50 protein-coding genes, 1 pseudogene and 1 riboswitch (1 of these 52 only partly in view) are annotated in these 57,671 nt (G+C 43.1%); of the genes and pseudogenes, 27 read left to right on the top strand and 24 right to left on the bottom strand.

Annotation, left to right across the window (positions count from 1 at the left end):
- Window positions 1–13 precede the first annotated feature (13 nt).
- Window positions 14–544 carry a thioesterase family protein gene (locus CXF86_RS20875; RefSeq protein WP_101090061.1) on the top strand — a complete coding sequence of 177 codons (531 nt, stop codon included), beginning with the start codon at window positions 14–16 and terminating at the stop codon, window positions 542–544.
- Window positions 545–629: 85 nt separating this feature from the next.
- Here CXF86_RS20875 and CXF86_RS20870 read toward each other — a convergent pair whose 3' ends face one another.
- A complete protein-coding gene (locus tag CXF86_RS20870) occupies window positions 630–1,274 on the bottom strand; it encodes a glutathione S-transferase family protein (protein WP_308303201.1) in 645 nt (214 codons plus the stop codon).
- A gap of 211 nt (window positions 1,275–1,485) precedes the next feature.
- On the opposite strand from CXF86_RS20870, the gene CXF86_RS20865 reads away from it, so the two are divergent.
- The 3 genes from CXF86_RS20865 to CXF86_RS20855 all read left to right on the top strand — a co-directional run bounded on the left by CXF86_RS20865 (window position 1,486) and on the right by CXF86_RS20855 (window position 6,841).
- Window positions 1,486–2,175 carry a DNA-3-methyladenine glycosylase I gene (locus CXF86_RS20865; RefSeq protein WP_101090059.1) on the top strand — a complete coding sequence of 230 codons (690 nt, stop codon included), beginning with the start codon at window positions 1,486–1,488 and terminating at the stop codon, window positions 2,173–2,175.
- Window positions 2,176–2,518: 343 nt separating this feature from the next.
- Window positions 2,519–3,676: an efflux RND transporter periplasmic adaptor subunit gene (locus CXF86_RS20860; protein WP_102039936.1), complete on the top strand. Its 1,158-nt coding sequence runs from the start codon at window positions 2,519–2,521 to the stop codon at window positions 3,674–3,676.
- A gap of 9 nt (window positions 3,677–3,685) precedes the next feature.
- Complete coding sequence (locus CXF86_RS20855; RefSeq protein ID WP_102039935.1) at window positions 3,686–6,841, top strand: efflux RND transporter permease subunit; 3,156 nt, start codon at window positions 3,686–3,688, stop codon at window positions 6,839–6,841.
- A 499-nt stretch (window positions 6,842–7,340) separates the two neighbouring features.
- On the opposite strand, the gene CXF86_RS20850 is transcribed toward CXF86_RS20855, so the two are convergent.
- Window positions 7,341–8,960, bottom strand: a complete 1,620-nt coding sequence (locus CXF86_RS20850; RefSeq protein ID WP_102039934.1) for an AbgT family transporter — start codon at window positions 8,958–8,960, stop codon at window positions 7,341–7,343.
- A 1,636-nt stretch (window positions 8,961–10,596) separates the two neighbouring features.
- Here CXF86_RS20850 and CXF86_RS20845 point away from each other — a divergent pair.
- The 3 genes from CXF86_RS20845 to CXF86_RS20835 all read left to right on the top strand — a co-directional run bounded on the left by CXF86_RS20845 (window position 10,597) and on the right by CXF86_RS20835 (window position 12,966).
- On the top strand, window positions 10,597–11,166 hold the full coding sequence (locus tag CXF86_RS20845; RefSeq protein WP_102039933.1) for a LemA family protein: 570 nt from the start codon (window positions 10,597–10,599) through the stop codon (window positions 11,164–11,166).
- Window positions 11,167–11,257: 91 nt separating this feature from the next.
- On the top strand, window positions 11,258–12,280 hold the full coding sequence (locus CXF86_RS20840; protein ID WP_102039932.1) for a DUF3137 domain-containing protein: 1,023 nt from the start codon (window positions 11,258–11,260) through the stop codon (window positions 12,278–12,280).
- Window positions 12,277–12,966 (top strand): lytic transglycosylase domain-containing protein, encoded by a 690-nt coding sequence (locus CXF86_RS20835; RefSeq protein WP_101090053.1) that lies wholly within the window; start codon window positions 12,277–12,279, stop codon window positions 12,964–12,966. The genes CXF86_RS20840 and CXF86_RS20835 overlap by 4 nt, the downstream gene beginning before the upstream one ends.
- 12 nt (window positions 12,967–12,978) lie before the next feature.
- On the opposite strand, the gene CXF86_RS20830 is transcribed toward CXF86_RS20835, so the two are convergent.
- The gene (locus CXF86_RS20830; RefSeq protein ID WP_102039931.1) at window positions 12,979–14,361 is read right to left on the bottom strand and encodes an MATE family efflux transporter; all 1,383 of its coding nucleotides are present in this window, start codon (window positions 14,359–14,361) and stop codon (window positions 12,979–12,981) included.
- A gap of 96 nt (window positions 14,362–14,457) precedes the next feature.
- Between CXF86_RS20830 and CXF86_RS20825 the strand changes: the two genes are divergently transcribed.
- From CXF86_RS20825 to CXF86_RS20815, 3 genes are all read left to right on the top strand, one after another.
- On the top strand, window positions 14,458–15,339 hold the full coding sequence (locus CXF86_RS20825) for a LysR family transcriptional regulator (protein WP_101090051.1): 882 nt from the start codon (window positions 14,458–14,460) through the stop codon (window positions 15,337–15,339).
- Between the two features lie 171 nt (window positions 15,340–15,510).
- Window positions 15,511–16,905 carry a M28 family peptidase gene (locus tag CXF86_RS20820; RefSeq protein WP_102039930.1) on the top strand — a complete coding sequence of 465 codons (1,395 nt, stop codon included), beginning with the start codon at window positions 15,511–15,513 and terminating at the stop codon, window positions 16,903–16,905.
- Between the two features lie 20 nt (window positions 16,906–16,925).
- Window positions 16,926–17,177, top strand: a complete 252-nt coding sequence (locus tag CXF86_RS20815; protein ID WP_101090049.1) for a hypothetical protein — start codon at window positions 16,926–16,928, stop codon at window positions 17,175–17,177.
- A gap of 104 nt (window positions 17,178–17,281) precedes the next feature.
- On the opposite strand, the gene CXF86_RS20810 is transcribed toward CXF86_RS20815, so the two are convergent.
- On the bottom strand, window positions 17,282–18,124 hold the full coding sequence (locus CXF86_RS20810; RefSeq protein WP_102039929.1) for a 23S rRNA (adenine(2030)-N(6))-methyltransferase RlmJ: 843 nt from the start codon (window positions 18,122–18,124) through the stop codon (window positions 17,282–17,284).
- A 140-nt stretch (window positions 18,125–18,264) separates the two neighbouring features.
- Here CXF86_RS20810 and CXF86_RS20805 point away from each other — a divergent pair, with 140 nt between their 5' ends.
- Entirely contained in the window at window positions 18,265–19,026 is a 762-nt protein-coding gene (locus CXF86_RS20805; RefSeq protein ID WP_101090162.1) for a class I SAM-dependent methyltransferase, read from the top strand.
- A gap of 425 nt (window positions 19,027–19,451) precedes the next feature.
- Here the strand turns inward: CXF86_RS20805 and CXF86_RS20800 are convergent.
- The 10 genes and pseudogenes from CXF86_RS20800 to xsc form a co-directional block, all read right to left on the bottom strand.
- A pseudogene (locus CXF86_RS20800) lies at window positions 19,452–20,097 on the bottom strand (ISAs1 family transposase); the annotation flags it as partial.
- A 428-nt stretch (window positions 20,098–20,525) separates the two neighbouring features.
- Window positions 20,526–21,590: a porin gene (locus tag CXF86_RS20795; RefSeq protein ID WP_257982842.1), complete on the bottom strand. Its 1,065-nt coding sequence runs from the start codon at window positions 21,588–21,590 to the stop codon at window positions 20,526–20,528.
- Between the two features lie 177 nt (window positions 21,591–21,767).
- Window positions 21,768–22,649 carry a cache domain-containing protein gene (locus tag CXF86_RS20790; RefSeq protein ID WP_101090047.1) on the bottom strand — a complete coding sequence of 294 codons (882 nt, stop codon included), beginning with the start codon at window positions 22,647–22,649 and terminating at the stop codon, window positions 21,768–21,770.
- Window positions 22,650–22,706: 57 nt separating this feature from the next.
- Window positions 22,707–24,047 carry a TRAP transporter large permease gene (locus CXF86_RS20785; protein ID WP_101090046.1) on the bottom strand — a complete coding sequence of 447 codons (1,341 nt, stop codon included), beginning with the start codon at window positions 24,045–24,047 and terminating at the stop codon, window positions 22,707–22,709.
- Between the two features lies 1 nt (window position 24,048).
- Window positions 24,049–24,594 carry a TRAP transporter small permease gene (locus tag CXF86_RS20780; RefSeq protein ID WP_102039928.1) on the bottom strand — a complete coding sequence of 182 codons (546 nt, stop codon included), beginning with the start codon at window positions 24,592–24,594 and terminating at the stop codon, window positions 24,049–24,051.
- A gap of 105 nt (window positions 24,595–24,699) precedes the next feature.
- A complete protein-coding gene (locus CXF86_RS20775; RefSeq protein ID WP_102039927.1) occupies window positions 24,700–25,707 on the bottom strand; it encodes a TRAP transporter substrate-binding protein in 1,008 nt (335 codons plus the stop codon).
- A 58-nt stretch (window positions 25,708–25,765) separates the two neighbouring features.
- The gene (locus CXF86_RS20770) at window positions 25,766–27,205 is read right to left on the bottom strand and encodes an NAD(P)/FAD-dependent oxidoreductase (protein ID WP_102039926.1); all 1,440 of its coding nucleotides are present in this window, start codon (window positions 27,203–27,205) and stop codon (window positions 25,766–25,768) included.
- Between the two features lie 38 nt (window positions 27,206–27,243).
- A complete protein-coding gene (locus CXF86_RS20765) occupies window positions 27,244–27,636 on the bottom strand; it encodes a nuclear transport factor 2 family protein (protein ID WP_101090042.1) in 393 nt (130 codons plus the stop codon).
- Between the two features lie 194 nt (window positions 27,637–27,830).
- The gene (locus CXF86_RS20760; protein WP_101090912.1) at window positions 27,831–28,871 is read right to left on the bottom strand and encodes a YeiH family protein; all 1,041 of its coding nucleotides are present in this window, start codon (window positions 28,869–28,871) and stop codon (window positions 27,831–27,833) included.
- Between the two features lie 66 nt (window positions 28,872–28,937).
- Window positions 28,938–30,749 (bottom strand): sulfoacetaldehyde acetyltransferase, encoded by a 1,812-nt coding sequence (gene xsc / locus CXF86_RS20755; RefSeq protein ID WP_180961127.1) that lies wholly within the window; start codon window positions 30,747–30,749, stop codon window positions 28,938–28,940.
- Between the two features lie 263 nt (window positions 30,750–31,012).
- On the opposite strand from xsc, the gene CXF86_RS20750 reads away from it, so the two are divergent.
- Both CXF86_RS20750 and CXF86_RS20745 read left to right on the top strand, forming a co-directional pair.
- A complete protein-coding gene (locus CXF86_RS20750) occupies window positions 31,013–31,984 on the top strand; it encodes an AAA family ATPase (RefSeq protein ID WP_101090910.1) in 972 nt (323 codons plus the stop codon).
- A gap of 4 nt (window positions 31,985–31,988) precedes the next feature.
- Window positions 31,989–33,749, top strand: a complete 1,761-nt coding sequence (locus CXF86_RS20745) for a cobaltochelatase CobT-related protein (protein WP_102039925.1) — start codon at window positions 31,989–31,991, stop codon at window positions 33,747–33,749.
- Between the two features lie 5 nt (window positions 33,750–33,754).
- Here the strand turns inward: CXF86_RS20745 and CXF86_RS20740 are convergent, their stop codons facing one another.
- Window positions 33,755–34,516, bottom strand: coding sequence for a sulfite exporter TauE/SafE family protein (locus tag CXF86_RS20740; RefSeq protein ID WP_101090906.1), 762 nt, complete (start codon window positions 34,514–34,516; stop codon window positions 33,755–33,757).
- An 18-nt stretch (window positions 34,517–34,534) separates the two neighbouring features.
- Entirely contained in the window at window positions 34,535–35,587 is a 1,053-nt protein-coding gene (gene pta, locus CXF86_RS20735) for a phosphate acetyltransferase (protein ID WP_102039924.1), read from the bottom strand.
- A gap of 235 nt (window positions 35,588–35,822) precedes the next feature.
- Between pta and CXF86_RS20730 the strand changes: the two genes are divergently transcribed.
- Complete coding sequence (locus CXF86_RS20730; protein ID WP_101090902.1) at window positions 35,823–36,626, top strand: IclR family transcriptional regulator; 804 nt, start codon at window positions 35,823–35,825, stop codon at window positions 36,624–36,626.
- Window positions 36,627–37,310: 684 nt separating this feature from the next.
- Here CXF86_RS20730 and CXF86_RS20725 read toward each other — a convergent pair.
- Window positions 37,311–38,513 carry a dicarboxylate/amino acid:cation symporter gene (locus CXF86_RS20725; protein WP_374702347.1) on the bottom strand — a complete coding sequence of 401 codons (1,203 nt, stop codon included), beginning with the start codon at window positions 38,511–38,513 and terminating at the stop codon, window positions 37,311–37,313.
- Between the two features lie 1,294 nt (window positions 38,514–39,807).
- Between CXF86_RS20725 and CXF86_RS20715 the strand changes: the two genes are divergently transcribed.
- From CXF86_RS20715 to CXF86_RS20690, 6 genes are all read left to right on the top strand, one after another.
- Entirely contained in the window at window positions 39,808–40,203 is a 396-nt protein-coding gene (locus CXF86_RS20715) for a GFA family protein (protein WP_101090898.1), read from the top strand.
- Window positions 40,204–40,498: 295 nt separating this feature from the next.
- Window positions 40,499–40,825, top strand: a complete 327-nt coding sequence (locus tag CXF86_RS20710; RefSeq protein ID WP_102039923.1) for a hypothetical protein — start codon at window positions 40,499–40,501, stop codon at window positions 40,823–40,825.
- An 85-nt stretch (window positions 40,826–40,910) separates the two neighbouring features.
- On the top strand, window positions 40,911–41,504 hold the full coding sequence (locus tag CXF86_RS20705) for a hypothetical protein (RefSeq protein WP_101090894.1): 594 nt from the start codon (window positions 40,911–40,913) through the stop codon (window positions 41,502–41,504).
- A 55-nt stretch (window positions 41,505–41,559) separates the two neighbouring features.
- On the top strand, window positions 41,560–42,252 hold the full coding sequence (locus CXF86_RS20700) for a metallophosphoesterase (RefSeq protein WP_180961126.1): 693 nt from the start codon (window positions 41,560–41,562) through the stop codon (window positions 42,250–42,252).
- 73 nt (window positions 42,253–42,325) lie between these two features.
- The gene (locus CXF86_RS20695; RefSeq protein WP_157822905.1) at window positions 42,326–42,913 is read left to right on the top strand and encodes an ECF-type sigma factor; all 588 of its coding nucleotides are present in this window, start codon (window positions 42,326–42,328) and stop codon (window positions 42,911–42,913) included.
- Entirely contained in the window at window positions 42,910–44,034 is a 1,125-nt protein-coding gene (locus tag CXF86_RS20690; RefSeq protein WP_101090888.1) for a serine/threonine protein kinase, read from the top strand. The genes CXF86_RS20695 and CXF86_RS20690 overlap by 4 nt, the downstream gene beginning before the upstream one ends.
- 403 nt (window positions 44,035–44,437) lie before the next feature.
- Here CXF86_RS20690 and yidZ read toward each other — a convergent pair whose 3' ends face one another.
- Window positions 44,438–45,391 carry an HTH-type transcriptional regulator YidZ gene (gene yidZ / locus CXF86_RS20685; protein ID WP_102039921.1) on the bottom strand — a complete coding sequence of 318 codons (954 nt, stop codon included), beginning with the start codon at window positions 45,389–45,391 and terminating at the stop codon, window positions 44,438–44,440.
- Window positions 45,366–46,580: an MFS transporter gene (locus tag CXF86_RS20680; RefSeq protein WP_102039920.1), complete on the bottom strand. Its 1,215-nt coding sequence runs from the start codon at window positions 46,578–46,580 to the stop codon at window positions 45,366–45,368. Before CXF86_RS20680 ends, yidZ begins: the two co-directional genes overlap by 26 nt.
- A 216-nt stretch (window positions 46,581–46,796) precedes the next feature.
- Window positions 46,797–46,896, top strand: a riboswitch (purine riboswitch).
- Window positions 46,897–46,921: 25 nt separating this feature from the next.
- Here CXF86_RS20680 and add point away from each other — a divergent pair.
- The 3 genes from add (at window position 46,922) to CXF86_RS20665 (ending at window position 48,889) form a co-directional block, all read left to right on the top strand.
- Window positions 46,922–47,917, top strand: a complete 996-nt coding sequence (add, locus tag CXF86_RS20675; RefSeq protein ID WP_102039919.1) for an adenosine deaminase — start codon at window positions 46,922–46,924, stop codon at window positions 47,915–47,917.
- Between the two features lie 235 nt (window positions 47,918–48,152).
- Entirely contained in the window at window positions 48,153–48,446 is a 294-nt protein-coding gene (locus tag CXF86_RS20670; protein WP_101090880.1) for a hypothetical protein, read from the top strand.
- A gap of 29 nt (window positions 48,447–48,475) precedes the next feature.
- Window positions 48,476–48,889: a VOC family protein gene (locus CXF86_RS20665; protein ID WP_101090878.1), complete on the top strand. Its 414-nt coding sequence runs from the start codon at window positions 48,476–48,478 to the stop codon at window positions 48,887–48,889.
- Window positions 48,890–49,236: 347 nt separating this feature from the next.
- Here the strand turns inward: CXF86_RS20665 and CXF86_RS20660 are convergent, their stop codons facing one another.
- The gene (locus tag CXF86_RS20660; RefSeq protein ID WP_102039918.1) at window positions 49,237–49,773 is read right to left on the bottom strand and encodes a GNAT family N-acetyltransferase; all 537 of its coding nucleotides are present in this window, start codon (window positions 49,771–49,773) and stop codon (window positions 49,237–49,239) included.
- A gap of 375 nt (window positions 49,774–50,148) precedes the next feature.
- Here CXF86_RS20660 and CXF86_RS20655 point away from each other — a divergent pair, with 375 nt between their 5' ends.
- The 4 genes from CXF86_RS20655 (at window position 50,149) to CXF86_RS20645 (ending at window position 52,982) form a co-directional block, all read left to right on the top strand.
- Entirely contained in the window at window positions 50,149–51,573 is a 1,425-nt protein-coding gene (locus CXF86_RS20655; protein ID WP_102039917.1) for an aminotransferase-like domain-containing protein, read from the top strand.
- 97 nt (window positions 51,574–51,670) lie between these two features.
- On the top strand, window positions 51,671–51,796 hold the full coding sequence (locus CXF86_RS23140; protein ID WP_257985428.1) for a hypothetical protein: 126 nt from the start codon (window positions 51,671–51,673) through the stop codon (window positions 51,794–51,796).
- A gap of 18 nt (window positions 51,797–51,814) precedes the next feature.
- Window positions 51,815–52,327: a sulfatase-like hydrolase/transferase gene (locus tag CXF86_RS20650; protein ID WP_219622756.1), complete on the top strand. Its 513-nt coding sequence runs from the start codon at window positions 51,815–51,817 to the stop codon at window positions 52,325–52,327.
- Between the two features lie 181 nt (window positions 52,328–52,508).
- Window positions 52,509–52,982, top strand: coding sequence for a peroxiredoxin (locus tag CXF86_RS20645; protein ID WP_102039916.1), 474 nt, complete (start codon window positions 52,509–52,511; stop codon window positions 52,980–52,982).
- Window positions 52,983–53,037: 55 nt separating this feature from the next.
- Here CXF86_RS20645 and CXF86_RS20640 read toward each other — a convergent pair whose 3' ends face one another.
- The 4 genes from CXF86_RS20640 to ompR form a co-directional block, all read right to left on the bottom strand.
- Window positions 53,038–53,889 carry a hypothetical protein gene (locus CXF86_RS20640; RefSeq protein WP_101090792.1) on the bottom strand — a complete coding sequence of 284 codons (852 nt, stop codon included), beginning with the start codon at window positions 53,887–53,889 and terminating at the stop codon, window positions 53,038–53,040.
- A 111-nt stretch (window positions 53,890–54,000) separates the two neighbouring features.
- Window positions 54,001–55,944 carry a methyl-accepting chemotaxis protein gene (locus CXF86_RS20635; RefSeq protein WP_102039915.1) on the bottom strand — a complete coding sequence of 648 codons (1,944 nt, stop codon included), beginning with the start codon at window positions 55,942–55,944 and terminating at the stop codon, window positions 54,001–54,003.
- A gap of 197 nt (window positions 55,945–56,141) precedes the next feature.
- Window positions 56,142–57,458: a two-component system sensor histidine kinase EnvZ gene (gene envZ / locus CXF86_RS20630; RefSeq protein ID WP_101090789.1), complete on the bottom strand. Its 1,317-nt coding sequence runs from the start codon at window positions 57,456–57,458 to the stop codon at window positions 56,142–56,144.
- Window position 57,459: 1 nt separating this feature from the next.
- A protein-coding gene (gene ompR / locus CXF86_RS20625; protein WP_101090787.1) for an osmolarity response regulator transcription factor OmpR crosses the window boundary here: on the bottom strand, window positions 57,460–57,671 show its final stretch. Its footprint extends 514 nt past the window's final position; 212 of the gene's 726 nt are visible here — the last part of the coding sequence; the start codon falls outside the window, past its right edge; the stop codon is at window positions 57,460–57,462.

Genomic DNA, 57,671 nt, shown 5'->3' with positions numbered 1-57,671 from the left:
GGTTGAGCTGTAAATGAATCTTTATTTTAGGCTTTTTTGGTTGTTTATTTGGCGCGTTCGTCACTGTAATAAAATCGATTTTTTAGGCAAGAGCACACTCAGTTATCGTGCATTACCTTCCGATTGCGATATCAACTTCCACCTGACTAATTCGCGTTACCCAGCGTTTATGGATCTGGCTCGAACTTACATGTTGTCCGAAATGGGCTTGCTAAAGCGTTTTATAAAATTGGGATGGATGCCGATTATTAATGCCGCTGAGTTCACCTATATTCGCGATATCAAGCCATTTGCTAAGTTTGATATTGAAAGCAAAGTGGTCGGTTGGGATGAGAAATACTTCTATGTCGAACAGCGATTTGTCAGTGAGCGCGGTTTGCATTGCATTGCCCATGTGCGCGGCGTTTTTGTCTGTAAGAAGAAACAGGTGCCAATTTTAAAGATGCTAGCAGAGATCCCATTTAATGATGCTGCACCAGAGCTGCCAGCTGAAGTTGAAAAGTGGAAACGCTTCTTAGAGTTAAAGAAAGCGCAGAACATATAATCACCATTCTACTACTGTCTGATCTTTCTGTGGGCGTTCCATCTCCAGCTGGCTATCGCTGTGTTTGCTCGGATGCATAGCGGCGTCATGACGTACGAGCAAGAGTGAGCGCCACCTCCTCTTGCACTTGATTGACGGCTCCCCGCAGTGTGGCTTGGATCCAATAACGGCCGAGATGTTCATAGTCGAGTAGCTTAAAATCGGTTTCTAATGTCAGTAAACATGGGATCGTCGCGCAGTCGGCTAAGCTAAAGCTGTCACCACATAACCAATGATATGTGGCGAGGCGTCGGTCTAAACTGTCCAGGGTTGTCAGCAGTTCATTTTCAAGTTGCTTGACCTTAATTTGATTACTGAGCTTTTGATGCTTGGCTGCCAGCCAATGGTCGATCACTGTGTCGAGCCGTGTATCGCTGAGTCTGTCGTAGAGCCTTACTTGCAATGCATCCTTGGTTAATGCAGGAATGAGTTGAGTACCTTGCTCAATGTTGGTATCAAGGTATTCTACAATAATACTCGCGTCGGGAATGATCTCACCTGATGCAATTCTGAGTAAAGGTAGGTGGCCGCTAGCATCAATTCGTTGCAATTCCCGCCTCGCGTAAGGATCCGCTAAATTAATAATATGCGGATAAAAGTGGGCTTGTTTTTCATAAAGGGCAATGAGTACCTTTTGTGATTGTCGTGACAGTGGATGGTAATACAGATCCATGGTCGTTACAGACTCCAATCAAAATCATTTGTGTTAACTCTAGTTGCTAAAACGGGTCCCCACAATGTGCTGTGTTGGTTGCGTGAGTGCCTTACACTATGAGTTATCTTGATAAAGTAATGCCTCTCAGCAGGTTAATGGTTATCTGCCGCAGAATATATACCCATGCGACTTCGAAATGCAGCATCGAGCATGTCGAACTGTGGCTTGGGTATCAACAGGAGAACAGATGAGTCGTATTGAAACGTTTGCATCAATTTATCAGCGGGCATCAGAGCGTAAAGGCGGCAGTGCAGGACTCGAACAGTTAATGTCAGCGAGCCTGACGGAGGACGAAATTGGTCAATATAGCGATGCTCCGTTGTTATCTGAGATGAGTAAAAAGGTATTTCAAAGCGGCTTTGTGTGGCGAATAGTCGAGGCTAAGTGGCCAGCATACCAAAAAGCATTTTTTGATTTTGAGCCTTTTAAGGTATTGATGCTGTCGACCGAGCAGTTGCAAGAGCGGGCTAATGATATCGTATTAATCAGGCATCTTAAGAAAACGATGGCGATCTATGACAACGCGCATATGGTCAACGACCTTGCGCGTGAGCACGGTAGTTTTGCTGAGTTTTTGGCAAGCTGGCCTAGCGAAGATATTATCGGTTTATGGGCAAGCTTAAAGCGCAAAGGTACACGCCTTGGCGGTAACACAGGTCCCTATTTTTTACGCGCTATCGGTAAAGACACCTTTCTACTGACTAGCGACGTGCAAGGCTATCTCAAGGCACACCAGCTAGTGGATTATGGCTTTAGCTCAAAAGCGGGACTTAAGCAGGTCCAAGCCGTCTTTAATCACTGGCAACAGGATTCAGGCCGCAGTTTGGCTGATATCAGTCGGATTCTAGCCTGTAGCGTCGGTGATAATCGGATTTAGTAGCCAATGTTATGGATCTTGATGTGATGCTTTTTTGATAATGTATTGGCATTACCTGTTAATTTTCAGCATCTAATGTCATCTGTTCTAAACTTAGGGCTAATGCGAATGTTGAAAAATATATATCGTTAACAATAATTAAACATATGTGGCTGATTTAGTGCGGGAATTCTTATTAACTTACAAATTAATCTCGTATATTTCCTTGTTGACAAGCCTGCATTGTGAGATAAAGGCACGTTAAATAATCAGACAAAAATTTATGCTTTCAAAGGTTTAATTGGCGGCATTTAATGCTGAAAATAATTCAATTACCGGTTAGATGGCTTTTATAGGAGTTCTCATGCGGCAAATAGTGAAAATTGCCTCTGTGTTAAGTGTGGCGTTATGGATAACTGGATGTGGGCAAAAATCTGATCAAATGGGGCCTCAAGAAAGAGGACCTATGGAGGTGGGTGCAATTACTATAGCGGCTCAATCTCAATCTATTTTGGTTGAACTACCTGGACGAAGTAAGGCGTATTTAGAAGCAGAGGTTCGCCCTCAAGTCAGTGGTATTATTATGAACCGCGGCTTTGTTGAAGGAAAAGATGTAAAGAAAGGTCAATCTCTGTATCAGATTGACTCGGCAACCTATAAAGCGGCACTCGTTAGTGCACAAGCAGATCTTAAAAGTGCAGAAGCAAGCTTAGTGTCAGCTAAAGCCAAGGCTTTGCGTTTTAAGAAGCTGGTAAAGTTAAACTCCATCAGTGAGCAGGATTATGATGAAGCTGATGCGGCATACAAAGAAGCGTTAGCGCGTGTCACCGTTGCCGAAGCTGCTATCAATACCGCGAATATTAACCTTGAGTACACCGAAGTGCGTGCCCCTATTTCTGGGCGTGTAGGTAAATCTTCAGTGACTGCTGGTGCGTTAGTGACGGCAAATCAAACTCAAACGTTAGCGACCATTCAACAGCTTGATCCAATTAACATTGAGATAGCTCAGTCGAGTGCGCAGTTGTTGCGTTTAAGAGCTAAGTTAAAAGATGGCCAACTTAAGGCGTCTGATAATGCGGGAGTGCAGTTGGTGCTAGAAGACGGCACTACCTATAACCATGATGGCTTACTGCAGTTCGCGGAAGTTAGTGTGAATGAAAATACAGGTTCAGTCGTTCTACGTGCCGAGTTCCCTAATCCGGACGGCGTGTTAATGCCGGGTATGTATGTTCGCGCTATCTTGAATACCGGTACCGATCCACAGGCTATTCTTGTCCCGCAGCGTGCGATTACTCGTAACACTAAAGGCCAAGCGGTCGCGATGGTGATTATTGACGGTAAAGTTGCGTCGCGCATTGTGACGACAGCTGAAGTGATTAATAACCAGTGGCGTATTACGGATGGTTTGAATGTTGGTGATCAACTCATTGTTGAAGGCCTACAAAAAATTCGCCCTGGAGCACCTGTTAAAGCGGGTCCTTTAGTCGCGGATAAGAAACCTCAAGCACAACAACAGAAATAGGGTAGAGCTATGGCACGTTTCTTTATTGATCGCCCTATTTTTGCTTGGGTAATCGCCATTATTGTGATGCTGGCCGGGGTGTTATCTATCTTCGGCTTACCCGTGTCTCAATATCCTAATATTGCACCGCCATCGGTAGTGATTAGCGCTGTTTATCCTGGTGCGTCAGCTAAGACGATGGAAGATTCAGTTACCCAGGTAATTGAGCAGCGCATGACGGGTCTTGATAACCTGCGCTATATATCTTCAACCAGTGATAGCTTTGGTAATGCTGAAATTACCCTAACCTTTAATGCCGAAGCCGATCCTGATATTGCTCAGGTGCAGGTGCAAAACAAGCTTCAGCTTGCGATGCCATTGTTACCGCAAGAGGTACAAGCTCAAGGTGTTAATGTCGCGAAGTCGAGTGCTGGCTTCTTGATGGTGGTGGGTTTTGTATCTCAAGATGGCTCTTTAGATAAAAATGACATTTCTGACTATGTAGCCTCAAATGTGCAAGATCCTATGAGTCGTGTCCCTGGTGTGGGTACGATTCAGCTGTTTGGCGCGCAATATGCGATGCGTATCTGGTTAGATCCGCTTAAGTTGACCCAATATAACTTGACCAGCATGGACATTATCTCCTCTATAAAAGAGCAGAATGCACAGGTTTCGGCAGGTCAGTTGGGTGGTTCCCCATCGGTAGCAGGACAAGAGCTTAACGCGACTGTTTCGGCACAAAGCCGTTTACAAACTGCCGATCAGTTTAAGAAAATCATTATTAAAGCTGACTCTTCCGGTGCAAAGGTCTATCTCGAAGATGTTGCGCGAGTTGAGTTGGGCGCAGAAAGCTATGCGGTAGAATCTTTCTACAACGGCAAACCTGCAGCAGGTCTTGGTATTCAGTTAGCGACTGGCGCAAACGCGTTAGCAACGGCTGAAGGTGTTCGTAAAAAAATTGCTGAGTTACAGCCATTTTTTCCCGAAGGTATGGAGATAGTATATCCCTACGACACCACACCGTTCGTTGAAAAATCGATTGAAGGTGTAGTGCATACACTGCTTGAAGCTATCGTACTGGTATTCTTAATCATGTACCTGTTCTTGCAGAACTTCCGTGCAACGCTAATTCCAACGATTGCTGTACCTGTTGTATTGCTCGGTACATTCGCTATTTTGTCGTTCGCAGGCTTTTCCATCAACACCTTGACCATGTTTGCCATGGTATTGGCGATTGGTTTGCTGGTGGATGATGCGATTGTGGTGGTAGAAAACGTCGAACGTGTGATGCAGGAGGAGGGGTTAAGCCCCATCGAAGCGACTAAGAAGTCGATGGATCAGATCACTGGCGCACTAGTGGGTATTGGTTTGACGTTGTCAGCGGTATTCGTGCCTATGGCATTTATGTCGGGTTCAACTGGTGTTATTTACAGGCAGTTCTCGATAACTATCGTTTCAGCAATGGCATTATCTGTGATGGTGGCGATTATTTTAACGCCAGCACTTTGTGCCACCATGCTTAAACCTATTGCTAAAGGTGAGAGCCATACAAAAACAGGCTTCTTTGGTTGGTTTAACCGCAAGTTTGATGCGATGACTTCGCGTTATGAAGCGAGTGTTGCGGCGATGATCAAGCGTGCTGGTCGTACTATGATGGTATATCTTGCCATTACGGTCGCAGTGGGCTGGATATTTATGCGTATGCCAACAGCCTTCTTACCCGATGAAGATCAGGGGATCATGTTTACTCAGGCAATCTTGCCGGTGAACTCAACCCAACAGGCGACGCAAGACGTATTGGACGATGTGACAGACTTTTATTTGAATACTGAGGGCGATAACGTTAAATCAGTATTTAGTGTTTCCGGCTTTAGTTTTGCGGGTAACGGTCAAAACATGGGTATTGCGTTTGTTAGTCTAAAAGATTGGTCTGAGCGTCAAAACCCAGGTCAAGATGTGCAATCAGTTGCTGGACGTGCCATGGGAATGTTTATGCAGATGAAAGAGGCCTTTGTATTTGCGTTCGTGCCGCCCGCGGTTATCGAGCTAGGTACTGCCAATGGTTTCGATTTCTATCTGCAGGACAGAAATGGTCAAGGTCATGAAAAGCTTGTCGAAGCACGGAACATCTTATTAGGCATGGCATCGAAAAATCCAAACCTAGTGGGTGTACGCCCGAATGGCCAAGAGGATGCACCGCTTTATCAAGTGCATATCGATCATGCAAAACTGCGTGCATTGAGTGTCGACATTAGTGCGGTTAACAGCGTACTGGGTACAGCTTGGGGTGGTAACTACGTCAACGACTTTATTGACCGTGGCCGAGTGAAAAAAGTGTATGTTCAAGGTGAAGCGGATTACCGCATGCAGCCTGACGATATGGACTCTTGGTACGTGAAGAACACTCAAGGCGAAATGGTGCCATTCTCGGCATTTGCGACGGGTTCTTGGGAGTATGGCTCTCCTCGTCTAGAGCGCTTTAACGGTCTCCCCGCGATGAATATTCAAGGGGGTGTGGCAGAAGGCTTTAGTACCGGCGAGGCGATGAATATCATCGAAGAGATGGTCAAGAAACTACCGCCAGGATTTGGTGTTGAGTGGAATGGTTTATCTTATGAAGAGCGTCTTTCTGGTAATCAAGCCCCGATGCTCTATGCATTGTCGGTTGTGGTGGTCTTCCTCGTACTTGCGGCACTGTATGAAAGTTGGTCGGTTCCATTTGCAGTGATATTAGTGATCCCGCTGGGTATTATTGGCGCACTGATAGCGATGAATGGCCGTGGTTTACCTAACGATGTCTTTTTCCAAGTGGGTCTGTTAACCACGGTGGGGCTTGCAACCAAAAATGCCATCTTGATCGTAGAATTCGCCAAAGAGTTCTACGATAAGGGCGCAGGCTTAGTGGAAGCAACGCTGCATGCGGTTCGAGTGCGTTTACGTCCAATTTTGATGACGTCACTGGCATTCGGTCTTGGTGTTGTGCCACTTGCCATTAGTAGCGGTGTAGGTTCTGGTAGCCAAAACGCTATTGGTACTGCGGTACTGGGCGGCATGATGAGCTCAACCTTTATGGGGCTCTTCTTTATCCCAATCTTCTTCGTGGTTGTTGAACGTATCTTCAGCAAGCGAGAAAAGAAAGGGGCTAACGTTGAGGCTGCAAAAGTCGAGACACCCAAAACTGAATAACGTTAAGGTTATTAGGTGATATAAAAAAGCCCAGCCAATGCTGGGCTTTTTGTTGCGCTTTTATCGGTGTTGTTAGCCGCAAACCGACCATAGGAGCCTAGCGGTAAAGATGCGCTATCACGGGGAATAATCTTTCTATTGGATACGCGACCTAACTCATGGTGGCAGTGCGTTGTTAGCAGGAAAAGTGCTCCTTATACCAATTGTATTAAGTATCTGTTCATTCAGTGGGAATTCAAATCGCTGAAGGCAAGTCGGAAACATGAAGCTAATAGTTGTTCTCGGCTCTGGCATCCTCGGTAATTACCCCATGCATGACTCTACCTCCTAAATCTCACCTAAACCTCAGTGGTTATGATCACCAGCAACCTCTAAATGTGGGATTCAGAGCGGCGACAAGTTATGGTGCTAATCTCAATAAAAAGCCCTCATCAATTGAAGTGACAAGGGCGATTGTTTTGAGTTCTATTTCCAAGCCGTTTGAGCATATTCCTGTACTTTAAGGCGTGTAATAAGTTTCTGCACCAGGTCCTACTGGTAGGCCAAAGACAAACACCCAGATGAAGAAAAAACAGGTCCAGCCAACGAAGAACACCATCGAGTAAGGCAACATGGTTGCGACCAGTGTTCCTATGCCGAGGTTCTTTTTATATTGCGACGCCACCGCCAGAATCAAGCCGAAGTAACTCATCATAGGCGTGATGAGGTTTGTCACTGAGTCGCCAATTCTATACGCCGCCTGAATGGTTTCTGGTGCATAACCTACCAGCATCAACATGGGGACGAAAATAGGCGCAGTAACCGCCCATTGCGCTGATGCACTGCCGAGCATTAAGTTGATAAAACCGCACATCATAATAAACAGTAAAAACACTAATGGCCCGGTTAGGCCAATAGTGGTTAACGCATCGGCGCCTGATACGGCCAATACCGCGCCTAAGTTGGTCCATTTGAAGAAAGCGACAAATTGCGAAGCAAAAAACACCAATACAATGTACATACCCATACTGCTCATGCTGTGAGACATGGCATTAATCACATCAACATCACGCTTCATGCTGCCAACGACGCGGCCATAAACCAGCCCCGGAATGGCAAAACAGACAAAGATAAAGGCAACTATTCCTTTTAGGAACGGCGAGCCTGCAACAAGCCCGGTATCAGGGTTTCTTAATGGTGCGCCTTCAGGTACAACCGTTAGCGCTAATAACAGCGACATAGCGAGTACTGTCAGTCCGGCAACTTTGAGAGCTTTCTTCTCTAGTTTTGTCACGCCATCCATCTTTTGTTGACTGAGATCGGTGGCCGCTTCGCTAGGATCATATTTGCCGAGTTTTGGCTCCACAATTTTCTCGGTTACTAATGCCCCTAGAATGGTGATTAAAAAGGTAGAGACAAACATGAAGTACCAGTTTGCTTCAGGGCCTACTAGATAATCAGGGTCAATCATTTGCGCCGCAGTTTCGGTGATCCCAGAAAGTAACGGATCGACAGTACCGAGCAGTAGGTTGGCACTGTAACCTCCCGACACGCCGGCAAACGCAGCGGCTAAGCCCGCCAATGGGTGTCGTCCCAACGAATGGAAGATCATGGCAGCCATAGGGATCAGTACCACATAGCCAAGTTCGGCAGCGGTGTTAGACACAATCCCAGCAAATACAATGGTCAAGGTGACTAAACGTTTTGAAGCGCCCATCACCAATAAACGCATGGCAGCGGAAAGTAATCCGGAACGTTCAGCGATACCCACGCCTAATAGCGCAACCAATACCGTGCCTAATGGCGTAAAACCAGTGAAGTTGGTGACAAGGTTTGAAACTATCATCCGTAAGCCTTCAGCGTTCATTAGGCTTACCACATGGATGAGACCATCAGCACTACGTCCAGATGATCCCTCTGGGCGAGGGTCTATAACGGTGAGTTCAAAGTAGCCTGCAATACCACTGATAACGACGACGGCGGCACAAAAGAGTGCAAATAGTGTAATAGGGTGTGGCAGTAAATTACCGAGTCGTTCAACAACGTTGAGGAAGTTTACGAACCAACCGCTCTGCTGTTTTTCAGGGCTTGTGGGTGGATCATTGGGTAGAGGCAAGCTCTCACCTTTATCGGTGCTCATTTCATCATCCTTCAGTTGTGGGTATTTATTTGTTTTTATAATTATTAAATGTCATTTTTATGTTTACTTAATATCAGTTTCATAGCGTGAAAGCGGTAGGAATGTAAACTGACCTTGCATGATGGATAACAACAATTAATTGAACCTTAAAAGGGATTGGTGGCAGGTAACAAACTCACGGCTGGCTTTGGATTAAAGGGCTTTAAAGCGGAGGCTAAACGACAGGCAAAAAAAAGGACTCATAAATTATGAGTCCAAAAGGGATTGATTGGTTAACAATGCTCGTTGAATGAATGTCCGCTAGGGATGACACCAATATAGCGCGCTATAGCTGTATCAACGCTGAACACCAACAGCAGATTAGATGAACAGTTATTCATGTTAACTAATGGCTTAGTCACCCGTGAAAGCATGCCGGGATTATCAAATTTCAGGCAAAAAAAAGACTCATAAATAATGAGTCCAAAAGGGATTGATTGGTTAACAATGTCCGCTAGGGATAACACCAATATAGCGCGCTATAGCTGTATCAACGCTGAACGCCAATAGCAGATTAGATGAACAGTTATTCATGTTAACTAATGGCTTAGTCACCCGTGAGAGCGTGCCGGGATTATCAAATTTTAGGCAAAAAAAAGGATTCATAAATAATGAATCCAAAAGGGATTGGTTGGTTAACAATGCCCGCTAGGGATAACACCAATATAGCGCGCTATAGCTGTATCAACGCTGAACACCAATAGCAGATTAGATGAACAGTTATTCATGTTAACTAATGGCTTAGTCACCCGTGAAAGCGTGCCGGGATTATCAAATTTCAGGCAAAAAAAAGGACTCATAAATAATGAGTCCAAAAGGGATTGATTGGTTAACAATGTCCGCTAGGGATGACACCAATATAGCGTGCTATAGCTGTATCAACGCTGAACACCAACAGTAGATTAGATGAGCCGTTATTCATGTTAATAATGGTCTAGTCATCCGTAAAAGTGTGTTGGTATTGTCGGATTTTAGACACAAAAAAGGACTCATAAATAATGCGTCCAAAAGAGATTGATGGGTTTACGATGTCGGTTATGGCTGACACTAATATATCGATGTGTCGCAGCCTATAAGCTAAAAATAAGTAAGCTGTTTGTGGTTAACATATTGAGTTTGCGAGATTTGAAGTGAGTATTCTGCCTAATAGCATCAAATTCACTAGCAACAAGTCATAACTATAGCTTTAGCGGTAAATTATTAGCAATAATGGTAATAATAATTGTGAGGTTGTACAAAAAAACACTAGAGATAAAACACCTTTAGTGTTTGAAGCATAAGTTAATAAATTATATCGCTGATGATAAAGTAGTCGCTTAATTTAATTTGGTGAAGTTTAATCATTAATGGTGCTAAACCCTCAGATTACAACGTTCTAATGTGACTTTTCAGCGATAAAGGTAGCAACTTGGTGAGATGTGCGTTAAAAAACACCACGGAAAATGCTGGCAAGTCACTCTATTAGGCTGGATTTTGGTCGCTAAATGAGTAACAGTGTGGCTACTAAAGCCAAGAGTAGCGCCAAAAAATGATTATTTTTCCTGCGCATTGGCAAAGATGCCTATAAAAAAGGGCACCAAAACAATAAGGATATACAATGGAAGGTATTATGTTGGGCTTAGGGTTGGTGGTGATTATTGCTTACCTCTGGTATGTCAGTTTAATTAAAAAACGCAATGCAGGCCGAGAAGCCTTATCTGGCATCGATGTGCAGTTGAAGAAGCGCTCGAATTTAGTACCCAATATATTAAAGATTGCGCAGAAGTACATGGATCATGAAAAATCACTGTTAACTGAGATCACAGCGCTAAGAACCCAAGCAATAGAAAGGTACAGCGATACCGATCCTGATGCGGTTAAAGCGCACTTAGAGGTATCAGAGCTGCTTAATCAAAAAATGTCACAGCTTATGGTTAATGTCGAAAACTATCCTGAACTTCGCTCCGACAACACCATGTTGCAAGCGATGCAAACCTATAATGAAGTCGAAGCCCAGCTTTCAGCTGCACGTCGCTTTTATAATAGTGCGGTTTCAGAGCTCAATACTGCCGTAGAGATCTTTCCGGGTTCAATCATTGCATCCATGGCGAGTGTTAAAGTGATGCCCTTTTATGAAGCTGACGAGGTGTCCAAAGCACCAGTGGATGCGGCTGACTTTTTAAAGTAGCAAGGGTCTTTTAGCGGTGCTGGTGTCAGTGCCGTTACCTGACTAGAGCGTATTATCGGGCAGAAATTATATTAGTTAACATTATGATTATATGAATATCATCGGTTTTATTTTTGGTGCGCCGATCAAGGCATTGCGTGGCGGTGATAGACTCAAAGCACCCGCAAGCGAGCAAGATGCATTTAAAGCACATTATCAACAGTGTATTGAACCGCTAAGCAGTAAATTTGAAAATGCCAGAGTTTCAAGTCTTAAAGCATGTCGTGGCAGGCTCTATTTGAGTGGCGCTATTTATATTGGCTTGGTTATTCTGGCTTTAATGTTCAAGCCTATGCTTACTTCAGCCTCAACCCCTGAAATTTTCTATCTGTTTTTGGCGGGTCTTTTATTACCTTTTTTGTGGTGGACAAATCGACCGATTAAACACTATAAGCAAGATGTGAAACAACGGGTCTATCCGCAAATATTCAAATACTTTGGTAGTGATTTTATTTTTAGTCGCGATCATCAAATGAGTCTCACAGGACTTAAATCTTCAAAAATATTACCTCATTATGACGGAGCTAATTTCGATGATTATGTTCAAGGAACCTATAAAGGCGTTGAAATTGCGCTAAACGAACTGCATCTAACTAAGCAGGTGCAGCGTGATAAAAGCACCGATACCGTCAGTGTTTTTAAGGGGCTGATGATCGAGCTAAGCAGTCATAAAGCATTTCAAGGTCATACTGTGGTTGTTAAAAACCGTGGTGGGCTGATGAACTTTTTATCAGGAAGCTTTAAAGGATTAGATAGGGTAAAGCTGGAAGATCCTATTTTTGAAAAACAGTTTGATGTGTTTTCTACCGATCAAATAGAAGCAAGGTACCTGCTTACCGTGACCTTTATGGAGCGCTTACAAGCGCTGTCATCCAGTTTTGATAACAAAATCCAATGTGCCTTTTATCAAAACCGGTTACTGATTATGTTAGAGAGCAAAGATAATCGATTTGAAATGGCATCAATATTTAAAGGGGCGACTTTTGAATATGAATTTAGCCAGATTAATAAAGAGATGAAGCAACTGTTTGCTATTGTCGACGTGCTTAAACTCGATAAATCGATAGGGTTATGATTAAGGCCTTATTGCTCTGCCTTGCCGCTTTGAGTTTATGCAGCTGGGCACAAACCAGTAAGCCGCATTTTGTGGCTAAACCGTCAGATAAAAGTGTGTTGGGTAGTCAGAGAAATAGCAATAAGTCGAAGCAGGTAAAAAGCGATCCGAATCAGGTTTACCATTATCAGAATGCCGATGGGGTGGTGGTTTTTTCCGATAGACCGCCAGAGACAGGGCATTATCAAGTGCGTATTTATGACTGCTACGCCTGTAAACCCAGTTCAAATATTAACTGGCAGTCTATCCCGTTATTTACCCAACAATATAACGATGACATCCGGTTAGCCGCGAGAACCTACCAGTTAGAAGCCGCGTTAATCCGTGCCGTTATTCATGCTGAATCGTCATTTAGACCTGCTGCAATTTCAAAGACGGGTGCACAAGGATTAATGCAGCTAATGCCAGCCACAGCTAAAGAGCTCGGCGTGACAGATGCTTTTAAACCGAGTCAAAATATTCAGGCGGGTAGCCGTTATTTAGCACAGCTGTTAAAGCGATTTGATGGTGATATTACTTTAGCATGCGCCGCATATAATGCCGGCGCTTCAAGGGTTGAGCAATATCGAGGCGTGCCGCCATTTCCCGAAACAAAAGCCTATGTTGAACGGGTCAATATTCTGTTGCAACGCTATCGTAAAAGCTAATTGTATTGAGGCTTAAGTTGTCACTGCATTGATAGTATTGAGATGATGATTACCCAGTAAACGACGTTTTTTTACATCAAAATATACTAGCGGTATTACCACGCTGCACAGGGCAATATTAGACAACGGCATGGCTAACCAGACACCGTCGACACCCATGAATTTAGGTAAAATAAATAAGAAGGGTAGCTGGACCAGCATATTGCTGCAGGCCACGATAAGTGCCTTTTTACCTTGATTAGTCGCCATAAAATACACCGACGCTAATGCAATAAACCCATCTAATGGCATCGCAAACAGATGCATACGTATTCCGTCGACTGCGGTTGTGACTAATGTCGGATCATCATTGGTAAATAGGCCAACCATTATTTCGGGAAAAAAGTTAAGCAGAAGGGTCCAGCTTATCCCCGCGATTAAAGTGACTTTAATCGACAGCATTAACATCTTATTGATATTTTCATGCTGCTCAGCGCCGTAATAGTAGCTCACGGGCGGCTGTAAGCCTTCAGCAACACCTTCGGCTACAAAATAGTACAACACCATTAAATAGCCAACAATAGCAAAGGCTCCGACGATTAAGGGCGAGCCATATTCCATAAAGAGTCGGTTATGCAGCGCAAATACAAAGCTAGTGTAGAGGTACATAAATAAACTTGAAGAGCCCAGTAAAAGTATCTGCCGACTAAAGCTCAAATTGAACAGGGTAAATTTAGCTGGCCACTTTATGTTGCTATAGGGCGATAAAAAATAGCCTAAACCAATCACACAAATAGTGACCTGAGCGGTGATAGTCGCAATGGCTGCCCCGCTTAAGCCCATTTCCCACACCGCGATAAACAGGTAGTCCAATACGATATTAATCACCGCACCCATCACCATTAATATAGTGGCCAAATGAGGGTTTTCATCATTGCGGATTAAGAAAGGCAGTGCCGCTGCCAGCACAGTAGCGAGGCCGCCCCAGGTAAAGACTGCAATATAATCTTGCCCCATCCGTAAAGTGGTTTCGACTCCGCCCTGAGCTTGTAATAAGTAGGTACTGCTCGCCAACAGAATGAGGGTGGACGCACCCGCTAACACCAGCATAATTATCATGCTGGTCGTTAATATTGTCGGCGCTGCCGTGGTGTCGCCTTTACCGCGTTGAATCGATAGCAAGCTGCCGCTACCCATCCCCACCATAATGCCAAATCCCACCATAAAGTAGACCACGGGCCAAGCCATGTTAATCGCAGCTAGTCCTTCAAACCCGATGTAGTGACCGATAAAAATACCATCGACAATTTGATATAGGCCATTGACTAACATGGCCGCAATGGCGGGCAGGGTATAACGCCAAAAAGTTTGTTTGATGGTTTTATTTTGGTCTGATATTAGGGGGAGTGCTGACATAAAATTTACAGTGTTGAAGTACGTATGCGGGCAAGTTACTCTGTTATTAAGATTGAACCAAGTTGGTTTCTATCTGTTTTTGATATAGGAGTGGTTGTGAACTGGACTTTAGATGAACTAAACGCATTTGTGAATTCGGTCAAGTTAGGGTCATTTTCGGCGGCGGGTCGGCGTATGGGCAAGGCACAATCACGAGTGAGCACCGCGGTAAGTAACCTTGAGGCTGATTTGGGTTTTGAACTGTTTGATCGTAGCGCTAAATTACCCATACTTACGCCATTAGGTGAAGAGATGTTTATCGAAGCGCAATCGGTATTAGCACAATGCCAACGCCTACACGCTCGGGCGATGACGGCGACATTAGGCGAAGAAGTTGCGCTTACGGTAGCGATTGACGAAGCCGTGCCGGTGAATGCGTTTGAAACCTTTTTCTTGCGGGTATCGACGCAATTCCCGCTGCTTAAACTGACGATTATTAATGGTTCCCAAGAAGACATTGCACTCTGGGTGGACCAAGGGCGCGCGGATATTGGCATTATGTTTCATACCGTATCGCTGCCCGACGCATTAGAATTTATGTCAATTGGTCAATTCAAACATAGTTTAGTCGTATCAGCACAGCACCCTTTAGCGCAAGTGCCCGTGCCGACGCTGGAGCAATTGATGCAATATCGGCAGTTAGCTATTTGCGATCGAACCGGGCAATCACAAAGCCAGCCATTATCGGCAAACCATTGGTATATCGACAGCTATTACTACATGGTGGCCTTAGCGCTGCAAGGTGTTGGTTGGGCGTTAGTACCTGAGCATGTGGCCAAAACGGAGTGGTATTCCAATGAACTACTAGAGCTATCGACAGAATATATTCCCGATCCGCTATTAGTTGAAATCGGGGTTGTTAATCGACGTGATAAAGAAATTGGACCTGTGATGCGTTGGTTCTTTGCAGAGCTTGATTCAGTGTTAGATGATGATTGATTTACAGGTGTTAATCCTCGATCTCTAATGGAAGATAGCTATCGCTATTATTAAATGAAGCGATGCCTTTCAGTTGACATACATACTAACAATTGAGGGTGGCTTAATTACCCGTAATGGCTGCCGTTTTGCTAAAGTGGTGCGCAAAATAACAACAAAAAGAATCTTCAGATGAATACGTTCTTTGGTAAATTGTCTCTCAGCGCTAAGTGGCCTTTGGCTGCGCTTGCGTTATCGGTAGTGGCAGCAAGCAGTGTTGCCTGCGAAGCTAATGTTGCTCCCTCTGCAGAAGACATGCGCTTATACACTATCGCGACTGCGCCAAGCGCTAATCACTTACGTAGTGATGTTGAGAAATTGGTGAGTTTTGGTACCCGGCATACGCTGTCTGAAACAGCATCTGATACTCAAGGTATTGGCGCGGCAAGACGTTGGATAAAAGCGGAATTTGAGCAGATATCTACAGCTTGTGGTGGCTGCTTAGAGGTTATAACACTTGCCGATACTGTCACGGGTAAGCGCATTCCTAATCCTACCGAAGTGGTCAATGTCATTGCGATTCAACGTGGTAGTACAGATCCTAAGCGTGTAGTGATGATGAGCGGTGATATTGACTCCCGAGTGACTGATGTGATGAATGCAACGTCACTCTCCCCGGGTGCTAACGACAATGCATCGGGTGTGGCTGGCGCGATAGAAGCGGCGCGAGTGTTATCTCAGTTCCAGTTTAACGGCACCATTGTTTACGCGGCGTTATCGGGCGAGGAGCAAGGTTTATACGGTGGCGCAACGCTAGCGCAATACGCTAAAGATAAAGGCTGGCAAGTTCAGGCTGTATTAAACAATGACATGATAGGTAACATTGAAGGCATTAACGGGGTGATCGATAACCACTCAGTGCGGGTCTTTTCTGAAGGGGTGCGGATTGCAGAAACCACAGATGAAGCCAAACAGCGTTATTTTAGTGGCGGCGAAAATGATTCTGCATCACGTAACCTTGCCCGTAAAATTAAGACGTTAGCAGACCAATACATGACTAACTTAGATGTCATGCTGGTGTACCGTTTAGATCGCTTTGGTCGTGGCGGCCATCATCTGCCTTTTAACAAAGCGGGTTTACCGGCCGTGCGCATCATGGAAACTAACGAGAACTACAACCGCCAACATCAAGATATTCGCGTTGAAAATGGCATTGCTTATGGTGATGTAATTGAAGGTGTTGATTTCAATTTTAATGCAAAATTAACCGCGTTAAATGCCATTAGCTTAGCCTCAATGGCATGGGCCCCCGCGCCGCCAGCTGGTGTCAGTATTGAAGGCCAAGTGTCAGCCAGTACCACGCTAAATTGGCATGCTGCTAAGCAAAAAGAGGTGGTGGGATACCGAGTGTACTGGCGGTTAACCACAGAGTCAGAATGGACGCATAGCCGTTATGTGGGCAAGGTCAATTCGTTCAAGCTGGAAAATATGGTGATAGATAACTACCTATTTGGTGTTGCGAGTGTGAGTGCTAACGGAAACGTCAGTCCGGTAGTCTTCCCTGGGGCTGCTGGGGCATTTTTTTAATCAAGGATGAATAAATTTTTATGAAAATAGTTTTAATATTATCAATAGCGCTACTTTCCATTAGCACAGTGGCTTGCTCATCCAATACGGTGTCTAATGCGGGTTGTGATTTTGTAAAAGGCGCAAGTACTAATGCGGCTGATCGAGAAGTTAGAGATTCGCGTCCAGGTCAAACATTCTCTAGCGATAATCACGATACAGAAATAGGTATCTTAAGTGCAATTATGGGCTTATTTACTCGTCAGATTAACGATGACGATGAGTGTTTATAGTTTTAATTGGTAGTATCAGGTTTATAGTGAGCTAGGGTTAAAACAAAAGCGCCCATGCAGGTTGATTCGCATGAGCACTTTATGTCAGGTAATAACGTCAGACGTTATTCAGGTACTTCCTGCTTAACCACGGTTTTACCACCATTTTGGCCAATACGGCGCTCAAGATAATCGAGCATCTCTTTAGCAATGGTGTCTAATTGCCATGGTGGATTGATAATCCACAACCCAGCGGCCGTCATACCAAATTCATCACTGTCTGGCTTAATCGCTTGTTCAATACGCAGCTGGTTCTTAATACCGCTTTCGGCCAATACCTTAAGCATACGTTCGGTTTGCGCGCGATCAACGACCGGATACCAAAGCATAAATACGCCGCTAGAAAAGCGTTTGTGCGCCTTGATAATGGCTTTAGCAACATCTTGATAATCCGTTTTCATTTCGTAACTCGGGTCAATCAAAATAACCCCACGACGCTCAAGTGGTGGCACAGCACCAATCATACCTTTGAGGCCGTCTCCCTTGATGACGTTAACGTGTTTGTCACCGGCAAATTGTTCTTCCAGTGTTAGAAAGTCAGTACCGTGCAGTTCGTGCAAAACCATGCGATCTTTCTGACGCATGTTCATATCAACAAAGGCAGGCGAGCCTGGGTAAAACTCGAGATCTTTCTTACCTTGGTTAAAATGAGTCACATCGGTAATGTACTGTACTAAAGATTCAGGTAAATCACTTCGCTCCCACAGTCTCGCGACGCCTTCTAAATACTCGCCGGTCTTTTTTGAAAAGTCGTCCGTGAGTGCATAACCTCCAGCGCCAGCATGGCTATCAATGTAGGCCATTGGCTTATCTTTTTTATGCATTAATTTCAGCACTTGCACCAAGATTGCGTGCTTGAGAACATCGGCATAATTGCCAGCGTGATAGCCGTGACGGTAACTTAACATGAGGATTCCAGACTTAAATGGACAGTCATAAACTGTGTAATAGCGTCATTATAAGTTTTATGTGGCATCAGGTATAGGTATTCACTCTCGCTGGCTTTTGGCATAATGTGACTGAGCCTCTTAAACACCTGGAATTACTTTTGCAAATACCGATTTTTTTTAATCCGCAATACCCGTCTCTCGCTGATATTAGTGAACGCTGGGGACTGGTTTGGGATAAAGAAGCGCAGTTTGAGTTACGCTTTGAGCACAACACCTTAAGTCTGTATAAGCGTGATGAACCAAAATTGGACGGTATTAACGTTGATTTTGTTTCTGGTGCCGTTGCACACCGACGTAAGTTTGGAGGCGGTCGAGGTCAATCAATTGCAAAAGCGGTCGGCCTTAAGCAAGGCGTAATGCCAACCGTAGTGGACGGTACCGCTGGCCTAGGTCGCGATGCCTTTGTGCTTGCAGGTCTCGGGTGTAAAGTGATTATGGTTGAGCGCCACCCTGTGGTCGCCGCTTTATTGGAGGATGGTTTACGCCGAGCCTACGACGATGCTGAGATTGGAGAGTGGATGCGAGAGCGCATGAGCTTATTCCATGGTTCAAGCCTTAATGCGTTAGCCGATGCCGCTAAGTCATCAGGCACCGAAATTGACGTGGTCTACCTTGACCCCATGTACCCACACCGTGAGAAATCGGCGTTAGTTAAAAAAGAGATGCGTGTGTTTCAAACTCTTGTGGGCGCAGATTTAGATGCAGATGGTTTACTTAAACCAGCCCAAGCCCTAGCGACCAAACGCGTTGTAGTTAAGCGCCCTGACTACGCTGAAGACCTCGACGGTGTAAAACCGAGTATGGTATTGGCGCAAAAGAAAAACAGATTCGATGTATATGTAAAAGCGGCAATGAAGTAGGTTTTATCGTTCTGCTCAAGGCAATTTTAGTCATCTTTAGTGGTGGCTAATATTTGATAAAAGATTATAAATTAAGATGTGGGTGGATGGTAAAAGAAGCAATATATAGACCTCGTAAATAAGCTGGCTCTTCTTGCCTATCCATATTTAGATCCAAATGTAGCATAGTTATGAAATTATTTTATTTACAAAAAAGGACTTAGTGATGCTACGTTTGTTGTATTGATTGACCGCTTCATATCGATCAAAGAACGCGATAAGTGAGAGGGATAGTAATCACAGGACAAACACATGAGTGTTCATTATTTAGTCGAGCTACATAATCTAGGGAGGAAAGCTTTTTCTAGATGTTGAGGATTCATTAAACAACGCTTTTGTTTACCAATGATACTGAGCTTAGTCGCTTCTGTTCTAAGCATGTTGAGAGCCATATGCCTCAAGTAAGCTTGATTCACCGCTTTAGCTAAGCGGCCTTGATTGTTTTTTATAGCCAGTAGGTAATTACCATCTTTGTCGATGATCGTTTAGCAATCGTTGTTTGACAGCTCATTGCATCGATTGTCACTAGCGATCCGCGTAGTTCTAGTATTTTCAAAAAAGTTCTGTAATTGCCGTGATTTCATTATTTTTTTGGTCTAATTTTAATTGAGCAAGTACCAGCTTATTTGTTGAAGCATAAGCACTTATCATATGAATAGTGCTGTTTCGGTCATCACGATTATATGAATCGCGTAGCGTTTTTCCATCAATCGCAGTGACTTCCCCATTAGTTAGCTGCTGAACCGATTGCATCCATACTAGAAAATACTCGTTAAAACGATCAGGAGTAATAACAGGAATTGTTCTAGCAATTGTATCGTCAGTAGGGATCCTGCCGGTACAATCTTTTTGCGTTTTGAACCAATGGTGGTGACTAATAATGTATTCTCCGATATCGAACCAATCATTCGAACCTGCAATAACAGCGCAAAGAGAATCGAACAGTATATCGAACAATGGATAGGTGATCTTTGCACTTTGGCGGTAGTCGTCAATCACGCCAAAATGTTCTTTGAATGATTCGATATACATAATGAGACTCCTTAAAAAGGAGTATAAGCTCACAAGTACTTGATCCGGTCAATATTTTGCTGAAACTGCTTGAATAACGTTCACGATCTGACCCTGAGTATTATGGTGTTTATAGTGCATTTAAAATCCATTATAACGATAACACCTAAGGGGAACTTTGTTTTGGATTATAATTTATTACACGTTTTTAAATAAGTTTTTAAAATTAATTAACTTCAATATTAATGGGCTGTTTTTTGTTGGTGTTGATAAATTATAACGGAGATGTTCAGTAGTTTTAATTATAAGTTTGATATCATTGTGTGGGGTTATAATGAGTCACTCAATACATTGTGTAGTTTGAATGTTGTATATATAAATAAATTCAATAGCTGTGGTTGCAGCTATTGAATGATAAAGGTTTTTATAAAAAGTGGGTTAATAATATTTTACTTTCCCCACATCATATTAAAGTCATAACGGAAGCCAAGTGTCACGCTTTGATCATCATTTTGTTGATCATAGTTTTTAGCTAAGTACTCTAAGTGAAGGCGGATATTGCTAACAGGGTTCCACTCAAGAGTAGTGTTATAACCGCTGTAGCTTTGGCTGAATAGATCACTCTTACCGTCATCGTAATCAAAGTAACCGAGCTTAACTTTATATTGATCAGCAATAGGATAAGCAAGGGCTGTGTCTAATGTACTGCCGCTCTTATCAATAGAAGAGACATCAAAGTCGTAACTAACATCGGTATAGGCTGCAGCTAAGTAAAGACCATTTTTAAATCCATAAGCCACAGAGGCTGCCCAGGTTTCTTGCTCGCCATTAATTTCAGCACCGTTGACTGAATCACTGGTGTTTTGATCTAGATAAGTGACACCAACATGAAAGCTATCTTTATCAAAAGCGAGGCCTGAGTTATACAGGTAAGTATCATTGTTACCATTTAGCTGAGCAGAGGTCATCAAGGTAAATTGTTTGAGACTTAATTTGTAGGTAGCGAAGTTATCAACAAAAAATGGTCCGTTGCTATCGAAAGCAAAAGGGCTAGCTGCATTGTTAAAGATATCAACATATTCTTCAATTAAGGTGTATTGAGCCGGTCTTTGCTTACCAAAAGCAACTTGTCCATAAGGTGAAGCAATACCAAGATAGGCTAAACGAGCTTTACCTAAATCACCATTATTTGAGATATCAACACTCCACTCGCCTTGCGCAATTGCACTCCAACCATCAGAAAACTCTGTGCTAGCTTTAATGCCGACTCTAGAGAGTGCATCGCCTATATCCCAGTTATTATCTTGGTTGTCTTTGTAGACCAATGTGGGTCTAAAAGAACCGTATAAGCTGAATTTACTGTTTTCAAACTGCGAAGGACTCGCTGTTTCACCTTCTAACTGCTGAATTCGTTCATTTAATTTTTCCACTTTTTGTTCGAGTGTATCTGCAGCATGGGCGCTCATAGTTAACGCACACAGACTTAAAGGTAGTACTGTCATTATCTTCATCATTGTTATATCCCTTTTTATTTTGATTTTAGAATCCAGACACACCGCTACTCTAATTTTGTAGTTAAAAATTAGAGTAAGAATCTTTTATTGATGTTTATTAATTAATTCTAGTTTTTCACGCTTAATTTATTATTAATCTTTTATGTTGTTAACCTTTTTATTATTAAATAAATATTATTAGTTCGGAGTGTAATATCCTACACACAATAAATATCTATCAATTAATCTAAATAAAGTGCGCTTAACTTCTTTTTCATTAGTAATGGGGTTTGTCCAGACATAACTTATTTCGCCCGAATCTTTTTGTTTCGCCATTTCTAGCATTTTATTGGTGGCGGCTTTGCCGACATCATCTAACGAAGTGTCGATTGATTGGTTGATTAAGCTGCGACTAACTCCGTGAGCCAGAAATAACTTTGTTTTAATATCAATAACAAAAATATAAAGATCACCTTTAATATATTCACCGTCTAAATTATTGAATTTATGCAGCGCTGCTTTTACATTTTTATGTATTTCAACTGTGGCTAAGCCTAATAGTTCTTTTGCTTGAAATGCAGTAGCTCTGACTGGATAATAGCCTACCGCGACAATGGTATTTCCAACACGTTGAAATAAAGTTCTTTTTGGTGAAGCTGAACGATCTGTCGGGTTCTTCCAGTGATACTCAACAGCTCCGTTCCCATCTTTTATGGCTTTTTGGATCATTTCTCGGAAAAAATATTTACCATACATATCAAAGGTATCTAATACTGTATCACCGACTAATACAGAAGATGAACCGCCACTGGCTAAGAATTCACCGTCAATATTGAGTGCGAAAACATACAAGTTACCATCAAAAAATTCAGGCTTTTGGTTGAAATCACTTGCGGCTTCACTACCATTTTCTTTTATATAGTCAACGGCTGTTGCTAAAAGTACTTTGGCTCTAACTTCTTCTTTTGTTTCGATGTGAGTAACACTCAGATCTTCATCAGCTGCTGTCATGCCTGCTGATACAGAGGTGCTGATCACTAAACTTGCGGCTAATAAGCTACTTTTTAATTTAGTATTCATAGAATATTCCTAAGTATGTCAATTTAATAAAATGTGTGTTGTTACCGAGTTGATTCATTAATATCCCACCAGAGAGGGAAGCCAAAGTGTTAACTGTGGGAAGAATGCGATAATAATAACGCCAATCACAGAAGCTAAGACGAAGGGGTGAATACGTGCGGTGATCTGTTCAACGCTCGAACCGCCAATACCGGATGCGACAAAGATATTTTCCCCTAGAGGAGGCGTCGCAAACCCAATTGAAAGTACGCATACCACAACGATACCAACATGGGTTGGATCCGCGCCTAACATATACATAATAGGCAGCATGACCGGGACAATAATCATGATGGCTGCCAATGTCTCCATAAACATACCGACAAAGAGTAGGAAGACAATCATCAGAATCCAGATCAAGTACATGTTATCGGTCATGTGCAGTAAATTTTCAGCAATGATGGCTGGAATTCTTTGCTCGACCAATAAGCGACCAAATACTGTGGCGGCAAACAAAATTAGAAGTACTCGCCCAGTGATCCAAGTGGTCGTAGATAACGACTTAAATACGTTTTTGATTTTCATCTCTTTGTGGATAAAGAAACCCACAAAAAGTGAATACATGACCGCGACGATGGCTGATTCTGTTGGCGTAAAGAAGCCAGAGTATATGCCACCGAGTATTAATACTGGTGCAAGCAGTGACCAAATCCCGCGGCGGAAAACCGTTCCTATCTCAGAGAACGACCATGTATCGGTTAATCCTTTATAGCCTTCGCGTTTTGAGATGACATAATTCATTACGATCAAGCTACCAGCGATAATAAAGCCTGGAATCACACCTGCAATAAAGAGCTTAGGAATCGAAATGCTGGCAAATTGACCATGTAAAGCGATGGCTTCAGCGGGTGGCTTGAGTCCCATTGATGAGATGCCAAAAATGACTAAGGGAATTGAAGGGGGAATAATAATACCCAGTCCACCAGAGGCGGCAGTTACGGCTGATGCGTAGCTTCTATCGTACTTACGCTTGACCATGGCGGGAATCATTAACATACCTACTGCTGCCGTAGTTGCTGGACCAGAACCTGATATTGAGCCGAAAAATACGCAAGCGATAATTGTCGCGGCACCTAAGCCACCGGTAATTGGGCCAGCTAAGTGTTCGGCTATATCAACTAATCGCCGCGAAATACCTGCTGCCTCCATAAGGGCACCCGCAAGGACAAAGGCGGGGAGGGCCATTAAAGGGAAGTTACCCACAGAGGTAAATGCGATTTGAACCATTGCTATAGGATTTTTATCAAGTATTAGGTAAGCAGCCATTGCTGCGCCAGCTAAAGAGACGGTAATTGGAGCACCTAGGATAAGCATCACTAAGAAACCGCCAAACAAAATCAGCGTGAGATATTGTTCCATGCTATATATCTCCTTGATTAGCTTGACTGATTTTTTTCAGTTCTTCTGCTTCAGGGTCAAGAGCTTCAATCCCTTTAAATAATCGTAAATACATATTCCACAGTATTCTTACCGACATCAATGTGAATGCAATGGGTAAAATAAGGTAAAAGTACTTCATTGGAATTCCTGTCGTTTGCGACTTCCAAAATAGGTTCATTTTATTAAAGACAAAGTCATAACTTAAATAAACAAAAAAGAGGTTGAATCCAATCCACAATAGATCGGCAATTGTCTCACAGACGGTTTTAACGATTGGTGGAAACCATTTAAACTGAAATGTAACTCGGTTATGCGCAGACATCTTAGCGGCGACTACGGCCCCCAGATAAGCAAACCAAACAAACATGTAAGTTGATACTTCATCCCCCCAAGGGATGGAGTACTGAAAAAATTGGCGTAATACAATTTGTGCAAATAACAACATAACAAAGGTGGCTAACAATAAAGCACACAAATACTCTTCAATATTATTAATGTGTTTTATAAAAAAATGCTTAGCAGACATATTCTTGTCCTCAATAAACAACTAAGAATAAAGCGAACAAACTCATTGTTAATATTCGCACTCGCCATTTTTATGACTATTTTTAAAGGGAATTAATCGATGAGATTAATTAGCGGCGCGACCGAGTGTTGCTAAGGCTCCATCAAGTTTATCCTTGCCACCTATGCTGTCATAAAATTTAGGCCAGACAGTCTTAGTTGCTAGATCTATCCACTCTTTTTCACCATTACTTGGATCAGAGATAACCATGCCTTTGGCGACTAAAGATTTCTTAATTTTATCTTCAGACTCTAATAAGAAAGAGTAGCTATGTTCAGTGGCTTCTTTACCTGCTTCTAAAATGATGGCTTGCATTGCAGGCTTTTGAGATTGGAATACAGATTCACTGATGATAAGTGGCTCAATTGAGAAGATATAACGAAGGTTGGTGACGTACTTTTGGACTTCATTAAATTTCATTGCATCGATAGTGATATAAGGATTATCTTGTCCATCAACCACGCCTAACTGCAGGCCTGTGAAGGTTTCTGACCAAGCCATAGGTGTTGGGTTAACGCCCCAGGCTTGGTAGGTCGACATCATAATCTCATTACGTGGCACACGAATGACTAACCCTTTAAGGTCGGCGAGTGATTTTACCGGACGTTTTGAGTTAGTGAGTACGCGAAAACCAGAATATGCCCAACCAATAATGCGTACACCTGCATCGTCAATCGTATTTTGAACGAGCTCTTGACCGATTTTACCTTGGGTTAATGTTTTTGCATCTTCAGGGCTTAAGATAACGTAGGGCATAGTCAGTAAGCCTACGCTAGGTGAAAATGGCGTGACGTTGTTAATCGCCAATACTGAGAAGTCTAATATACCCATAGAAGCATTGTTAACAGTATCTTGCTCATTGCCTAATTGGCCATTAGGAAATAGATCAACAGTGGCTTTGCCACCTGTTTTTTCGTTGAGTAATTCCTGAAATGTTTTTCCTAATTCCCACTGAGTTCCTCCGGCAGCGTCCCCTAATGCCATTTTGAACGTTTCAGCAGAAGCGATGGGTGACATTGCGAGTAAGCTAACACTGGTGATAATGGGTACAATTACGGCTTTAACAAATTTCATAGTTCTATCCTGTTTTATAATTATTAGATTCGAATTGAAAATATTATTTTGCATCAACTTAAAAGACTTCATCTTTAAGGTGATACCAGTTGTACAAAAACTTCTGACCCATTCTTCTAAAAGGAGCAAATGCTTCAGATTCAATAGCCTCGCGAACATTCGGAAAGGGCAACTGAGATTGAAATATCGGGAGATCTATCTGAGTTTCTTCTCCGGCAATCCACTGCGCGAGTCGTTTACCTGCTTGGGCTGAATACATCACGCCATTACCGCCGTAGCCCATGGCGTAATAGATGGTTTCTTTCGGATCTGGTCGGTAAATACGTGGCATCATGTCATGGCTGACATCGACCCATCCCCACCAGGAGTAATCTATTTGTATTCCCTTAAGTGCTGGGAATTTCTTTGCTAAATCATTTTCCAGAAATTGTTGGTATTTTTGCTTGGGAGCATTTTTACCAGTAATGGCACTGCGGCTGCCTATTTGAAGGCGGTTGTCAGGTAGAAGGCGGTAATAATGTCTTAATATTCGGGTATCGGTGATAACTTGATGAGTTTTAAAATTACACGCTGCGAGTTCTGCGTTGGTTAATGGTCGCGTGACAATTGAATTAGAAAGAATAGGCAGTAAACGATTTTTAGTACTGGCATGCAAACCTTGAGAAGTATAACCGCCAGTTGCCATTCCTACAGCGCCCGCTTTGACGACACCACCTGGCGTACGTAAGCAATGTTCTCCATTACGTGTTTCCCAGCCGATAACGGGACTACCAGGATGAACTTTAACCCCGAGTGCACGCGCTTTTTTCAAATAACCAAAGGCGAGTTTGCCTGCATGAATGCCAATACCTTCGGGCTCGTGCATAGCACCTGCCGCTTCGGAGTCATTAACATACTCATTTTTGACGGTGGCAGCATCTAAGATCTGCGCATCATAATTAAATGTTTTACGCAGTATTGAAGCTTCTTTTTCCAGAGTGGGCATAACCTTGTCGCGGTGGGCTATATAAAGGTGTCCACCTGCTTGAGGCTCACAATCAATATCTTTAATCAGATCCCTAAATGTTTGCATACCATCCAGACATTCTTGGTGCATACGCAGTGCAGTATCGACTCCCCAGCGTTCAATCCATTGTGAGCGCTTTAAGCGTCCTGATGCACATTGAGCTTGTCCGCCATTACGGGTACTACAGCCCCAACTTGTTCTATTTGCCTCTAATACCGTGGCTTTAATACCGTAATGCTCAGCAAGATAAATCGCAGCACATAGTCCCGTATAACCAGAGCCAACAATCACAACATCGGCTGTGATATCACTCACGATTGGGCCATCATCTTCAGGGGCTTCACCCGCAGTACCAATCCAGTAGGTTGGGGCATAATCTTGCCCGTGACCTGGGTTAGGCTGTACTAATGGATCATATTGTGGATTATACGGTTCCCGTGCATTCATCCCTGCTTTTAGATCTAAGCCAGCGGTTTCGAGGTGTATGCTCATAGTCATCCTTAATGCGTTTTGCAGAAATCAGACCGCAATTAAGCGGACGCTGCCAGTGAGGGACGATCTTTACGGAAGGCATTTTTTACCAAAATTTTGCCATCACGTAGGGTAAATACATCAACCATGCGTGCTTCGACGCGAGTACCGTCAGCTTTAGTACCGCAGAATGTAGATTCAGTTACCGCTTTATCACCAATGATAAAGTGCTCTGCATCTAACCATTGCGCGTCAGGAAAGTTTGTCCACGCGAGTTGGAAGGCGGCTTTAACGTCATCAGCACCACTAAAGCTACTGCCTAAAACTGTTGAGCCCGCGGTAGCATGGAACTCACAATCCTGAGTCATACAGCTCATAAGTGTGTCAATATCATGGTCATTCCATGCTTGAGAAAAGGCCTCTAAAAAACTAATGCTGACTTGATTATTCATTGTGTTGCTTCCTAATTATTTATTTAACTGTTTTCATACGTCATGAATTTGTAATCTTTATTGCATAAAATGAAATGTTTTGTATCGCATTTTGTAATTTATATCAATATGCGTTCCTTTTACTTAAGGCGTTACGCCGCAGTATTCGGTTGATATTTGTCATACTTTTTTACTACATTCAGTTTTTATTTTTACTAACTAGAAATAATCTGGCTTAAATAGACGATAATGAGCATGTAAAGCGCGATAAATATCGTGTTACTCATTAGTAGGACAATGGGCTTCCAACCTAATCCGACCAGTTTTTCAAATGACGTTTTTACGCCAAGAGCTGCAATCGATATAACTAAGCACCAACTGGAAATAGTTGAAAACAGCGTGCTAACTTCTTTTGAAATAAAACCAAATTGGTTGAATGCAATTAGCGCGATGAATACCACTAGAAATAGTGGAACTAATGGCTGACGCTTGCCCTCTTTTCCATCATATTTTTCTCGCTCAGATCTCAGCACAACAACCAATATCATGATGACAGGCATTAACATGGCGACTCTGAACATTTTGGCTAAGGTGGCGGCATCACCGACTTCTGGCGACAGCATATATCCGGCGCCAACAACCTGAGCCACGTCATGTATTGAGCCTCCTAAAAATAAACCTGCTTCACTCGTGGTTAAACCGAGCGAACTGACAATAAGTGGGTAGGTGATCATGGCGACGGTTGAAAAGGTCGCAATACCGATAGCCGTCAATAACGTGTATCGTTCATTTTCTTCGTTTTGCGGCAAGGTCGATGAAATAGCCATTGCCGCTGAGATACCACAAATACCAGTGGCTCCTCCAGCGAGGAGACCTAGCATATAAGGTAGCTTTAATATTCGAGCTAAAAACAAGCTAAAACCGATGGTGAGTGCGACTCCAGCTGCAAGTGCAACCACACCAAAAGCGCCTAAATCACTAATGTCACTCACGGCAATACGCACACCGAGCAAGGCCACACCCACACGTACTAGCTTTTTAGCGCAGACTTCAATGCCTAAAATGCATCTTGGGTTATCGACCAGAAAATGGAATGAGATCCCCAGTAGCAATGCATACAAAAATTTAGGTCCGCCGTAGTGCTCAGAGATAAACGATGCTGCTGCAGCGATAACGCCACATAACATAAATCCCGGTAATATCTTTTGCACGTTGCCAAAAGTACTTAGCGGCGTTGTCAGTTGTTTTGTGCTCATGAATGAGTGACCTTTGTGAAAAAAAGGACCTGACTCAAAGGCGAGCCAGGCTTACTTCAGTAACCGTTAAACGTAATCTTTGTACTTTTCTAGATGACGTACAGGGGTCGAAAGGGCATCACGGCGGAAAGGATCACCTAGCTCTCGGGTACACATGATCTCGATGATGGTGGTCTTGCCTTCATTCATCTGCATATCAATGGCTTTCTTAAGGGCTGGGCCAACATCTTCTAAGCGATCAACCGTGATACCTTCGGCGCCCATAGCGCGTGCTATTTCGGCAAAACTTTGGTTGTCTAACTCACCTGCAACGAAGCGACGGTCATAAAAATCAACCTGATTTTTCTTCTCTGCACCCCATTGACGGTTGTGGAAAACAACGGCTGTTACTGGAATTTCATGACGTACACATGTCATGGTTTCCATCAAGCTCATTCCCCAAGCACCATCACCAGCATAAGAGACTGCTGGACGTTCTGGTGCGGCAACTTTGGCACCGATAATTGTCGGGAAAGCATAACCACAGTTACCAAAACTCATGGCTGCAAAAAAGCTTCTTGGCTTTTCAAAGCGCAAATAACTGTTAGCAATTGAGTTGATATTACCGATGTCGGTAGACACCATGACATCTTCTGGCATTGCCTTTTCAAGCTCGCGTAGGACTTGACGTGGATGCAGGTATTCACCGCCAGAAAACGGTGTTTCTTCTGCATTTTCTTTGATCATATCGAGGCTGAATGCATCCGTTTCATGGGTCCATTCATCAAGTTCTTTTTCCCAAGCCGCTTTTTCGGCTGAGATTTTGTCTTTACGTTCGGCAACCGTCGCATCACAATTTAGCGTACGTCCAGCAAGACGTTTAGTCAGAGCTATAGCAGCTGCTTTTGCATCACCACAAATACCGACAGAGATTTTTTTAACCAGACCAAGCATCTTATTATCAGCGTCTATCTGGATAATTTTTGCGTCTTTTGGCCAGTAATCCATACCGTGTTGAGGAAGTGTACCGAATGGGCCTAAGCGTGAACCTAGCGCGATAACAACATCGGCTTGCGCCATTAATTTCATCGCAGCTTTTGAACCTTGGTAACCGAGTGGGCCACACCAAAGTTCGTGACTTGCTGGGAAAGAGTCGTTGTGCAGGTAGCTGTTAACGACTGGCGCGCCTAGGCGTTCTGCAAGTGCTTTACACTCTTCAATCGCATCGCCCATCACTACGCCGCCACCAGAGATAATCACTGGGAATTTAGCTTTAGCCAGTAAGTCAGCAGCTTCATTTAAGCTAGACTCACCGCCTGGACCACGGTCAAGACGTGAAGGCTTAGGAATTTCATAAACACTCTCACCATAAAAGTAATCACGGGGGATATTAAGTTGAGTCGGGCCCATTTCGCTTAATGCACGGTCAAAACAGCGACCGGTATATTCAGCCATACGGTTAGGGTGCGTAACGTGCCCTTGGTATTTAGTAAACTCTTGGAACATAGGGAGCTGATTACATTCTTGGAACCCACCTAAACCCTGAGTCATCGTGCCCGTTTCAGGGGTGATAATGACTACCGGGCTATGAGCCCAATATGCAGCTGCAATAGCGGTAACACAGTTACTAATACCTGGGCCATTTTGACCGATAACAACACCATGAGTCCCAGTCACTCGAGAGAAACCATCGGCCATATGGCCAGCACCTTGCTCGTGAACCACAGGGATAAGGCGAATGCCTGCTGGAGAAAATATATCCATGGCATCCATAAATGCAGATCCCATGATACCGAATATATTTGTCACATCATTAGCGACCATCGTTTCAACGAAAGCCTCTGATGGTGTCATCTTAGTTGGACCTTCGACAACAGCGCGGTCATTTTTTGTGCTCATAATGAGTAATTCCTTGAATGAATGCTTAGGTAAGTATCGTTTATGGAATATATCATTCCAATATCTGATCTGTCCTTACATTATTGACTACAAATCATCCTGTCAAACACTAATTGTAAAAAGTGGTACTTTTTGTTCTGATTTCTGTGTTCGCGTGTTAGTTTTATGCAAACAAAAGGATGATTTGAACGGATTTGTAAGACTATTTGTTTTAATAAAATGGGCTATAGCCTTTTATTTACAAAAACTTAAGTGGATTTAATATGACTGATGAGCGCGTTAATGAACCCATTGCACTTTCAGCTAAGGTTGAAGTGTGTGTCCGTGATGTATTTAACATTGATTCGGATTTAATCGTCACGGGTTATCGTGAACCTAATGCGTATGTTCCAGAAATCGATGCGGGGTATCACTTTAACAAAGAGGTGACACTTGCTATTTTGGCTGGCTTTGAACATAACCGTCGTGTGATGTTGCAAGGGATGCATGGCACCGGTAAATCTACCCATATAGAGCAAGTGGCAGCTCGATTAAATTGGCCCTGTGTACGGGTTAATTTAGACGGAAATATCAGTCGCTTAGATTTAGTGGGTAAGGACACCATTGTGATTAAAGACGGTAAACAGGTGACTGAATTTCAAGAGGGTATTTTACCTTGGTCTATTCAGCGTCCTATCGCACTTATTTTTGATGAATACGATGCCGGGCGTCCTGATGTGATGTTTGTGATCCAACGTATTTTGGAGCGAGATGGGAAACTCACCTTACTTGATAAGAATAGAGTTATCTCACCCCATGCTGATTTTCGACTCTTTGCCACAGCCAATACGATCGGCCAAGGAGATTACTCAGGCCTCTATCGTGGTGTTCAGGTATTGAACCATGCACAAATAGATCGCTGGAATATATTGGCGGCACTCAACTATTTACCTCAAGCAGAGGAGGTCAGTATGGTGTTAGATCAAGTCACTAATTTTAAAAAGGAATATAAAAATTTGGTCGACTCTATGGTGTCATTGGCAAACTTGACAAGGCAAGGCTTTATGGCGGGAGAAATCTCGACCTTAATGTCACCTCGCACTGTGATTACTTGGGCCGAGAACACCCAAATATTTGATGATATCAACTTGGCTTTTAAGCTGTCATTTTTGAATAAATGTGAAGCACAAGAGAAAGAATTAGTGGCTGAATATTTTCAGCGCTGCTTCGGACAAGAATTTATCTTAACGGAGTAACAATATGATGTTGGTCGATGATGACTCGGTACAAAATCTGCAAAAAAAAGATAGCAGTGCAGACAGGTTAGCAACTTCTTTACTTAACACTTTTAATAGCCCGTTTTCTGCCCATACTGGCCTGTCACAGCACTGCGTATATCGTAATGTAAAACTGTATCTGGATACCTGCGTGATGCCATTTTACGCGCCGCATTTACAGCATTATTGGCAAGAATTCCCACTTAATGAACCTGATATTAAAGGACGAATAGATGCTTTGTCTTTACGACTTATTTATTCAGACACAGTACTTCACCAAAGCCTAAAACCTGAGACTCAAATCGCGGGGTTAGTGTTTGAAATGTTGGAACAAGCGAGAGTCGAGAGCCTATTACCCCCGCAATGGCCAGGAATGGCGCTTAATATTGATCAGTTGTTTAGGCATTGGTCGCGTACATTTCATGACTCAGGTTTAACCGATACCACCGTTGGGATCTTGCTTTATACCTTAGCTCAAATGTGCCGAGCAAGATTGATGGCACAAGCCGTGTCAGCTGAAACCGAAAGTTTAATCGAGCATACTCGAGCGGCGTTATCGGGCGCCATTGGTACGCCGTTATCCGGTTTACGTCGATGCCAGCAGGATCAACAAAAGTATGCGGATTACGCGCTGGAAATTGCCCATATTATTGAAACTATGATTGAAACAGAGCAACGTATTTTAGCGGCTAATGAAGGCGCTACAAATACTGAAAAAGTGCTTAAAGGTTTTGCCATATTACTCGATGTTGTTAGCCATGAGGGGGAAGGGATTGCCACGGGTATAATTGATAACAATAAGGGCCGCTCAAAGGTAAAGTCGGTCTATCATGTGTTTACGACGCAATTTGATAAAGTGGTTTTTCCCGCCAAGTTAGTGCGTGCTGAGCTGTTACGAGAATATCGAACCCATTTAGATAAACTGGTTTTACAACAAACGATTAATATCAACCGACTCGCACGTCAAATCGTTCTGAAACTGAGCCAACTCGAACTCGATGGCTGGCAATCAGCCAAGGATGAAGGTTATATCGATGGCGACCGACTGCCGTTAATTGTGTGTTCGCCGAGTGAGACAGCCCTTTTTTATCAAGCTCACCTAAAACCCATTATCCATAGTCAGGTGAGCTTTCTAGTCGACTGCTCAGGCTCGATGAAAACCCATGCAAATAAAGTAGCGACCCTACTGGATATTCTGGTGCGGGCATTGGATGTGGCCAAAGTTGAAACCGAAGTGTTGGGTTTTACCACGGGGGCGTGGAATGGTGGACCGGCGTTAAAGCAATGGCGTAGACAAGCTTGTCCGCCGCATCCTGGTCGCTTGAACTCGGTATCACATTTGGTCTTTAAGCAGGCTAAACAGAGTTGGAGAAGTGGCAGGCTTGGGCTAGCCTCGATGCTTAAACTCGATCTGTATAAAGAGGGTATTGATGGTGAAGCGGTAGAATGGGCCTCTCAGCGGCTACTAAATCAAGAAACACAGCGTAAGATATTAATTGTTATCTCAGATGGTAGCCCTATGGATACCGCGACACACCAGACAAATGATCCCCTTTATCTCGACAATCACCTTAAAGATGTGGTCTTTGCTCAACAACGTCTAGGAGTTGAAATTATCGGAGTCGGCGTAGGAATTGACTTAAGTTCCTATTATCCACGCAATCTGGCAATTGATCTTGGGCAAGAGCTGGATGTCTCTTTGTTTAATACGTTAGTAGACCTCATCACTTCAACAAAAAGGTGATGAGGTTAAAGTAGTTTTAATACCCCTGATATGAGCAGGTAACTGCCCAGTAGCATCAAAAGAACGAAGACGATATAACGCATTGTCTTTGGCGTTAACGGGGGAGGATAACGCCGAGCTAGCAAGGTCGTCGCAGACACTAAAGGTAGCGCTAATGCCGATAGGATTAACATCTCTGAAGTGAGTAAACCTTGGTAGGCGAGATAGCCGCTACGTGTCGCTGAAGTGCAAGCAAAAAGCAGCAATAGCATATTACGTATGGTAACCATTGAGAAGGGCTGACGATAAAAATGAAATACAAGCGGTGGGCCCGCCATACCAAATAAACCGCCGGTAAAACCCGAGGTGAAACCACTAATAAAGAAAGTGACATCATGGCTACGAAGTTGATTTTCGCTATTTTTTGCGCTGAGTATTGAGCTGACTCCACTAATAATAATCATCACACCCAATAGGAGTTGTAAAATATTGGTTGCGAAATCGCTTAAGTAAGACAGCAAAATCACGCCAATGATCACCCCTGGAAATACCGCAATACCTGCGGCTATGACGGCACGCCAATCGAGTTCTTTAAGGCTCCCCGGTAGTGAAAAAGCACAGTTAACTAAGGTGATTAAGCTGACGACGGCGGCAATAAAACTCAGCTCAGCTAGCCCGAGTGCAGTGGCTGTACCGGTGACAATAATACCGAGACCAAAGCCCGTAGAGGTTTGAAAATAAGTACCAATCACTATGATCAATAAGAGTAAAGCTAAGGTCGTTGTCATGGAGCTCTCCCTAGAACATCAGGCGGGTATTGGTGTAAGCAGACTGCTTTGCTCTCGGGCTGAATGATTCATCGTTTGAGCTTGAACTACCGTCACAGCGATGACTAAAAAGATATCACCAGCATTACAGCCCCGTGAGAGATCATTAGCGGGTTTGGTTAAGCCCTGAAGTAAAGGGCCAATAGCAGTGGCCTGAGCCATTCTTTCTGCCAATTTATAACCGATGTTCCCGGCCTCTAAATTAGGGAAAACAAGGACATTAGATTGGCCTTTCACCTTAGAATTAGGGCCTTTTTTCTCAGCAATATCCGCTACAATCGCTGCATCCAGTTGAACATCGGCATCAATGGCTAAGTGAGGCATTGCGGCCTTGATGATATTCGATGCGTTGACCACCTTATCGACGGCGGAGTGTTTCGCGCTACCATTGGTAGAGAAAGAGAGCATCGCCACCTTAGGTTCTTCACCCAGTAAAGCTTGGGCATTACGTGCGGCAGCCATGGCTATATCAGCGAGCTCTTCGGCATTGGGGTCGATAACGAGACCACAGTCAGAAAAGATGATGCCGCCTTTAAGTTGATGAAAGGGCTGGCACATAATCATCAAGAAAAAGCTAGAGACTAATTTTGCTTCAGGGCTAACCCCAATTACTTGTATGGCATTGCGGACCACATCAGCCGTGGTATTCACTGCGCCCGCAACAGAGCCATGGGCATAGCCGAGATCAACGAGAAGATTAGCAAAACAAAGTGGCTTTTTAATCGCTAGTACTGCGGCTTCTAATGTCATTCCTTTATGTTTTCTTTTCTCAAAGAATACCTGGCTAAACTCGGTGACAAGAGGAGAGTGCTCAGGGTCGATAACAGTAATCCCATTAAGTGTATTAGTGGCATCGTTATCATTGATAAGCTTCAGAATGGTTTTGATTTTACCGACTAAGATAATGTGAGCAATTTTCTCTTTACTGGCGCGTAAGGCAGCTTGAACAATACGTTCATCGTCACTTTCGCATAGCACTATCGTGCGTGGTGATAAACGGGCTTGCTCGATTATTCGATCTATTACTTTCATATTCACTGTCTTCTTTTGGTTGGGAGTGAGTGAGCATCCTTCAGTTACATCGGGTGCTAGTTTTTTTATATATGATTAGAATAAATAGTCTATAATGATTAATGAGACAAAAGGTTCCGTTTATTGGTGTTTGTTCGTGATACTATGCGGTGTACACGGTTAACGTCAATGAATTATCAAAAAAAAATGGTTATAATCTATGGTTCTCATGGGTTAAAAATCAAAATGGAGGTATATGAAAGGCTCTCAAACTGACCAACCTCACGCTGTGCAAGTTAATGGTGACACACCGACTCTGCGTCTATTTTCATTATTGGAAGTGATAGCGCAAAGAGATGAGTTCTTTTCATTACAGGGATTAGTTGAAGAAACGGGCTTACCAAAGCCCACGTTACACAGAATGTTGCAGCAGCTAGAAGCGGCAGGAATTATTCAGCGTGATGGTGATGAACGTCATTACAGTACGGGAGGTAGGCTTCGCCGATTGGCAGAGCAACTGCTACTGAATAATACAACCCATAGTGCAAGGCGAACGGTGTTACGCCAGCTTGTCGATGATGTGGGTGAGAGTGGTAATATTACCGCGTTGTCCGGCGGAGAAATTGTCTATCTTGATAGAATAGAAACGGCGGCACCACTGAGGTTTTATTTGAAATCAGGCTCTAGAGTCCCGGTTCATTGCTCTGCTAGTGGTAAGTTGTTTTTGTCGGAGATGAGTACATCTCAGCGAAAAAGATTATTGGCGCATGCAACGTTAACCCAATATACCGATAAAACCATTACAGATATTGAGGCATTAGAGACTGAGCTCGATAATGTTAGGCATGCAGGTTATGCCATCGATAACGAAGAGTTTTTACCGGGGTTATTATGCGTAGCGGTATTAGTACCAACCCCCTCTGGACGCTCTAATTTATGCTTAGCAATTCAGGCACCGATTATGCGTTTAAAGCCAGAAAGTGCACTGCATTTTTTACCGGCATTACAGCGCGCAGCTAGAGCCTTAGCTGCTATTGAAGCTGAAAGTTGGCCTGCATAATATCCGAATAACTTTTAAATTTAGGATTTAGAAGTAGCTTGGATATCCCTGTTAAAAACGTAAATTGATGTTTAGTGCGTGCAATGGGCTCGCTGAGCCCATTGCTGATGCCACGGTGAGAACGTTATCGACTCGGGTTTTAATGCGGTATTTTGATAAGCATTAATGAATAATATCAATTGCACTCAGTATTTGCCCCATTCTGAGTCGCTCACGTCGTGCGGTCGACGTTTAAAGCAAATGGCAAAGCCCTTTAAGCTTTGTTGTGGCTTCTAATATAGAATAACGATTAGCTTCAATCCCCCATATTGCCTACAGGGATTTTAATTTCCGCTGAAGGGTTAAACTTTTAATGCAACGGGTATAAGGCCACGATGATCGATGTAAGTTAGCCTATAACCTAAGTTTTTCCATTATTTTACAGAATGGATTTGGCGGCTTATAACTCAAGCCCTTGTTCTCATCACCCATTGTTAATGGCATAACGAATAGCCCCCGACTAAGCTCGATAGATGAGTGAAAAGTGGACAGCCATCGTTGATGGCATGACCATCTGTGCCGCTGTTGTACGGTTGAATATTCTGATTTTAGTGGCATGCTACAAAATAGGTTCTGGCTTCTAATAAAAAGCCCTTTTACATATCGGTAAAAGGGCTTTTTTGTCAGTCATTTTTGTACTGCAGACTACTTGTGTTGCGGATTAAATCGATCCATCACGACAGCACAAACAGCGTCGCCTGTAATGTTCAATGAGGTACGGATCATGTCAAATATACGATCCAACGCAAATAGCAGTGGCAGACCATCAATCGGGATCCCTGCTGCAAGTAGTACGGCGACGACCAAGAACGACGGCCCTGGCACACCGGCTTGGCCGATGGCGCCTAGTGTCGAAGTGAAGATAATGGCAGCATAGGCGGTGGTGGTCAGATCAATATTATACATCTGGGCGAAGAACATGGCGACTAAGCCATAATAGATAGCGTTACCCGTCATGTTGATGGTCGCGCCCAGTGGTAATACGAAGGCCGCCGTTGCCTTTGAGACATTGAGCTCCTCTTCACAAGTTTCCATGGTGACAGGCAGTGTTGCCATAGATGAAGCGGTAGATAACGCCATCGCCTGAGGCTTCTTCATCGCAGAGATAAACTTCATCGCCGGAACGTTGGAGAAGAATTTTACTATCAACGGGAAGAAGATGAAGGCATAGATAAGAATCGCGACCACGAAAACCACGAATAGCTTCAATACGACTTCCAGAGCCTGAAAGCCGAATGAGCCCACAGATTCAGCCATCAGACCAAATACGCCGAGAGGGGCAATGATCATCACGCAATTGATCATCCAAACAAAGGCTTCGACTATGGTATTGAGGCTCTTAATAACCGGTTTGGCACCATCGCCTTTCACTTTACTCAATGCGATACCGAAGAAGATACAGAAGACCAAGATCTGCAGAATATTCCCGGAAGTCATTGATTCAAAGACATTGGTTGGGATCATACCTATCAGAGTATCCATGGCACTGGGAAGTGCGCCTTGCTCTGCGGTGATCTGGGTGAGTGATTGACCGTGTGCACTAAAGTCAATTCCGGCACCAGGTTTGAAAATGTTGCCCATGACAAGTGCGAGTGTAACGGCAATGCCTGAGGTGATAATAAAGAAGGCAAAAGTGCCAATACCCATCTTACCCGCTGAGGGGCTGTTACCTAGGCTGGCGGCGCCGGCGATAATAGATACCACGACTAAGGGGATAACGAGCATCTTAACCAGATGAATAAATATGGTGCCCAAAGGTCCAAATATGGCGGCATCTTCTCCCATGTAAAGGCCTACTAATGCCCCTATTATCATGGCAATAACGACCTGAAGACCTATATTGTTCATTAATTTTTTCTCTGAAATTGCCACACTCGCTCCGTTGTTGAACTGTTCTATTAAGCATTTGCTGAAGAGGCGTAAAGCTATCACACCCGTGTATCAGGCACTGTGAAACAGCACTTAAATAGGTGGTTAAGTCCTCCTTCTACAAATATATTAGATCCACATTGAGTTATCTTTAAAAAGTATAGGTAAAAATTAGTATATCGCTAAATCGGATTCATAATTTGTAGGCCGGATTCTTGTATCTGTATTTGACGTTCGTTATTTAAGCATGTGTTTAACGCTTTTTCTTTACGGAGTGAATGAACAAGAGTTTGAGATGTTTACTTAATTAAGCAGGATTACATTTTGTTTCAGTTTCTTTTTGGGAGTAAAAAGAAGGACAACCATCGTTAATACACTGATTTTCTCAAATCAGTCTTCTTCGGTGATTAGCCGCAGGGAGGATGCTGAAAACCTTTCAGCGAGTGAGTTGGTGAGGGCTGAGCGTTGATCTCGAGTAGAAAGCTAGGTATGTTATTGACTATTAATAGCGCTGTTTTTCAGTCCAACAAGCGACTGACATGGTGTGAAGTAAACAAGCCTCTGAATTAAGATTCAGCAAGGTTATTTGCCAGTCGCCCGTCAGTACATGATTCGCTTGTTATAGGGCGTTAAGTTGCCTAGTAGATTGGCACTTCAACCAATTGGATGAGAACTCTTGAAATTAACCGACATAAAAAATCACTTTTGGTTCTTGGGGCTATTAGTGGGCTTATCGGTATCATCTGTTGTGACGTTGATAATTGTTTTGTGGGAACGGCTAGAGAACCCAAACGGTATTTTTTACAATGACGGAGGGACGAATTGGCAATTTATTTTCGATACTGCGATAAGTTGGTTTGTCCCAATATTCGTTTATGTATCGCTTGTCGTTACAGTTATTCACTTGTTGTTTTCGGCAATAAAGTGGCTGCTTAAGAGGCAAACTTAACAATCTGTTAAGGCGGATTCGTCAGTATGTGCCGTTCTTACGTTGCTGCAAATTTGGCAATCGTTTACTCCCGACTTAACAAGGCGTTACTTCATTTTCTGTCGCGTATTTAGCTAATAAAAATCACAAAAGTAATAGCTATGGCTTTAACTAGCTGCAGTTTATAAGTGATCCAGCAAAGGCTCATTTCATTTTTAGTAATAACAGCATTCTTAATTATTGATGCCGCCAGCGACAAATATAGACCGTCATAGTGCATGGCACACTTTACGTCAGTGGCTATGATGAACTTATCAGCAGATCGAGAGCACCATGGAGAAAGCTATGCCTATCACCGGAGAATGTTTCTGCGGAGAGATTAGATATCAACTAAACGGAAAGCTTCGAGACGCTAAATCTTGCCATTGCTCTCGATGTCGGAAGGCATTTAATGCGCAGGCATCCGCAGCTGCTTTTGTAGATCCGGAGCAATTCGAGTGGCTTTCTGGTGAAAGTTTACTGACTTCGTTTGTGGGTGAGCATGGCTATGGCTTACAGTTTTGTAAGCACTGTGGCTCGACTCTGTGCACCATACATAATGGGAAGATATTGCAGGTTACGTTAGGCTGCGTTAATGGCTCTCCAGATATCGAAATTGGCCAACATATATTTGTTGGCTCTAAAGCAAGTTGGGAAGTAATGCCTACAGGTGTCGTATTGTTTCAAGAGGGGCCGGAGTAACTGCTTAGCCAAATGGTCAATGTTGTCTTTGGCTGACTAAATAATAAGGCTATTCATCATGCTAGGTTGAACCGCTAACACTCAACGCGGCTTTGGTCATTATTAAAAGCTCGCGATAATTGTCTCACTCTAATCTGATACTCAGTAATCAATTCCTCAAAATACAAAAAATCTTCAATCCTCTTTGCGTAAATATAATTATTTTACGTCACTCATCGTTTTCTGTTGTTTCTTTAAACTCATTCCCTATTAGCTCATTGATATAAAAACATATACCCAAAATTAAGGAATAACGATGAAATCGAATACTGGAAACAACATTAAATCTGCAATGTTATTTGGCTTGGCTGCGATCATATTAGTCGGTTGTGGAAGCTCTGCAGAAGAAGATCAATTAGCTTGGATCCAAGATTGGAATTCATCAGGTGATTTCCAACAGAAAATGAAAATGATGAATACTTGCTTTAAGGAAGCGGGAGTGAGAAGCCTGACTAAATCGATGACCAGTGAACAAAGTGACATCGTGAATGCATGCGAACTGTCGTACATCATTGAGCGTGCAGAAGATGATGATATTAATTTAGATCGAGAGTTATTAGCCGCTAACATTCTCCAACTTTAATCAGTAGGCAGCAACCACCAAATACTCTTGAGGTGTATAACCTTCTTGGGTAAAAAACAGACCGAAATAACAGGGATAACAAGACATGTCATTAAAGAATAAAGCGTTAGACTTGGCTAGCGAGGCCAGAAATACCGCAGGGCAGCTAACCAGTGATTTACAGCAGTCGCAAGCTTTTGAACAAGCTAAGGTAACCCTTACCAATACTAAAGATAGAGCGTTAGCTGTCGATACTGCGAGCATTAAATTAATGAACTTTTTCGCGGTATTTAGTTTGGCTTTTATGCTGCTGAGCACATTTTTCCCAGTGATGACATTTATGGGAAGTAGTATGCCGTTGAGCGAGCTAACACCGTCTTGGTTATATGTGATTGTTATTCTGGCTTTGTGTAGCCACCTATTGGGTGCAAAGCAGTTAATTTCACGCAGTTTATTGCTTATATTACTAGTGTCTATTGGTTATACACTTTACCAGCAATTAGCAGAGATGTTTCAGATGACTCAAATGCTAGGTGGAGCAAGAACAAAAGACATTATGCGTGGGTTAGGTGAGGCTCTTAAGTATACCGATATTGGTCTTTATCTTTTCTTAGTCAGTCTTGTGTTAGTGGTCATTACAACGATTAAGCCTGGCTACAAAACCAACCATGCTCTGTGGGCTCAACTGGTTCAAAAGTAGATTGTCATTTTCGAATGGCCAGTTGATGACTGGCCATTTTTTAAGGTTCAAAGTAATGCATTTTAAACCTCGAAAACAGCATGTGTTTAATACTGCCAACGTCTTGGGCAAAGATTATATTGTCGGTGATATTCATGGGCAAATTAAACGACTCTATGAGCAATTGTTTACATTGGGGTTTAACTTTCAGATTGACCGACTTTTTTGCACTGGGGATCTCATCAGTAAAGGTGCAGAAAGTATTGAATGCTTAAATTTATTAACCAAGAAGTGGTTTTTTTCAGTAATGGGCAACCATGAACAGTTGTTTTTATTGGGCTTTCAGTCCTCTGAGTATTGGGATGTATTACAGCAAAAAGGGGGCGAGTGGTTGTCACAACACTTAGACCGATTTGATGTGCTAATGCGTTGGAAAACATTAATTGATATCACCATGCCATTGACCCGGACGATTAGTGTCAATGGAAAAAACATTGGTATTAGCCATGCATCAGCCCCACCTGACTGGCAAACTCTACAAAAGGGTGAGTTGTCCGATGAAGATATTTGGCAAGTGTTATGGAGCCGACCTTTACATAAAAATGAATCATGTAAAGGTATCGATATGATCGACTATGTGGTGCACGGACATAGCCCTGTTAGTCATATTACTCAGTTTGATAATCGCTATTGGATTGATACGTTTGCATTAAAACAAGAGCTGACCATTATAAACTTAAATGATTTTAATATGGATGAACTTAATTAACTGTAATAACTAGTAATTGAAGCATAAATAGATGATTATCGGTTGTCTATAAGTGGCGAATAGAGGGATTTACGTGTCAATTAGAGAGTTAAATAATGCCACTGAATTATTGGTGGGTTGGCAAAATAGGGATAAAGATCAAAGTGAGGAATTTCTCACTTATGCTTATCAAGATATTCGCGCAATAGTTGGAAAGTACCTCTCACAGCATCGCCCAAATGAAACTATCCTGCATGATGCTTCGATTACTGAGTTAGCGAGTGAGTCTGTGGTGAAATTACACCGCTGGCGTAACGATGAGCTGCCTTTTGAAAACCGACAAGACTTTTTTGACTATGTACGCGTGTCAGTGTGGCATTTACTGTTTGGTAAGCCGCACCAGTCGTTAATTAACAAGCAAAAAGCTAAATATGAGTTTTTGAATTCGCAATTATCCGATTCGGATGTGTTGTTGCCTAATTGGACTGAAAATCTAGCATTGTCATCCGTATTAGAGCAGTTACAACAAACTTATCCAAGACAAGCTGAAGTGTTTGAACTTAAAAATTTTGCCATAGTGTCGCATCAACAAATTGCCGATATTTTAGGGTTGTCTCCTAGAACCGTCGATAGTGATTTAAAATTTGCCACTGTATGGCTGAGAGCTAAATTAAGCGAATGATAGATATCGTTTCCCTGTACATTGAATTGGCAAGTTTAAGTAAAATAGAGCAAGAAAAGCGGCTATTACCGTTGAAGAGGGCCTATCCTGCCGCAGCCATTGAGCTTGAAAAAATGCTCTTGGTGGACGATATTCCGCTATCGAGTAGCCAATTATTATCTCAGCAAATTTCTAATCAAAATCCGATGGATCAAAATACCTTTATTGGTCAGCAGGTGATGGGGTTTACGATTACCCAACTAGTGTCAGAATCTGGCGGTATGGGCTTGGTGTTTCAAGGTGAACAACGCTTAGTGAGCCATGACTGCGAGAGTGAAAAAGTACATAAAGCTGCTGTCAAAATTCTCCGTACCAATAAGCTTAACTCAGGCCAACAAAAGGCGATATTTTTTAATGAAGCGTCTATTTTAATCGCGTTAGATCACCCTAATGTGTGCAGTATTTACGGGGTGTCTGAGGTACAAGGTCATGCCTGCATTGTGATGGATTACATTGATGGTCTAGGATTAGATAGCTGGATAGCCAATAATAACGTTAGCCAAAATGAGAGGCTAAATGTGTTTGATCAATTGATGCGAGCTGTCAGTTACCTTCATCATGAACAGTTTTTCCACGGTGATATAAAACCACAGAATATCATTATTAATGAGCAAGGCCACTTGGTGTTAATCGACTTGGGTCTGGCCAGTAAATATCAAGCGAGTGCTAGTGAAAAAAGCCACGATACCATCCAGGCTTTTACGCGCTATTGGAGTGCGCCAGAGCAGGTTTTAGGTCAAAAATGTACCGCGCAATCAGATGTTTTTTCATTGGGGGTTATATTACATTATTTGCTGACGGATAAAGTGGCGACGAAAATGGATGTGGATAAACTTAATAATACCGAGCTCAATGCGATTATAAAAAAAGCGTTATCGATTAGACCTGAGCATCGCTACTCAAATGCAGAAGCACTTAGGAAAAGTATCCGCTATTACCAGCAAGGTTTACCGGTTCAAGAGTTTTCACAAAGTGGCCCTTATCTGTTCCAAAAGCTATTAAAGCGTAAGCCCTTTACCTCACTTACTTGTGTGTTGTTGGTTTACTCTGTAGCGACCAGTTTGTGGATTATATTTAACTAGGGGCCGTTGATCTTTCGATCTTAGTTTTTGCTCGACTCTCTACGGTAAAGAATAATACTTTTAGTACAAGGCTTGAGCGATGATGCTTAGCTGGCTAAGCGAAAAGCTTGTAACGCATTCTAGCCATAAAAGACTAAAAGCATTGAAACGAACCCGAAGGGCCGCGCTTCTTGGCTATTTTTACGGTGTTGTAGGCTATTTGTGGAGAATGACTAAACGACATAGCCTCCGCCTTGTCAAAATAGCCAATAAACGGCGGCAAAAACAACCGTGAAAGATCAACAGCCCCTAACATTTATTGATTAGGACAAATACGCATCGCTAGCTCATTTATATTTTAAACTCTTTCCAATTCACCTATATAGCAATATAGATCGAACCACAGATCTAGTCGGCATTAAACCTATGAGCAATAAAGGCTTTTTATGGTGTCTCTGAGCCACCTTATTTTGGGATTATGTCCGTTGCGTTTGTGCCACAGCATGGTAAAGGGGGTGAGTAGTTTGTCGAGATACTCCTTATCTAAAGGGATCGGCAGGCTGACTAAATCAAAACGCATATGCTGAACATATTGTTGGCAATACTTAGGCGCCGTTGTGAACATATTATGCCCAGGTTGAGCAGCCATAAAGAGAGACTGTTCAAAGCTGTTCATGGTCAGGGCGACATTGCGAGTTAACCCTATCTCCATTAGCACTTCGTCGAGCGCCCAGCTCTCGCTCTTTTCCCAAACAATATTAATATGAGCGTATTTGAGAAACGTATCTATGTTCCACTCTTCTAGCAGTGCGGGATGATCTTTATGCAAGTACACCATGGGTAGATCGGTAAATAACACTTCAAAGTCAATAAAGTAGGGTAGTAAATCCAGCAATTCTTTGGAACGTGGGTGGCTCTCTCTACCTGAAAAACCGATGTCAGCATCGCCGCAAATAATCGACTCTAGCGAATCATAATCCCAAGTTTGAACCTTCAATTTTGCATCAGGATACTTTTGGTAGATTGACTGTGATAGCTGATTAAACATGATTAGCAGTAAAGGTGATTCCATCACTAGATTAAAATGCACACCATTGGGTACTTCATCTCCGCGTTTTTCTAGGATCTGGCTGCCCATTTGCAGCCACTCAGCGAGATCTTCCTCGATACTTTGCGCTAGAGGGGTTGGCCTCAAGCCTTGAGGTGTTTTAACAAATAACGGATCGTCGAACCAATCTCTAAGCTTTTTAAGCGCTTTACTTACCGTAGAAGGAGTAACATTTAGCTTCTTAGCGGTTTTAGACACATTTTGCTCTTTGAGTAAAATTTGTAGCGTGAACAACAAATTAAGATCAAGCCGTGCTAACGATTTTTTCATTTGGACCACTGTGAAGGGGAGACCCCAATAATAGTATTAGAGTGAGGCTAATAAGGCTACCTAGCAGCAATATTATCAGCAACATATTTAATGGGCTCACACCAAGCAGCCCCATAAGCCATATATATAAGCCAGAACTGCATACTTGGGCGATACCGAGCAAAGAACTGGCCACGCCTGCCCTTAGGGAAAATGGGCTGAGGGCTTGGTTCATTGCGACACCAAAACCAATGGCGAATCCACTGCATGTCAGCCCGAATCCAACGAGGTACAAGCTGTGATTGTCGACACCGAAATAGGAGACGACTAACACGAGTGCCGCTGCCATTAATACGCATTGTGAGATCAGCATTAGCGTGCTTTGTTTCAACCAAGAGAATGCCAATGGTGCTAAGAATGATGAGGTCATGCTCACCAAAGCCGTTAACGCCATCACCGATGAGTATTCGCCACGATCAAAGCCCATCGTTCCCATTATCAGCATGGGTGAAACATTGACGTAAGTCAGAATGGTCGTCACGCCCATGGCGGTGATAATTAATCGGCTGATGAAATAGCGTTCGAGAAACATCTCAGGCTTTGCGGTATTGGCTATATTGAGGTTTTTGTTACTGTCAGTTTGCTGCTCAGCATCTTTATCGGGTTTCGTTTCTTTTAGGATAAATATAGACAAGATACACACCAATATTCCGATGCCAGTCATCGTTGTAAACAGACTCTGCCATGGGAATTTGAGCATAATTAAGTGGCCAATAACCGGCGCAATAACAGGAATGATACAAGTGATACCGTTCAGCATCGACAGCACCTTGGCGCGACGTTGGTCGTCTAAAGTGTCACGTAAAATAGCAAATGCCACGACATAACAAGATCCAGCACCAATTCCTTGGGCAAATCTCGCGATTAAGAATGTTTGAGTGTTGTCAGCTGCACCGCAAAGTGCAGAGGCAATAATAAAGATAGTCGCTCCAACAATGGCGACAGGCTTACGGCCGACGGCATCGGCAAAGCGCCCAGCAAATAGCATCGTGGCCGCCATGCCTGCAAGGTAGATTGAAAACGCGAGGTGCAATTGAGATTCACTGGCACCGAGATCTTGTGCGATTTGAGGTAACCCCACAAGGTAGAGATCGATCGCGGTGGGATAGAGGAGCACAAGCGCAAAACTGCAAAGAAGATATCGAAACATAAGTACCTCGTATAATTGATTGCAGGATAATAAGCTCCCAATTATCAATATACGAGTTGCTGTTATGACAACAGGTATTTCTTATTACGACATACGGTTGATCAATAAGGTATTTTATTTGTAGTTATTTTTAAGCGGCTTGTAGTCATAGCGCTAACAATGTTAAATTCTACCCCGCTTATACCCAAACTCTATATGCAGGATTCAGCATCTAGAAATAGCTTGGGTACATTACTTCGTATAATCCCAATGATATGGTTTGGGAGTTTCTACCAAGAGCCTTAAATTCTTGATTATGAGGTCTGTGACTTTAATTTCTTATTCAATAAAGGTAGAGACCTATGAATTATTTAGACTTGCCCAAAATCGATCTACATTGCCACCTAGATGGTAGCGTTCGTCCGCAAAGCGTTATTGATATCGCGCAGCAGCAAAACGTGCCATTACCCAGCAATGATCTTAGTGACATTCAATCGTTAATGATCGCCCCCGATACCTGCCAAAATCTAGATGAATATCTGACTCGATTTGAATTGCCACTGTCAGTGATGCAAACCGCTACTGGTATTGAGCGGATTGCTTTTGAAGTATTTGAAGATGCTGCCAAAGAGAACGTAAAGTATCTTGAGGTGCGTTTTGCGCCGTTATTACATCTTCAAAGTGGGTTGACGCTGGAACAAGTGATTGGCAGTGCAGTTAACGGGATGAAAAGAGCGGAGTCGCAATACGACATCAAAGGTAATTTCATTCTGTCGATTATCCGTAATATGCCTAAAGATAGAGTTAACGAAGTTATTGATGCGGGCGCCAACTTCATTAATGACGGCGTAGTCGCTTTCGATCTTGCGGGCAGTGAATTGCCTGGGTTCTGCGAAGGATTTATTCCTCATGCGCAATATGCGGTTAAGAAAGGCTATCGAGTGACTATTCATGCGGGTGAGCAGGGCGTAGGGCAAAACGTGCATGATGCTATTACTATGCTTGGCGCTGAGCGTATTGGTCACGGTATTGATATTAAGACGCATCGAGCAGCTTATGATTTAACAAAAAGTGCATCGGTTGCCTTAGAAAGCTGCCCAACAAGTAATGTACAAACTAAAGCGGTCGACAACTTGAGTGAACACCCTTTCAGCGAATTTTATAAAGATGGTGTGTTGATCACAATCAATACCGATAACCGCACGGTTTCGAATACCACCATGACTGATGAAGTCCGCAAAGTTATGCAAGAGTTTAAACTAAGCCGTAAAGAGTATTTTGAGATATACAAGGTAAGTGTTGAACATTCATTTGCTTCTGCAGCGGTAAAGCAGCAACTATTAACCTTGGCAGAATAATACCGCGCTTGCGTTTATTCTCGCCGATATATGACTCAGGGCAGATGCTCTGGGTCGCTTTCAACTCTTTCTCCGTCTATTTTTTGTTCTCTCAATTCCCCTTCAATGCTTACCGTAAAGCTAAAACTTAAGCTTATTGTCTCATTTTTTGTGTTATTTCAGTCGGTATTCATACTGGTTAATTGATATATATAAAAATAACTAACGTATTATTTAAGAGTAAAAATATTACTACATGGAAGTTATTGATGAACAAATACAAACGCCGATTAATTGGTATTTTACTGGTACGCCTGCCATAACGATTGTATATAGAACATCTTCTGAGCGCTTTGATGTAAGTAATTTTTATTCGTTAGATAACTGGATGTTCTTGCTTACAATGGGCTGGGGGACGTTCACGATTCTTTATGCGATTCGCTTAGGCTGTTCTAATTGCGGTGCAAGACAAGTGGTACCAGGCTTAAGTATTTTTTCGTTGCGTTGGCCCCAAGATAAATGCTGTAAATGTGGCGTAGAAATTAAATAATGATTGGTATAACTAGGAGTGAAAATGATATGAGTAAAGCTATCGAACAGAACATAGGCAGCGTTGCCTTAGTGGTCGAAAACTATGATGATGCCATTGCGTTTTACACTAAAAAACTGCGGTTTGAACTGATTGAAGACCTTGATTTAGGGGGTGGTAAACGTTGGGTATTGATCGCTCCGCCAAACTCTACAGGCACGAGTCTGTTATTAGCTCAAGCGAGTAATGAAGAGCAAAAGCGATCTGTGGGTTATCAAACGGGTGGTCGAGTATTCTTGTTTCTACACACCAATGACTTTTGGCGTGACTATGAGCAGATGAAGGCTAATGGTATTGAGTTTACTGAAGCACCAAGGTCGGAAGAATATGGCATGGTGGTCGTATTTAAAGATCTTTATGGTACTAAGTGGGATTTATTACAATTAATTAAAACCACTGCTTAGGTGGTGTAAGTCGTAACGCCTTTTTGTTTAATAAACTTTGATACGACAGACTAACATCCAAGGCGGTTAATACTGTTCTAAAGGGGACGTTGGACAACCGTTACTTGAAGAGTTAATGACATCTGATCATGCCGCTGAGCTTAAAGATCGCAAGATAAAAGTAAGGTTAACGGGCCTATCTAATATCTTTATTTAGTATGATATTTTGCTCAATCGATATGTTAGTTAACACTAACATATCGTCGGCGATGGTTTGACTGAATGACTGTTCTTCAATGACCTTATAGTATAAATATACAGATAAATTAACTGCCTATGCAGATGATCGCTGTAGTAGCGCAAAACAGTTAGGTTTTATTGTCGCAGCTTAGCGACTTTAGCTGGATTACATAGCTGTCGATGGTGTACCCACCCTCTTGATACTGTTTTACAAACTGCATTCCCAGCTTTTTCAGCACATGGATAGAGCCGCTATTTTCTGGCATCACTTCGCCATAAACCATATCCAAATCCATATGGGCACGAGCATAGGTGAGACACGCTTGGTTTGACTCAGTGGCAAAGCCTTGGCCCCAATAGTCGGGGTGAAAACGGTAACCAATATCGACAGCATTAATACGCGTTTCATTTTTAAAGCCACAAAAGCCGATAACCTGCCCGGTCTCTTTTAGCACCACCGCCCAACGAGCAAAGCCAAATTCTGCATACTCTTTAATCCAGATGTTCTCGATGATGTTTGTCGCATCTTCGATGCTCTCGCACAGCCCCGCATCGCCAGTGTAGCGGTTGACGGCTTCTGGAGAGTTAAAGTAATAAACGGCTTGGGCATCGCCGCGATTAAATTCTCGAATGATTAAGCGCTCTGTTTCAGTGATGACTTTCATATTTTTTACATCCTCTATTCTGTATTGGTTTTTACCATATACCAATTGTATTAAGTATTTGTTCATTCAGTGGGAATTCAAAGTGCTGAAGGCAAGTCGGAAGCTTGAAGCTAATAGTTATTCTATATCAAGAGTTTTCGCCGTAGCATGCAGTACTTTGAAACCCACCCTACGGGAAGCGCTCAAGCATTCCACTTCTGCTTTACATTGGCTCACAAGGGAATAACCATTCTCTCGTCAATGCGCCTTGAATTGAAAGGCTTGAGCGCTTCTGAATTGACTAAATATTTACTGTAATTAGTATTACATAGAGATTGAAATGCAAAACAGATACAGTTAAAGCCAATAAAACCCAATACAGATGATGAATCACTAATGGCAGCGTTTAAATATCGAAAAGTTGTCGATGAGATCATGACTGCCATTGAGCAAGGTCAACTGACGGGAAAGCTAATGTCAGTGCGCACATTCGCTAAACAAAGGCAGTTGGGGATATCAACGATCATGCAGGCTTATCATGAATTGGAGCGTTTAGGCTGGGTGGTCGCCAAGCCCAAACGTGGCTATTTTGTGGTCTCTAGAGTCAATGCCAAACCGCCTAATTATGGTCGCCAAATCAATAGGGTGCTTGCCGGGTTAACACTCGATAGAGCGGTGCAATACTCCTTTAATGATGATGATATTTTACCGTTATCGTGCACTGCACCCAGTACAGTGATAGATCCCGAGTTGCTGCTTAATCAGCTGCACAAAAAAGCGCTGGCTAAACGGCCTTATAAGCTATGGATGCAAGATCCAATCGAAGGCGTTGCTGCGTTTAGGCAGGCTATTTGTCAGCATCTGTTGCGCAGTCAGCAAGTGTTTAATTATGAACAAGTTCTGATCACTAACGGACGACAAGAAGGGTTAATGCTAGCGCTTATCGCAGCTAAAGCTTTACAGCAGCCGATTGCTGTCGAGTCACCTATGTCATTTTATTTTCAAACCATGTTGAAACAGTTCAATGCAGATGTGGTTGAAATACCTATGCAGGCTGACTATCAAGACGAGCTTGCGCTGTTAAGTAGCGCTTATGAATCGCAGTCTTTTACGACCTATTTGGTGAATCCCAATTTTGCTGATCCTACTGGCAGAGTGCTCAGTAACAGCGAAAAACTACAGCTTATTGAGTGGGCTGAAAAACATCATGTGACGTTAATTGAATATGATCGTGGTGAACTCTATTTTGGCAGTGAACGCCCAGTGACGATTGCAAGTTTGGTGTGTGAGCAGTCATCATGCCGAGTGATCTGCATTGTCGATTTTTACGATACCATTTCACCGACCATCAGCTTGGGCTATTTATTGTGTATTAATAGCTTTGATGAGTGTCAATTTGCTAAGCAAACCGTCGCCGAAGAGCCAAGTATCTTGCTGCAGCACATGGTACAAGAGATGATGGATTCTGGCCGCTATCACAAGCACCTCACTGCACTTAGAACTCAAATACAGCAGAACTACAGTGCGACAATGGCACTGCTTAGGCCGCACTTGGCTACCATTACCGCAACACCGTTTTATCTTAGTCAGCCTAGCGGCGGCCCTTGTATTTGGTTTCAGCTGCCAGCGGATTTAACCAGCCAAGCGTTGTGGCATAAAGTGATTGATAATAAATTGTCTATTGCCCCTGGAGCCATGTTTACGCTCGATAGCCGTTACGATAATTATTTCCGAATAACCTATGCATTGCCATGGAATGAGGAGATGGAAAATGGAATTGGTTTACTGGGGCAGATTATCGCGGAGTATGTACAGCAATAGCGTTAGGTTGCGAGGTGAACGTGAATTAGATGGCTATTTTCATCATCAATTTCTGCACCGTCGATCTTCTTTAGTTACTCGGTGAAGATAGTTATAAGTGTCTGTAAAATATTATTTTTTACCGACCAAGCATGGTTTTGACGAATACTGGGGCTGGTTACACCATTTGAATGCGATGGAATACACCGAAGATCCCGATTGGCCAAAAGATAAAGCGTTTTAGAAGTTTGCGCCGCGAAACGTGATCCATGCTAAATCCGATGGTAAGGGTGGCCAGTCGATTAAAGATGACGGACCATTGTCTATTGAGCGGATGCGGACGCGGACGCTTGATGATGAAGTTAACAGGCACACCATTAACTTTATTGAAAAAGCAGTAAAGGCGAACAAACCATTTTTCACCTGGTATTGTCCATCTCGCGGCCATGTGTGGACACACCTTTCGCCTAAATATGAAAAAATGCTGGGTACTAATGGTTGGGGTCTTCAAGAAGTGGTGATGAAAGATCTCGATGATCATGTTGGTGAGATGCTGGCAAAAATTGAAGAGCTAGGGATTGCCGATAACACCATTATTATTTTCACTGCCGATAATGGACCAGAGATAATGACTTGGCCTGACGGTGGTATGACGCCGTTTCATGGTGAGAAAGGAACCACTTGGGAAGGGGGCGTTAGAGCGCCATTTTTGATCCAGTGGCCTGCGGTGACGGCTGACAGTGGCCCGATTAACACCGGTGGCGTCGGTAACTAGAGGCGGAAAGTCGTAGTGGAAATAGCGACACTTTGAAAGCTCATCATTTACGATGAGCTTTTTTATGGACAATATAAAGGGCTACTAACTTGATAACCCTGTTTTCTCTCTGTATTTGTTTGCGGTAAATTGCACTAGCATATAGATACAGCCACTATTCTAACATTGAAAGGAACACCTAATGATCGAACAAGGACAAGCTTTACCCGCTGGCACTCTGGCAGAACTCACAGCCGATGGTATGCTAAATCATAATGTTGCTGAGCTATTCGCCAATAAAAAAGTGGTACTTTTTGCAGTACCAGGCGCCTTTACACCGACCTGTTCTGAAGCTCATCTACCTGGTTTTGTAGTGATGGCTGACGAATTCAAATCTAAAGGTGTTGATATTGTTGCATGTGTTTCAGTTAACGATGCATTCGTCATGAAAGCATGGGGAGCTGCACAAAATGCATCTGAATTGATGATGTTAGCCGATGGTGATGCGAGCTTTACCAAAGCATTAGGACTCGAGATGGACACTGCTGGTTTTGGCGGTGTGCGTTCACAGCGTTATGCGATGGTAGTTGATAATGGCGTAGTCACAACATTAAATGTTGAAGCACCACAGTCATTTGAAGTCAGTACTGCTGAAGCGATTCTAGCGACACTTTAAGCGGTAAAAGCATCTAAAAAAGGAGCTTAATAGCTCCTTTTTTATTTTGCTGTTTTTAGAAATAATGCACGTATTCAACGGCAACGCGATACAGTACGTCATCAAAGCCAATCAAGTCTTGCTCTGATTCTCGGTCAATATATTGAGTGATAAAGTGGAGCAAGTTATTGTTATCAGCTAACGGCACGACCACGCTCATGTTTAGGCGGTTAAAGGTGTATGACTTACCATCTTTATAACCCCAAAGGCCATCATAACGGCTGTAATCAATGCCTAACTGCACACCAGAGTGACCAAAGGTGTAACGGTTGCTCCAAGCAAAGTAGTAGCCGTAACCTCGACGATTTAACTCATCTTCGGTAATGCCTTTATATTCGCGTGGCCAATCGTCATCTTTCTCTTCTTCGCTATACGCAACACCAAGTGTTAAGCCAAGGTCATAGTAATTGACATCACCGTAGCGATTGTTGAGTCCAAGCCCTGCAATGGCGAGTTGTTCAAATTCTTCAAGTTGCTGGCTGTTATAGTGACCTTCGTAGCGACCTACAAAGCTTAAGGTGTGGTTAGCGTTATTGTTGATATTCATGAAAGGACGTTGGTACTGAAGCTTCATGTCCATCGAGTTACGATATCTATCTTCGTCGTATTTTTCTGAATCTTGCTCGTAATAATAAGTGCCGCGGACTCTAAAGTAATTCTTGTCTAACTGGTAGGTATTATCGTAGCGAAGGTCGTCCCAGATGACAGAGACACCCACACCTTTAGACAGGGAGCTATCAGGAGAATCTTCATAGGTTTCCATAGCCGTTAATATGGATATTGCAAAAGGGGAGTCAGACTCGGCTGCATTAACCTGACCTGATAAAAAGCTTGTCGCGATAACCGCGCTTAAGAGGAGGTTGTTCATAATATCCCTATTCCCTTTGTTAAAATCCAGCATAACGCTATTGAAAGTACTGTTATTTTAGCTGGATTCTTACAGAAAGGTTACAAAAACCTAGCATCGCCGGCATGTTTTTCAAACGCTCGTCTTAATGCCTAAGCTGACTTCGATATTTTCAACGCTCAATTCAACCTCTTTGGCTATCTCATCACTTTGCAGTGAGGCAGCTTGAGCATGGTCTTTAAGGCTGTTCATTGCGCTAACAAAATCGTCCAAATAGCTGACTTGCTCTAAGGCACTATTAGCCCCTTGTTTGGCGGTACTGGCCATATCGCTTGCTTGAGATTGCACATTTTGAGCGACTTGCCATAGGCTCTGTGCGCGTTGTCTTTGAGTCTGTGTAGCCTCTTCAATGCCATGCACCCGTTCATCAAGGTCAGTATTAGCTTGAGTGAGCTGGTTGAGGATCTGCATAATCTCTTTTAGTGAGATTTGGGTTCGTTGCGATAGATTCCTGACCTCGTCAGCAACCACGGCAAAGCCTCTGCCTTGCTCGCCTGCTCTGGCAGCTTCGATAGCAGCATTAAGGGCGAGTAGGTTGGTTTGTTCGGCAATATTACTAATCACATCAATGATTCTAGACACGTCAGAAACCGACGTTGTAAGGCTAGCAAGCGATTGATGGCAATGAGTGACTGCAACTTGTGAGTCTGCTGTTGCATCGAGCACGGCTTGGGCTTCTTGCTGGCTGAGCTGCATCTGCTGCATGGTTTGTTGTGCGCTTTGCTCCACTTGCCCCGAGGTTTGACTCACATCTTGTGCCAATACACGGATATGCTCAGTTTGGTCTTGTGCGGTGAGCACAATATTTTGAGTCTGCTCTGTACTGGCTGAAAGGTATGAAATACGGTTAACGAGTAAGCTAAAAGATTTGGATACATGAGCTATCTGCTCACGTTGTACCTCATCTTCTTTCTCGAAGCGCTGTAAAAGCTGGTTGAAATGGCCCGCAATTTGACCCGTTTCGCAGCGACGCTGAATTGCCAGTCGCTCTCGACTATTGGATTCACTTAACTTGTGGAAGGCGCGGTTAAGATGTTTGAGCGGTTTAATTACCCGCCGTTGTTGCAGTATTAAATAGCCAATAGCAAAAAGAATAAGCACAGACACCATAGTATAGATAGCGATACTGAGTTCTTGCTTTAGTTGCTGATTATGTTGCTCTTTCTCCATACCGAGCGCCAATAATAGCTGTTCGATGGTGGCGATATCCTGAGCCATTGCTTGCTGAGTACGTTGGTTTTTAATCAATAGCGAGTGGGTATTGTTGACCTCTTTGTTATAGCGATTACTTAAGCTTAATAGTTCACTGTGGGCGCTCTCTCCTATCTCTATCTCTTCTCCGCTTTCATCTCCGAGAGCAAACTCGTCAACTTCCAGCGTTTCATATATCCCGATAAGCGGCAGAGCATCGAGCTTGTCATGCCACAAGTTAAGCTCATTAATAAGGCTGTCTAATATGGATTTCAGTCGCTGCTCTTTGCCGATCAAATACCCGTCAGTGACTTGCGATAAGTCATAGATCAAGGGTGGCAGTTCTCTGGTTAAGGCTAAGTATTTATTGGCAAGTCGTGGCTGTTGCTGCAAGCCTTGAAGCGCATAATCAGCCAGACGACGATTGTAATCGAGCATCTCTGATTCAGCATGGGCTAATAATTGCCTGGGATTACCTGCAAGCTTACCCGCAGCGCGATAGTCATTATCGAGGGCGATAATAAAGTGTCGAATCGAAGCTTGTAGCGGCAACACTTCAACGCTTTGTTGTTGACTGATTTGCATCTCAATTTTAGCTAAGTTGAGCTTAGCTTGTTCAAGCTTACTAGCGTCGCCACTAGTAAGGTACCTATCAAGCTCACGTCTGATTTCAACTAAAAAGGTTTTTTGGATCTGTTGTAGCTGGGAAGTTTGTTGCTCAATGAACAGCCGCTCTTCACTGCTCCAAAACACGACGCCAGCGAGTAATGCTGCAATGAGCAGCAATACAGCTGATGCAGAAAGCGATAGGGTTGATATTTTCATTCCGTTGACTCACATCAAAAAGATGATGCAAGAATATGTCACTTAGATTACAAAAAAATTACAAGAAAACAGCGAATACTAACGCCATTGAATCGATGACTAATTTAGCGCTCTCTCTGGGCTTTCAATGTTAGGCGTATTGTTGAAGATTCGATAGACGACGGCTTGAAAGAGGCTCTGATTCAATGATGGTGACGCTATTCTAGCGGCAGCCAAACTTGGGCGTGCAGGCCGCCTTCATTGCGATTGGTGAGAATGACTTTACCTTGGTGACGGTCAACGATTCGCTTGATAATTGCTAGACCTAAACCTGATCCGACGCTACCGCGGGCGGTATCGCCCTGAGTGAAAGGTTCGAACAGTTTGGGGATCTGATCTTCAACGATACCGGGGCCATCATCCTCAACACTAAAGCCAAGGTATTTGCCGTTAAACTGCGAGCTTATTTTGACCCAGCCATTGCCATAACGATAAGAATTTTCCACTAAATTACTTAAAATACGTTTGATAGCAATGCCTTGCATCAGAACTTGTGGGCATTCACTTAAATCGGACTCAATGGTGCCTTCACGATTAGATTCTGCTTGGATCACGTCATTAATCAAATCGTTAATTTGTTCTAGCTCGCGAGTACCTTCTTGGTCTTGTCGTATATAGGCGATGAATTGATTGATAATGGCATCCATATCTTCAATGTCATGCACAATGCCATCTTTTAAATACTGGTCCTCTTCAACCATCATCTCAGACGCCAAACGAATTCGAGTTAAGGGGGTTCTGAGATCGTGAGAAATCCCGGCCATTAACAAGGCTCTGTCTTGCTCTAGTTGTTTCATGCAATAGGACATCTGGTTGAACGTATTGGTCACCTCAACAATTTCACTAGAACCACTGATGGGTAAAGGCTCGGGGTAATCACCACGAGACACTGCAATTGCGGCTTTTTGTAGGCGTCTTAAAGGGCGATTTTGCTGGCGGGCAAACCACCATCCACCGGCGACACTCAAGGCGCCTATCACCATTAAGTATAGGGTGAGTGGCGAAAGATTTTTCTCGTTCAAGCCGATTAGCGGAACTTTAATCCAAAGAGAGGGAGCTTGAGGTGGACGGATCCAAATTTCAAACTCTTCACCTTGTGCAATGCGCACTTCGGCTTCACCGCCGAGGTATTCTGACATTTGTGACGAGAGAAAACCGTAATAGGTTGCCCGTTCAATACCTGCTTGACGCGCCTCTTTTTGATTATAAAACTGCATGGCATCGTCACCCACTTTGGCATTAAGTGCGTCTACCATAGTGAGGTGTTCACGGCCAACATCGACCCCGTCGACAAACAACAGTTTTACTTGGCGTGCAATCAGTTGGTTAATTTGTTGATAGCTCGGCTTAATAAAGTAAACCGCAACCGAAAGGTAAGACACCAATTGATTAGTCAGCAGTAGGCAGCCAATTAACATCACTGTTTGGCTGAAGGAGCTGCGGGGGACTAAGCGGTGCCACCATCTCTTTTTCATACTACTTTCGTGATGAGCCATCAGGCACAAACACATAACCTAAACCCCAAACCGTTTGAATGTAGCGCGGGTTAGCAGCATCGGTTTCAATTAAGCGGCGTAAGCGTGAGACTTGCACATCGATAGAACGCTCAAGTGCAGAGTAATCTCGGCCACGGGCAAGGTTCATCAATTTATCGCGTGATAGAGGCTCACGAGGATGACTGACTAACA

The sequence above is a fragment of the Shewanella sp. GutCb genome (assembly GCF_002836135.1).
Classification (GTDB): Bacteria; Pseudomonadota; Gammaproteobacteria; order Enterobacterales; family Shewanellaceae; genus Shewanella.
Note: the sequence above shows the minus strand (reverse complement) of the source record. Positions and strands in the feature narration are given on the sequence as shown.

What these genes read in the sequence shown, in the direction of transcription:
- CXF86_RS20775 (WP_102039927.1), bottom strand. Translation starts at nt 25,707, where the DNA reads ATGAAATTTGTTAAAGCCGTAATTGTACCCATTATCACCAGTGTTAGC.
- CXF86_RS20875 (WP_101090061.1), top strand. Translation starts at nt 14, where the DNA reads ATGAATCTTTATTTTAGGCTTTTTTGGTTGTTTATTTGGCGCGTTCGT.
- CXF86_RS20700 (WP_180961126.1), top strand. Translation starts at nt 41,560, where the DNA reads ATGCATTTTAAACCTCGAAAACAGCATGTGTTTAATACTGCCAACGTC.
- CXF86_RS20635 (WP_102039915.1), bottom strand. Translation starts at nt 55,944, where the DNA reads ATGAAAATATCAACCCTATCGCTTTCTGCATCAGCTGTATTGCTGCTC.
- CXF86_RS20830 (WP_102039931.1), bottom strand. Translation starts at nt 14,361, where the DNA reads ATGTCAGCACTCCCCCTAATATCAGACCAAAATAAAACCATCAAACAA.
- CXF86_RS20765 (WP_101090042.1), bottom strand. Translation starts at nt 27,636, where the DNA reads ATGAATAATCAAGTCAGCATTAGTTTTTTAGAGGCCTTTTCTCAAGCA.
- pta (WP_102039924.1), bottom strand. Translation starts at nt 35,587, where the DNA reads ATGAAAGTAATAGATCGAATAATCGAGCAAGCCCGTTTATCACCACGC.
- CXF86_RS20665 (WP_101090878.1), top strand. Translation starts at nt 48,476, where the DNA reads ATGAGTAAAGCTATCGAACAGAACATAGGCAGCGTTGCCTTAGTGGTC.
- CXF86_RS20660 (WP_102039918.1), bottom strand. Translation starts at nt 49,773, where the DNA reads ATGAAAGTCATCACTGAAACAGAGCGCTTAATCATTCGAGAATTTAAT.
- add (WP_102039919.1), top strand. Translation starts at nt 46,922, where the DNA reads ATGAATTATTTAGACTTGCCCAAAATCGATCTACATTGCCACCTAGAT.
- CXF86_RS20655 (WP_102039917.1), top strand. Translation starts at nt 50,149, where the DNA reads ATGGCAGCGTTTAAATATCGAAAAGTTGTCGATGAGATCATGACTGCC.
- CXF86_RS20845 (WP_102039933.1), top strand. Translation starts at nt 10,597, where the DNA reads ATGGAAGGTATTATGTTGGGCTTAGGGTTGGTGGTGATTATTGCTTAC.
- CXF86_RS20745 (WP_102039925.1), top strand. Translation starts at nt 31,989, where the DNA reads ATGATGTTGGTCGATGATGACTCGGTACAAAATCTGCAAAAAAAAGAT.
- CXF86_RS20725 (WP_374702347.1), bottom strand. Translation starts at nt 38,513, where the DNA reads ATGAACAATATAGGTCTTCAGGTCGTTATTGCCATGATAATAGGGGCA.
- CXF86_RS20730 (WP_101090902.1), top strand. Translation starts at nt 35,823, where the DNA reads ATGAAAGGCTCTCAAACTGACCAACCTCACGCTGTGCAAGTTAATGGT.
- CXF86_RS20680 (WP_102039920.1), bottom strand. Translation starts at nt 46,580, where the DNA reads ATGTTTCGATATCTTCTTTGCAGTTTTGCGCTTGTGCTCCTCTATCCC.
- CXF86_RS20840 (WP_102039932.1), top strand. Translation starts at nt 11,258, where the DNA reads ATGAATATCATCGGTTTTATTTTTGGTGCGCCGATCAAGGCATTGCGT.
- CXF86_RS20810 (WP_102039929.1), bottom strand. Translation starts at nt 18,124, where the DNA reads ATGTTAAGTTACCGTCACGGCTATCACGCTGGCAATTATGCCGATGTT.
- CXF86_RS20690 (WP_101090888.1), top strand. Translation starts at nt 42,910, where the DNA reads ATGATAGATATCGTTTCCCTGTACATTGAATTGGCAAGTTTAAGTAAA.
- envZ (WP_101090789.1), bottom strand. Translation starts at nt 57,458, where the DNA reads ATGAAAAAGAGATGGTGGCACCGCTTAGTCCCCCGCAGCTCCTTCAGC.
- CXF86_RS20645 (WP_102039916.1), top strand. Translation starts at nt 52,509, where the DNA reads ATGATCGAACAAGGACAAGCTTTACCCGCTGGCACTCTGGCAGAACTC.
- CXF86_RS20795 (WP_257982842.1), bottom strand. Translation starts at nt 21,590, where the DNA reads ATGATGAAGATAATGACAGTACTACCTTTAAGTCTGTGTGCGTTAACT.
- CXF86_RS20860 (WP_102039936.1), top strand. Translation starts at nt 2,519, where the DNA reads ATGCGGCAAATAGTGAAAATTGCCTCTGTGTTAAGTGTGGCGTTATGG.
- CXF86_RS20820 (WP_102039930.1), top strand. Translation starts at nt 15,511, where the DNA reads ATGAATACGTTCTTTGGTAAATTGTCTCTCAGCGCTAAGTGGCCTTTG.
- CXF86_RS20705 (WP_101090894.1), top strand. Translation starts at nt 40,911, where the DNA reads ATGTCATTAAAGAATAAAGCGTTAGACTTGGCTAGCGAGGCCAGAAAT.
- CXF86_RS20760 (WP_101090912.1), bottom strand. Translation starts at nt 28,871, where the DNA reads ATGAGCACAAAACAACTGACAACGCCGCTAAGTACTTTTGGCAACGTG.
- CXF86_RS20770 (WP_102039926.1), bottom strand. Translation starts at nt 27,205, where the DNA reads ATGAGCATACACCTCGAAACCGCTGGCTTAGATCTAAAAGCAGGGATG.
- yidZ (WP_102039921.1), bottom strand. Translation starts at nt 45,391, where the DNA reads ATGAAAAAATCGTTAGCACGGCTTGATCTTAATTTGTTGTTCACGCTA.
- CXF86_RS20715 (WP_101090898.1), top strand. Translation starts at nt 39,808, where the DNA reads ATGCCTATCACCGGAGAATGTTTCTGCGGAGAGATTAGATATCAACTA.
- CXF86_RS20740 (WP_101090906.1), bottom strand. Translation starts at nt 34,516, where the DNA reads ATGACAACGACCTTAGCTTTACTCTTATTGATCATAGTGATTGGTACT.
- CXF86_RS20785 (WP_101090046.1), bottom strand. Translation starts at nt 24,047, where the DNA reads ATGGAACAATATCTCACGCTGATTTTGTTTGGCGGTTTCTTAGTGATG.
- CXF86_RS20670 (WP_101090880.1), top strand. Translation starts at nt 48,153, where the DNA reads ATGGAAGTTATTGATGAACAAATACAAACGCCGATTAATTGGTATTTT.
- CXF86_RS20790 (WP_101090047.1), bottom strand. Translation starts at nt 22,649, where the DNA reads ATGAATACTAAATTAAAAAGTAGCTTATTAGCCGCAAGTTTAGTGATC.
- xsc (WP_180961127.1), bottom strand. Translation starts at nt 30,749, where the DNA reads ATGAGCACAAAAAATGACCGCGCTGTTGTCGAAGGTCCAACTAAGATG.
- CXF86_RS20835 (WP_101090053.1), top strand. Translation starts at nt 12,277, where the DNA reads ATGATTAAGGCCTTATTGCTCTGCCTTGCCGCTTTGAGTTTATGCAGC.
- CXF86_RS20780 (WP_102039928.1), bottom strand. Translation starts at nt 24,594, where the DNA reads ATGTCTGCTAAGCATTTTTTTATAAAACACATTAATAATATTGAAGAG.
- CXF86_RS20850 (WP_102039934.1), bottom strand. Translation starts at nt 8,960, where the DNA reads ATGAGCACCGATAAAGGTGAGAGCTTGCCTCTACCCAATGATCCACCC.
- CXF86_RS20640 (WP_101090792.1), bottom strand. Translation starts at nt 53,889, where the DNA reads ATGAACAACCTCCTCTTAAGCGCGGTTATCGCGACAAGCTTTTTATCA.
- CXF86_RS20865 (WP_101090059.1), top strand. Translation starts at nt 1,486, where the DNA reads ATGAGTCGTATTGAAACGTTTGCATCAATTTATCAGCGGGCATCAGAG.
- CXF86_RS20710 (WP_102039923.1), top strand. Translation starts at nt 40,499, where the DNA reads ATGAAATCGAATACTGGAAACAACATTAAATCTGCAATGTTATTTGGC.
- CXF86_RS20750 (WP_101090910.1), top strand. Translation starts at nt 31,013, where the DNA reads ATGACTGATGAGCGCGTTAATGAACCCATTGCACTTTCAGCTAAGGTT.
- CXF86_RS20855 (WP_102039935.1), top strand. Translation starts at nt 3,686, where the DNA reads ATGGCACGTTTCTTTATTGATCGCCCTATTTTTGCTTGGGTAATCGCC.
- CXF86_RS20815 (WP_101090049.1), top strand. Translation starts at nt 16,926, where the DNA reads ATGAAAATAGTTTTAATATTATCAATAGCGCTACTTTCCATTAGCACA.